53 protein-coding genes and 1 pseudogene (1 of these 54 cut by a window edge) are annotated in these 57130 nt (G+C 62.2%); 19 read left to right on the forward strand and 35 right to left on the reverse strand.

Translation table 11 applies throughout. The annotated features are described in order from the left end of the window. Nucleotides 1-41: 41 nt before the first annotated feature. From Q9R30_RS00005 to Q9R30_RS00015, 3 genes are read right to left on the reverse strand one after another with little or no spacing between them, the layout of a single operon-like run. Complete coding sequence (locus Q9R30_RS00005; protein ID WP_311216366.1) at nucleotides 42-1547, reverse strand: dihydrolipoamide acetyltransferase family protein; 1506 nt, start codon at nucleotides 1545-1547, stop codon at nucleotides 42-44. A gap of 2 nt (nucleotides 1548-1549) precedes the next feature. Then, nucleotides 1550-2662 (reverse strand): alpha-ketoacid dehydrogenase subunit beta, encoded by a 1113-nt coding sequence (locus Q9R30_RS00010; protein WP_311216367.1) that lies wholly within the window; start codon nucleotides 2660-2662, stop codon nucleotides 1550-1552. Beyond that, nucleotides 2659-3921 (reverse strand): thiamine pyrophosphate-dependent dehydrogenase E1 component subunit alpha, encoded by a 1263-nt coding sequence (locus Q9R30_RS00015; RefSeq protein WP_311216368.1) that lies wholly within the window; start codon nucleotides 3919-3921, stop codon nucleotides 2659-2661. The genes Q9R30_RS00010 and Q9R30_RS00015 overlap by 4 nt, the downstream gene beginning before the upstream one ends. 386 nt (nucleotides 3922-4307) lie before the next feature. On the opposite strand from Q9R30_RS00015, the gene Q9R30_RS00020 reads away from it, so the two are divergent. The 7 genes from Q9R30_RS00020 (at nucleotide 4308) to Q9R30_RS00050 (ending at nucleotide 10071) form a co-directional block, all read left to right on the forward strand. Continuing rightward, complete coding sequence (locus tag Q9R30_RS00020) at nucleotides 4308-4538, forward strand: hypothetical protein (RefSeq protein ID WP_311216369.1); 231 nt, start codon at nucleotides 4308-4310, stop codon at nucleotides 4536-4538. Between the two features lie 124 nt (nucleotides 4539-4662). Next, entirely contained in the window at nucleotides 4663-5127 is a 465-nt protein-coding gene (locus tag Q9R30_RS00025; protein ID WP_311216537.1) for an Lrp/AsnC family transcriptional regulator, read from the forward strand. Between the two features lie 321 nt (nucleotides 5128-5448). Continuing rightward, nucleotides 5449-5904, forward strand: a complete 456-nt coding sequence (locus tag Q9R30_RS00030) for a hypothetical protein (RefSeq protein WP_311216370.1) — start codon at nucleotides 5449-5451, stop codon at nucleotides 5902-5904. A 123-nt stretch (nucleotides 5905-6027) separates the two neighbouring features. Continuing rightward, nucleotides 6028-7122, forward strand: a complete 1095-nt coding sequence (locus Q9R30_RS00035; protein WP_311216371.1) for a hypothetical protein — start codon at nucleotides 6028-6030, stop codon at nucleotides 7120-7122. 1 nt (nucleotide 7123) lies between these two features. Further along, complete coding sequence (locus Q9R30_RS00040; protein ID WP_104998815.1) at nucleotides 7124-7630, forward strand: hypothetical protein; 507 nt, start codon at nucleotides 7124-7126, stop codon at nucleotides 7628-7630. Further along, nucleotides 7627-9753 (forward strand): OmpL47-type beta-barrel domain-containing protein, encoded by a 2127-nt coding sequence (locus tag Q9R30_RS00045; protein WP_311216372.1) that lies wholly within the window; start codon nucleotides 7627-7629, stop codon nucleotides 9751-9753. Before Q9R30_RS00040 ends, Q9R30_RS00045 begins: the two co-directional genes overlap by 4 nt. Nucleotides 9754-9828: 75 nt before the next feature. Further along, a complete protein-coding gene (locus tag Q9R30_RS00050) occupies nucleotides 9829-10071 on the forward strand; it encodes a hypothetical protein (RefSeq protein WP_311216373.1) in 243 nt (80 codons plus the stop codon). Nucleotides 10072-10360: 289 nt separating this feature from the next. Here Q9R30_RS00050 and Q9R30_RS00055 read toward each other — a convergent pair whose 3' ends face one another. The 9 genes from Q9R30_RS00055 to Q9R30_RS00095 all read right to left on the reverse strand — a co-directional run bounded on the left by Q9R30_RS00055 (nucleotide 10361) and on the right by Q9R30_RS00095 (nucleotide 18576). Continuing rightward, nucleotides 10361-10816 carry an Hpt domain-containing protein gene (locus Q9R30_RS00055; protein WP_311216374.1) on the reverse strand — a complete coding sequence of 152 codons (456 nt, stop codon included), beginning with the start codon at nucleotides 10814-10816 and terminating at the stop codon, nucleotides 10361-10363. 110 nt (nucleotides 10817-10926) lie between these two features. Then, nucleotides 10927-11673: an EAL domain-containing protein gene (locus tag Q9R30_RS00060; RefSeq protein ID WP_311216375.1), complete on the reverse strand. Its 747-nt coding sequence runs from the start codon at nucleotides 11671-11673 to the stop codon at nucleotides 10927-10929. Nucleotides 11674-12182: 509 nt separating this feature from the next. Further along, the gene (locus Q9R30_RS00065) at nucleotides 12183-12395 is read right to left on the reverse strand and encodes a hypothetical protein (RefSeq protein ID WP_311216376.1); all 213 of its coding nucleotides are present in this window, start codon (nucleotides 12393-12395) and stop codon (nucleotides 12183-12185) included. A gap of 205 nt (nucleotides 12396-12600) precedes the next feature. Then, nucleotides 12601-13827 (reverse strand): MinD/ParA family protein, encoded by a 1227-nt coding sequence (locus Q9R30_RS00070; RefSeq protein ID WP_311216377.1) that lies wholly within the window; start codon nucleotides 13825-13827, stop codon nucleotides 12601-12603. Between the two features lie 525 nt (nucleotides 13828-14352). Then, a complete protein-coding gene (locus tag Q9R30_RS00075; RefSeq protein WP_311216378.1) occupies nucleotides 14353-15663 on the reverse strand; it encodes an EAL domain-containing protein in 1311 nt (436 codons plus the stop codon). A gap of 232 nt (nucleotides 15664-15895) precedes the next feature. Further along, on the reverse strand, nucleotides 15896-16993 hold the full coding sequence (locus Q9R30_RS00080; protein ID WP_311216379.1) for a M23 family metallopeptidase: 1098 nt from the start codon (nucleotides 16991-16993) through the stop codon (nucleotides 15896-15898). Between the two features lie 234 nt (nucleotides 16994-17227). Next, complete coding sequence (locus tag Q9R30_RS00085) at nucleotides 17228-17701, reverse strand: ATP-binding protein (protein WP_311216380.1); 474 nt, start codon at nucleotides 17699-17701, stop codon at nucleotides 17228-17230. Nucleotides 17702-17965: 264 nt separating this feature from the next. After that, complete coding sequence (locus Q9R30_RS00090) at nucleotides 17966-18199, reverse strand: hypothetical protein (protein ID WP_311216381.1); 234 nt, start codon at nucleotides 18197-18199, stop codon at nucleotides 17966-17968. 212 nt (nucleotides 18200-18411) lie between these two features. Continuing rightward, entirely contained in the window at nucleotides 18412-18576 is a 165-nt protein-coding gene (locus Q9R30_RS00095; RefSeq protein WP_311216382.1) for a hypothetical protein, read from the reverse strand. A 732-nt stretch (nucleotides 18577-19308) separates the two neighbouring features. On the opposite strand from Q9R30_RS00095, the gene Q9R30_RS00100 reads away from it, so the two are divergent. Continuing rightward, nucleotides 19309-19464 (forward strand): hypothetical protein, encoded by a 156-nt coding sequence (locus tag Q9R30_RS00100; protein ID WP_311216383.1) that lies wholly within the window; start codon nucleotides 19309-19311, stop codon nucleotides 19462-19464. A 20-nt stretch (nucleotides 19465-19484) separates the two neighbouring features. On the opposite strand, the gene Q9R30_RS00105 is transcribed toward Q9R30_RS00100, so the two are convergent. From Q9R30_RS00105 to galE, 5 genes and pseudogenes are all read right to left on the reverse strand, one after another. Further along, complete coding sequence (locus tag Q9R30_RS00105; RefSeq protein WP_311216384.1) at nucleotides 19485-19865, reverse strand: response regulator; 381 nt, start codon at nucleotides 19863-19865, stop codon at nucleotides 19485-19487. Between the two features lie 39 nt (nucleotides 19866-19904). Next, the gene (locus Q9R30_RS00110) at nucleotides 19905-21479 is read right to left on the reverse strand and encodes a PAS domain-containing sensor histidine kinase (protein ID WP_311216385.1); all 1575 of its coding nucleotides are present in this window, start codon (nucleotides 21477-21479) and stop codon (nucleotides 19905-19907) included. Between the two features lie 367 nt (nucleotides 21480-21846). Further along, a pseudogene (locus Q9R30_RS00115) lies at nucleotides 21847-22713 on the reverse strand (M23 family metallopeptidase). Between the two features lie 177 nt (nucleotides 22714-22890). Beyond that, complete coding sequence (locus tag Q9R30_RS00120) at nucleotides 22891-24099, reverse strand: acyltransferase (RefSeq protein WP_311216386.1); 1209 nt, start codon at nucleotides 24097-24099, stop codon at nucleotides 22891-22893. Next, nucleotides 24057-25076, reverse strand: a complete 1020-nt coding sequence (galE, locus tag Q9R30_RS00125) for a UDP-glucose 4-epimerase GalE (protein ID WP_311216387.1) — start codon at nucleotides 25074-25076, stop codon at nucleotides 24057-24059. The genes Q9R30_RS00120 and galE overlap by 43 nt, the downstream gene beginning before the upstream one ends. A gap of 151 nt (nucleotides 25077-25227) precedes the next feature. On the opposite strand from galE, the gene Q9R30_RS00130 reads away from it, so the two are divergent. The 4 genes from Q9R30_RS00130 (at nucleotide 25228) to Q9R30_RS00145 (ending at nucleotide 29664) form a co-directional block, all read left to right on the forward strand. Then, the gene (locus tag Q9R30_RS00130; protein WP_104998826.1) at nucleotides 25228-26217 is read left to right on the forward strand and encodes a GDP-mannose 4,6-dehydratase; all 990 of its coding nucleotides are present in this window, start codon (nucleotides 25228-25230) and stop codon (nucleotides 26215-26217) included. 25 nt (nucleotides 26218-26242) lie between these two features. Beyond that, entirely contained in the window at nucleotides 26243-27358 is a 1116-nt protein-coding gene (locus Q9R30_RS00135; protein ID WP_311216388.1) for a glycosyltransferase, read from the forward strand. Nucleotides 27359-27520: 162 nt separating this feature from the next. Then, on the forward strand, nucleotides 27521-28270 hold the full coding sequence (locus Q9R30_RS00140) for a glycosyltransferase (protein ID WP_104999831.1): 750 nt from the start codon (nucleotides 27521-27523) through the stop codon (nucleotides 28268-28270). A 368-nt stretch (nucleotides 28271-28638) separates the two neighbouring features. Beyond that, nucleotides 28639-29664, forward strand: a complete 1026-nt coding sequence (locus tag Q9R30_RS00145) for a glycosyltransferase (RefSeq protein ID WP_311216389.1) — start codon at nucleotides 28639-28641, stop codon at nucleotides 29662-29664. A gap of 40 nt (nucleotides 29665-29704) precedes the next feature. Here Q9R30_RS00145 and Q9R30_RS00150 read toward each other — a convergent pair whose 3' ends face one another. From Q9R30_RS00150 to Q9R30_RS00205, 12 genes are all read right to left on the reverse strand, one after another. Then, nucleotides 29705-30595, reverse strand: coding sequence for a hypothetical protein (locus tag Q9R30_RS00150; protein ID WP_311216390.1), 891 nt, complete (start codon nucleotides 30593-30595; stop codon nucleotides 29705-29707). Nucleotides 30596-30609: 14 nt separating this feature from the next. Continuing rightward, nucleotides 30610-31566 (reverse strand): glycosyltransferase, encoded by a 957-nt coding sequence (locus Q9R30_RS00155; RefSeq protein WP_311216391.1) that lies wholly within the window; start codon nucleotides 31564-31566, stop codon nucleotides 30610-30612. After that, nucleotides 31566-32819 carry a glycosyltransferase gene (locus tag Q9R30_RS00160; protein WP_311216392.1) on the reverse strand — a complete coding sequence of 418 codons (1254 nt, stop codon included), beginning with the start codon at nucleotides 32817-32819 and terminating at the stop codon, nucleotides 31566-31568. Before Q9R30_RS00160 ends, Q9R30_RS00155 begins: the two co-directional genes overlap by 1 nt. Before the next feature lie 2 nt (nucleotides 32820-32821). Further along, complete coding sequence (locus Q9R30_RS00165) at nucleotides 32822-34636, reverse strand: ABC transporter ATP-binding protein (protein ID WP_311216393.1); 1815 nt, start codon at nucleotides 34634-34636, stop codon at nucleotides 32822-32824. A gap of 24 nt (nucleotides 34637-34660) precedes the next feature. Continuing rightward, nucleotides 34661-35830 (reverse strand): glycosyltransferase, encoded by a 1170-nt coding sequence (locus Q9R30_RS00170; RefSeq protein ID WP_311216394.1) that lies wholly within the window; start codon nucleotides 35828-35830, stop codon nucleotides 34661-34663. Nucleotides 35831-35870: 40 nt separating this feature from the next. Further along, nucleotides 35871-36821 carry a glycosyltransferase family 2 protein gene (locus tag Q9R30_RS00175; RefSeq protein ID WP_311216395.1) on the reverse strand — a complete coding sequence of 317 codons (951 nt, stop codon included), beginning with the start codon at nucleotides 36819-36821 and terminating at the stop codon, nucleotides 35871-35873. 82 nt (nucleotides 36822-36903) lie between these two features. Continuing rightward, nucleotides 36904-37980 (reverse strand): acyltransferase, encoded by a 1077-nt coding sequence (locus Q9R30_RS00180; RefSeq protein ID WP_311216396.1) that lies wholly within the window; start codon nucleotides 37978-37980, stop codon nucleotides 36904-36906. Next, nucleotides 37977-39092 (reverse strand): O-antigen ligase family protein, encoded by a 1116-nt coding sequence (locus Q9R30_RS00185; RefSeq protein ID WP_311216397.1) that lies wholly within the window; start codon nucleotides 39090-39092, stop codon nucleotides 37977-37979. The genes Q9R30_RS00180 and Q9R30_RS00185 overlap by 4 nt, the downstream gene beginning before the upstream one ends. A 70-nt stretch (nucleotides 39093-39162) precedes the next feature. Continuing rightward, nucleotides 39163-41325 carry a glycosyltransferase family 4 protein gene (locus Q9R30_RS00190; protein ID WP_311216398.1) on the reverse strand — a complete coding sequence of 721 codons (2163 nt, stop codon included), beginning with the start codon at nucleotides 41323-41325 and terminating at the stop codon, nucleotides 39163-39165. Beyond that, the gene (locus Q9R30_RS00195; RefSeq protein WP_311216399.1) at nucleotides 41316-43559 is read right to left on the reverse strand and encodes an N-acetylneuraminate synthase family protein; all 2244 of its coding nucleotides are present in this window, start codon (nucleotides 43557-43559) and stop codon (nucleotides 41316-41318) included. Before Q9R30_RS00195 ends, Q9R30_RS00190 begins: the two co-directional genes overlap by 10 nt. Further along, nucleotides 43556-44269 (reverse strand): acylneuraminate cytidylyltransferase family protein, encoded by a 714-nt coding sequence (locus tag Q9R30_RS00200; protein WP_311216400.1) that lies wholly within the window; start codon nucleotides 44267-44269, stop codon nucleotides 43556-43558. Before Q9R30_RS00200 ends, Q9R30_RS00195 begins: the two co-directional genes overlap by 4 nt. Then, entirely contained in the window at nucleotides 44266-44871 is a 606-nt protein-coding gene (locus Q9R30_RS00205; protein ID WP_234005423.1) for a hypothetical protein, read from the reverse strand. The genes Q9R30_RS00200 and Q9R30_RS00205 overlap by 4 nt, the downstream gene beginning before the upstream one ends. 6 nt (nucleotides 44872-44877) lie before the next feature. Here Q9R30_RS00205 and Q9R30_RS00210 point away from each other — a divergent pair, with 6 nt between their 5' ends. Next, on the forward strand, nucleotides 44878-45114 hold the full coding sequence (locus Q9R30_RS00210; protein WP_234005424.1) for a hypothetical protein: 237 nt from the start codon (nucleotides 44878-44880) through the stop codon (nucleotides 45112-45114). Nucleotides 45115-45290: 176 nt separating this feature from the next. On the opposite strand, the gene Q9R30_RS00215 is transcribed toward Q9R30_RS00210, so the two are convergent. Genes Q9R30_RS00215 through Q9R30_RS00230 form a run of 4 tightly spaced genes read right to left on the reverse strand, consistent with a single transcriptional unit; the run spans nucleotide 45291 to nucleotide 48833 of the window. Beyond that, the gene (locus Q9R30_RS00215) at nucleotides 45291-46289 is read right to left on the reverse strand and encodes a glycosyltransferase (protein ID WP_311216401.1); all 999 of its coding nucleotides are present in this window, start codon (nucleotides 46287-46289) and stop codon (nucleotides 45291-45293) included. Further along, nucleotides 46286-47350 (reverse strand): NAD(P)-dependent oxidoreductase, encoded by a 1065-nt coding sequence (locus tag Q9R30_RS00220; RefSeq protein ID WP_104998842.1) that lies wholly within the window; start codon nucleotides 47348-47350, stop codon nucleotides 46286-46288. The genes Q9R30_RS00215 and Q9R30_RS00220 overlap by 4 nt, the downstream gene beginning before the upstream one ends. Beyond that, nucleotides 47347-47928: an acyltransferase gene (locus Q9R30_RS00225; protein WP_311216402.1), complete on the reverse strand. Its 582-nt coding sequence runs from the start codon at nucleotides 47926-47928 to the stop codon at nucleotides 47347-47349. The genes Q9R30_RS00220 and Q9R30_RS00225 overlap by 4 nt, the downstream gene beginning before the upstream one ends. Next, on the reverse strand, nucleotides 47928-48833 hold the full coding sequence (locus Q9R30_RS00230) for a glycosyltransferase family 2 protein (RefSeq protein WP_311216403.1): 906 nt from the start codon (nucleotides 48831-48833) through the stop codon (nucleotides 47928-47930). Before Q9R30_RS00230 ends, Q9R30_RS00225 begins: the two co-directional genes overlap by 1 nt. A gap of 308 nt (nucleotides 48834-49141) precedes the next feature. Between Q9R30_RS00230 and Q9R30_RS00235 the strand changes: the two genes are divergently transcribed. The 4 genes from Q9R30_RS00235 to Q9R30_RS00250 all read left to right on the forward strand — a co-directional run bounded on the left by Q9R30_RS00235 (nucleotide 49142) and on the right by Q9R30_RS00250 (nucleotide 54806). After that, entirely contained in the window at nucleotides 49142-50596 is a 1455-nt protein-coding gene (locus Q9R30_RS00235) for a polysaccharide biosynthesis tyrosine autokinase (RefSeq protein ID WP_311216404.1), read from the forward strand. A gap of 46 nt (nucleotides 50597-50642) precedes the next feature. Then, nucleotides 50643-52082 (forward strand): sugar transferase, encoded by a 1440-nt coding sequence (locus Q9R30_RS00240; protein WP_311216405.1) that lies wholly within the window; start codon nucleotides 50643-50645, stop codon nucleotides 52080-52082. A 36-nt stretch (nucleotides 52083-52118) separates the two neighbouring features. Then, the gene (locus Q9R30_RS00245; protein ID WP_311216406.1) at nucleotides 52119-54017 is read left to right on the forward strand and encodes a DUF4012 domain-containing protein; all 1899 of its coding nucleotides are present in this window, start codon (nucleotides 52119-52121) and stop codon (nucleotides 54015-54017) included. Between the two features lie 186 nt (nucleotides 54018-54203). Beyond that, complete coding sequence (locus Q9R30_RS00250) at nucleotides 54204-54806, forward strand: LPXTG cell wall anchor domain-containing protein (protein WP_311216407.1); 603 nt, start codon at nucleotides 54204-54206, stop codon at nucleotides 54804-54806. 371 nt (nucleotides 54807-55177) lie between these two features. Here the strand turns inward: Q9R30_RS00250 and Q9R30_RS00255 are convergent, their stop codons facing one another. Then, nucleotides 55178-55408: a hypothetical protein gene (locus Q9R30_RS00255; protein WP_311216408.1), complete on the reverse strand. Its 231-nt coding sequence runs from the start codon at nucleotides 55406-55408 to the stop codon at nucleotides 55178-55180. Beyond that, nucleotides 55405-56121, reverse strand: a complete 717-nt coding sequence (locus Q9R30_RS00260; protein ID WP_311216409.1) for a hypothetical protein — start codon at nucleotides 56119-56121, stop codon at nucleotides 55405-55407. The genes Q9R30_RS00255 and Q9R30_RS00260 overlap by 4 nt, the downstream gene beginning before the upstream one ends. Before the next feature lie 467 nt (nucleotides 56122-56588). Between Q9R30_RS00260 and Q9R30_RS00265 the strand changes: the two genes are divergently transcribed. Then, nucleotides 56589-56915 carry a transposase gene (locus Q9R30_RS00265; protein WP_311216410.1) on the forward strand — a complete coding sequence of 109 codons (327 nt, stop codon included), beginning with the start codon at nucleotides 56589-56591 and terminating at the stop codon, nucleotides 56913-56915. 54 nt (nucleotides 56916-56969) lie between these two features. Further along, nucleotides 56970-57130 carry the 5' portion of a hypothetical protein gene (locus tag Q9R30_RS00270; protein WP_311216411.1) on the forward strand. It continues 118 nt past the right edge of the window, so 161 of the gene's 279 nt are visible here — the first part of the coding sequence; the start codon lies at nucleotides 56970-56972; its stop codon lies beyond the right edge, outside the window.

Consider the following 57130-nt stretch of genomic DNA (forward strand, 5'->3'; position numbering starts at 1 on the left):
GGGATTAAACCGACATTAAGTGAGAGAGCGTCGGGGGTGGGTTAGATGTCGGCGAGGAGGGTGGTCGGATTTTCGATCGCGTCCGCCACGAAGCGGAGGAAGCCGGCGGCGGTGCCGCCGTCGCAGACGCGGTGGTCGAACGTGAGGGTCAGCTCGGTGACCTTGCGGACCGCGAGCTCGCCGTCCACCACCCACGGCTTGTCGATGATCCGGCCCACGCCCAGGATGGCCACCTCGGGGTGGTTGATGATCGCCGCGGAGCCGTCCACGCCGAACACGCCGTAGTTGTTGAGCGTGAAGGTGCCGCTGCCGAGCTCCGTGGGGGTCGCCTTGCCCTGTCGTGCGACGTCGGTGAGCCGGCGGATCTCGGCGTCCAGTTCGCGTGCGGTCAGCTTCTCGGCTGCCCGGACGGACGGGACCACCAGGCCGCGGTCGGTCTGGGCGGCGATGCCGAGGTTGACGCCGTCGAACGAGACGATCTCCTGGGAGCCATCGGACGCAGTCTCGATCCGGGTGTTCAGCTCCGGATACTTTTTTAGCCCAGCTGTGACAAATCGTGCGATGAAGGCGAGCAGGCCCGGGACCTGGGACCCGCCGGCCTTGAGCCCTTCGCGAAGCTCCAGCAGGCCAGTGGCGTCCACGTCCACCCAGACTGTCGCCTCGGGGATCTCCGAACGGCTGCGCGCCATGTTGGCGGCGACGGCCTTGCGAACCCCTTTGACCGGCGTGCGGGAAGCGATGGGCAGCCCGGTCCGGGCGTCGACGCCCTCCGGAGCGCCCGCGGTTTCGACAGGCTGAGTCGCGGCAGGCCTGGTTTCAACGGGCTTGGTTTCAACGGGCCTGGTTTGGGCAGGCTCAGCCACCGGGGCATGGATGGCTTTCTCCACATCGCGGCGCATGATCAGCCCGCCCTCGCCGGAGCCGGGGAGCTCGCCGAGGTCCACGCCGTGCTCCCGGGCCATGCGCCGGACCAGCGGCGAAATCACGGCACCGAGCCTGCCGGGAACCCGCGTGCGCAGCAGGGAGAGATCGTCCTCGGCAGGCTTGGCATCGGCAGGCTCAGCCACCGCGACGGATGACTTGGGCGCGCGCGTCCGCCGGGCAACGCCGTGCCCGCCCGGCGTGCCATACCCGATGAGGACGTTGCCGGATCCCGCCTTCTCCTCTTCCCGGTAGGCCTCCGCCTCCGGGTGGGCTTTGGCGGGTTCAGCTACCGGCTCGCCCAGCTCGGTTTCGGCAGGTTCAACCACCGGCCCGGCAGGCTCGGCGGGGGCGGCATCATCCGCGGCAACCCCGGCGACGCCAACGGGCGTCACCGAGATCAGCGGCTTACCGACGTCCAGCGTTTCGCCCGGCTGCCCGTGCAGTTCGGCCACAATCCCGGCGTACGGCGAAGGCACCTCAACGGTGGACTTCGCGGTCTCCACCTCGGCAATGGGCTGGTCAACAGAGATCTCGTCGCCAACGGCAACGTGCCAGGACACCAGCTCGGCCTCGGTGAGGCCCTCGCCCAGGTCCGGCAACAAAAACACACGCGTTTCACTCATGGTCAGTTCTCCCACTGAAGGTCGTCGACGGCGTCGAGGATGCGGTCCACGCCGGGCAGGTAGTACTTCTCAAGCTTGGGCGCCGGGTACGGGATGTCGAACCCGGTCACGCGGCGGATGGGGGCGGCCAGGTGGTGGAAGCAGCGCTCCTGCACCCGGGCCACGATCTCCGAGGACACGGACGCGAATCCGTGGGCTTCGGCGATCACCACGGCCCGGCCGGTCTTCCGAACCGACGCACTGACCGTCTCGTCGTCGAACGGCACAATGGTCCGCACGTCGATGACTTCCAGCGAACGCCCTTCCAGCGCTGCCGCTTCGGCGGCGGCGAGCGCGGTGGGGACGGACGGCCCGTAGGCGATCAGCGTTGCGTCCGTGCCGGGACGGGCGACGGCGGCGCGGCCCTCGGTGGTGCGTCCCGCCGCCGTGCCTTCCGAGTGAAGGCGACGCAACTCGTCCAGGTCCACCAGGTCCTTGGACCAGTAGAGCTTCTTGGGCTCCATGAACATCACGGGATCGTCCGAGTCGATGGCCTCGCGGAGCATCCGGTACCCGTCCGCCACGGTGGCCGGGGTGAACACCTTCAGGCCGGCGGTGTGGGCGTAGTAGGACTCGGAGGAGTCGCAGTGGTGCTCCACTCCCCCGATGCCGCCGCCGTAGGGAACCCGGATTACCATGGGCAGCTTCACGGCACCCTTGGTGCGGTTGTGCATTTTGGCCACGTGGCTGACGATCTGCTCGAACGCCGGGTAGGCGAATGCGTCGAACTGCATCTCGATCACCGGGCGCATCCCGTTGATGGCCATGCCCACGGCCATGCCCACGATGCCGGACTCGGCCAGCGGGGTGTCGAAGCAGCGCTGCTCCCCGAAGGTGGCGGTGAGGCCGTCGGTGATGCGGAAGACCCCGCCGAGCATGCCCACGTCCTCGCCGAACACCAGGACGGACGGGTCTGCGTGCATGGCGTCGGCCAAGGCAGTGTTGAGGGCCTTGGCCATGGTGACCGGCTGCGGGCCGGCGGCTTCCGCGCTGGCTGCGGCGGAGGCGGCTGCCCGTGCGGTTGCAGCAGAAACGTTGCCGTTGGCCTCGGACGAGGTGGTGATGGTGGGGCTCACTTGCCGGCCTCCTGTGCTGCTGAATCCTGAGATGCGGGGTTCTGGGATGATGCTGCGTCGCGGGCGAGCTCGTCGGCGAGCAGGGCGGACTGTTCCTTCAGCTGGGGCGTGGTCGTTTCGAAGACGTGGCGGAAAAGCTCCTGCGGATCCACGGGGACGTCCTCGCTGAGGCCTTCACGCAGCTGCGTGGCCACGGCTTCGGCGTGCCCGGAGATCCGCGCCTCCACGGAGGAGTCCAGCAGGCCGCGGTCCGTCAGGTAGGTGCGCATCCGGTTCACGGGATCCTTGGCCCGCCACACCGCAACCTCGCTGCTTTCGCGGTAGCGGGTGTCGTCGTCGGCGTTGGTGTGGGCCTGCATGCGGTAGGTGTTGGCTTCCACCAGCAGGGGGCCGGAGCCTTCGCGGGCGAGTTTCACGGCGCGGTCCAGGACGGCGAGGAGCGCGACGACGTCGTTCCCGTCCACGCGTTCGCCGGCCATGCCGTAGCCCACGGCCTTGTGCGCGAGCGACGGCGCCACGGACTGGTGCGCCAGCGGCACCGAGATGGCGTACTTGTTGTTCTGGATGAAGAAGACGACGGGCAGGTGGAAGACGGCGGCGAAGTTCAGGGCCTCGTGGAAGTCGCCTTCGCTGGTGGCGCCGTCGCCGCACATGGCCAGCACCACGGTGTCCTCGCCGCGGAGCTTGGCGGCGTGGGCCACGCCCACGGCGTGCAGCAGCTGGGTGGTCAGCGGGGTGCACTGGATGCCCACCTTGTGCTGGAGGGGGTTGAACCCGCTGTGCCAGTCGCCGCGGAAGATGGTCATCACCTGCACGGGGTCCACGCCGCGGGTCATCACGGCCACGGCGTCGCGGTAGGTGGGGAACATCCAGTCGCCGTCGGAGAGGCAGAGGGCCGCGGCCACCTGGCAGGCTTCCTGCCCGTGGCTGGACGGGTACACGGCCATGCGGCCCTGCCGGACCAGTGCGGAGTTCTGGTCATTGACGCGGCGGCCGACGACGAGCTGCTCGTACGCTGCCAGCAGTTCGTCATCGCCGGGCAGGGGGTATTCGTGGCCGGGTTCGGTGCCCTGCTCACTGTCCGGCAGGAGCCGGCCGTCCGGGTCCACCATCTGGATCTGGTGCCGGGCCGGAAGCATGTAGTCCTCGGCACTGATGCCGAACTTCTTGGCCGTTTCCGAGAGGTCATTCCCGGCGGTGGCCCTGCTGTGGTCCGCGGTGGTTTGGTCCGCCGCGGTGTGGTCTGCGGAGATCGTCATTGTTCCGTCCTTCTGTTGCCACTATTCCTTCCCAGTATCCGCCCGGGACAGGTTTCGTATCCAGCACCTCGCAGAATCGTGGAGAAGCTGCGCGATTCCGCCTGTGGCGGGAGACGAATTGCAAGTGTGAGCCAGATTACTGACTGGGTGCGTGGACGAATTGGCAGCAGGGGATGCGAGTGTATGGTGACCACGCTCATTCTTGGACTGCTCACGTGATGGTGAAGCGGTTTTAACTACCCCTTGACCTCGCCTACTCGCGCGGACCACACTCGGAAGGTGCGCAGGGCGCGGAGGGACAGCGCAGCCCCTTCCGCCCCGGAACCGCTGTGGGCAAAGCGGCATTTCACACACAGGGGAATTACAAAGAGTGGGGGGCAGCTGTAATGGACATTGAGAAGTTGTGGGACCGGCTTGAGCCGGAAACGCGGCAGTGGCTGCTGGATAATCCCGGGTGCAGGATCCTTCCCCGGGCCGTGGTGGCCGCAATCACCAAAGCCACGGGAGCTCAGCTGGTACAGGACAGGCACGGTGAAACTGTCCTCTCCCCCAGCGACTGCGATTTCATCCGCACCGCAGCGCACCTGCAGGATGCTCATAGCCACAAGTCTCCGTAGCCGGGCCCTTGGCCGGGTTTTCGCATCCGGCATCCCACTAACTGCAACGATCCTGCCCGATTCTGCCTACACTGGAAGACGAATTGCAGTGTGAGCCGGATTACTGACGGGGGCCGTGGGCAAAGTGGCAGCCAAGGATGCCGGGACGGAACCCGTCCCGCTGGATGAGATCGACCGCAGGATCATCGCCGAGCTGACCCGGGACGGCCGCATGTCCGTCACCCAGGTGGCGGAGAACGTCCATATCTCCCGCGCGCACGCCTACACGCGGATCGGCCGGCTCACCAGCGAGGGGGTGCTGTCCAAGTTCACGGCGCTCGTGGACCCCATCAAGGCGGGGCTCCGCTCATCCGCCTACGTGACCCTGAAGCTGAAGCAGGACGCCTGGCGCGAACTGCGTGACCAGCTAGCCGTGATCCCCGAGGTGCACCACGTGGCCCTGGTGGGCGGCGACTTCGACGTGATCCTCCTGGTCCGCGCGGTGGACAACATCGACCTGCGGCGGGTCATCTTCGACCAACTGCAGTCCATGCCCGGGGTGCTGGATACCCAGACATTTTTGGTGTTTGAGGATCTGGACACGCGGTAATTCCCTAAGAATGGCCGGAGCCGGCCGCGTCCGGGCGCATGGGCGCACCGCTTTCGTGGCGCTACTTGTTCCGGTGCGGTTGCCCCTTGTTCACAAGTCATTGAGCGCCGGCGCACCAGTGCGAGGACTTGAGCCCCTCCGAGTAGTGCCGCCGAAAACCAAGTAGTGCAGCGCTCAGGTGCGTGGATTTTCGGGTACCCGTACGTGTTGTTGCGCCCGGCAGCAGGCGAAAACATGGGGTCATCGATCCACCGAAAGGCACCGGCATGGGGCCGCTCATGGGGGAACGGCTTTCCAACCGCACGCACAAGGAGTCTTTCAATGCGCCCAACGACCAAGAAGAACAAGATCGCCGCTGTTGCAGCGTCAGCAGTGCTGCTGGCAGCCGGCGGCGGCGCCGCCTACGCCTACTGGAGCACCACAGGGTCCGGCAGCGGCTCTGCCGCTGCCTCGGACGGAACTCAGGCGGTCACCATCAACGTGACCGTGGACCCGGACGTCGCCCCCGGTGACCCCCAGACCATCACCTACACCGCTGACAACCCGAACACCAGCAGCACCCCGGTGACTCTGGTGGACCCCGTAGTCACCACCAACGTCGCCGGCTGCCTGCCCGCGTGGTTCGACGCCACAGTACCGGCGGGCACCACCACCGTCCTCGGGGGCGCCTCCCGCACCGCCCTGGGCACCGGACTCCTCACCCTCAACGACGACCCGGCCGTCAACCAGGACGCCTGCAAGGGCGCCACCATCACCGTGACCGTCGACAGCCAGTAGCAAACCTGCGGGCCGGGGACGGGTGGAAACCCCGTCCCCGGTTCGCCGTCATTTGCACCACATGGGAAGGGGCACGGGGTGCACAACCAAGAGGGACAGCCGCGGCAGCGTTTGCGTAAAGCAATGAAGGCGGCACTGATCGGGCTCGCGCTGCTCCTGGCCGGCGCAGGAACACTTTCCGCTGCGCCGCAGAACCCGAAGCCGGGCATCACCGCGCAGGTCTCCCCTGCCAGCCAGTCTGTCCAGCAAGGCCAGGGCGCCGTTTACACTGTGTCCCTCACCTCAACGGGCGGCTTCAGCGGCGCCGTCAGCCTCTCCGTCGCGGGCCTCCCCTCCGGCGCCGCCGGCACGTTCTCGCCCGCTTCGGTGAGGCTGGGCTCCGGGGCCACGGCAACGGCCACCCTCAACGTCACCACCGCGCCGAACGCCCCGGCCGGCACCAGTTCCTTGACCATCAAGGGCACCAGCGGCAAGGTTTCCGGCAGCGTCAGCGCCGGCCTCACCGTTAACTACAGGGTCTCCACGTCCTTCTCAGTGGCCGCCACCCCGGATTCCGTCGCCGTTCCGCCGGGCGCAACCGCGGTGTACACCCTGCAGCTGACGCGGAACGACTTCTCCAGCCCTATCAGCTTCAGCGTCCCCGGCGGACTTCCCGCCGGGGCCACCGCCTCATTCTCGCCCAACCCCGCCACTGGCAACTCCACCACCCTGCAGGTTGCAACCACAGCCGCTTCCCCGAAAGGAAGCTACAGCCTGCACCTGGTGGGCACGGGGAAGGATTCCGCCGGCAGGTCCCAGAACGCCTATGCCAACGTCCAGCTCGTCCTGGACGCCACCATCAAGCAGTTCGTCCTCTCCGGAAATGTCCCAGGATCCCTGTCACCTGGTTCCTCGGCAGGCCTGGACCTGCAGATCAACAACCCCAACAACAAAATGTTGTCCCTGACCAATATCTCGGTCGCCGTCGCCGGAGTCACCCGGAGCGAGGACGCTGCGGCCAGGAACCTGCCCTGCACCGCGGCGGACTTCGCCGTCACGCAGTACAGCGGCCCGTACCCGCTCGCCGTTCCCGCAGGCAGCAGCAGTAGCCTTTCAGGGCTCCGCATACCACCCACGGCATGGCCACAGGTGGCGATGCTTGACACCGCTGCCAACCAGGACGGCTGCAAAGGCGCCGCCCTGCAGCTCACGTACTCAGGATCAGGACAGGGGAACTGAGATGACCACCACCGCAAGGACGGCACCTGCCGGGCGGGGCCTCAAAGCGGCGGCCCTCACCGGAATCATGTTTGCCGCATGCGCCGGAACCGCCTACGCCTTCTGGACCGGCGCCGCCGGCACCGGGTCCGGTTCGGCCGCCGCCGCTACGATGCAGGCCGTGACGGTGGACGCACTCGTGGCCGGGGACGGCCCGCAGGCGACACTTGTCCCGGGCGGTACTGCCGACGTCGTCCTCCGGATCACCAACCCCAATCCGTACGCGGTCCAGGTCTACAGCGTCACCGCCGGCGGCCAGGCCACCGCGGACGCCGCCCACCCCGGGTGCACCACCACCGGGGTCACCTTCACCGGAACCGCCGCGCCGCTGTCCCCGGCAACCTACGTTGCGGCGAACTCTTCTACACTGCTCACCCTTCCCGGAACGGCTGCCATGGACACCACCTCACTCGCGGCCTGCCAGGGCGCCACCTTCCACCTCCCCGTCACGGCGGAGGTGCGCAAATGACCGCCGCCATCCGGAAGAGGCTGCCCGGCCTTCACCGCGCCCCCTCAAAGCGGCCGGCGTGGGTTGCCGCGGCGCTGCTGCTCCTGCTCGGCACGGGCACCGCGGCCTTCGCCTTCTGGGCCTCCTCCACCACCAGCAGCAACGCGGCCGCGGCCGCGGACACGTTATCGCCCGGCGCCCAACCCGCCGTTGCGGCCAACGGCGCGTCCTTGTCCGTCACCTGGGCGGCCGGAACCACGGTCAACGGGCAGGCAGCCACCGGGTATGCCGTCACCAGGTATTCGGCTGCCACCGGCGGAACGGGAACACCGGCCACCGGCGGCTGTGCCGGCACCGTCGCCACGCTCACCTGCACCGAGCAGGATGTCCCCGCCGGCATCTGGTACTACACAGTCACCCCAACCATCGCCCTCTGGACCGGCGCGGAGAGCCCGCGCAGCGACGGCGTCAGCAGCGATGCCATCGCCCCTGCGGCGACCGTTTCGGCGGTATCGCCCGCGCCCAACGCCGCAGGATGGAACAGCACCAGCCCCGTCACCGTGACCATCACGGCCGACGACGGCGCTGCCGGCTCCGGCGTCGCCTCCATTACGTACGCGGTCGACGGCGGCGCGGAGCAGACAGAGAGCGCCGCCACCGCCACCGTTCCGGTCAGCGGCGACGGCACCCACACAATCACTTACTTCGCCACCGACGCGTTGGGCAACTCGGGAGCGGCGCAGAGCTACACGGTGCGGATCGACACCACCGCGCCGGCTGCGCCGGGACTGACCGTCCCAGCCTATGTAAGCTCCGCCAACGCCGCCGCCGTGCCGGTGACAGGCACATCCGAGGCGGGAGCCGAAATCACCCTGACTGCCGGCGATGGTGCGCAATCAGTGACGGTTGCTGCCACCGCCTCCGGCACCGGGTCCTGGTCCGCCAGCCCCGACCTGTCCGGCCTGGCCCAGGGAACAGTCACCTTCACGGCCGCCGCAACGGACGCCGCCGGCAACACGGGCACCATCACGGCCGCCACAAGCACCAAGGACACCGTGGCCCCGGCGCCGGCGCAGGCCCTTGTTGTTCCGGCCTACGTCAACATCGCAAACGCCGCTGCTGTCCCTGTCTCCGGCACCGCTGAAGCAGGCGGGACTGTAACCGTAGCCGCCAGGGACAGCAGCGGCCAGACCGTCACCAACACGGCCACCGCCTCAAGCCCCGGCGGCGGATGGTCCCTGAACCTGGACCTGAGGCCCCTGAACCAGGGAACCGTGACCTACACGGTCACCGTTACAGATCCTGCGGGGAACACAGGCGCTCCCGCCTTTGCGTCAGACGTAAAGGACACCGTGGCGCCGGCCCTGACCATCACAGCCCCGATGTACGTCAACAGCAGCACCGCAACCGGTGCCACCGTCAACGGCACCACCGAGGCTGGCACGGTGGTTACCGTGACCGTCAGGGATTCCATGCTCAACAGCGTGCCGCCCACACAGGCCACGCCCTCCGGCACCTCCTGGTCCGCAACGCTGGACCTGTCCTCACTCAGGGACGGCACCCTGACGTACACGGCATCCACCAGCGACGCAGCCGGCAACAGCACAACGGCTGCCGCTTCCGGCACCACCGGCAAGGACACGGTGGCACCTACAGTTACAGGCGTGGCCCTGGCACACGGCGGCGGTAACCAGGGCCAAGGAAAGGCCGACAAGGGCGACACTGTGACCATCACGTATTCCGAGCCGATGGATCCGGCAAAGTTCTGCCCGGGCTGGAACGGGGCCAGTATTAACGGCACCGCCACGGTGGCCAACGGCTCCAACGCCGCGAACGACACCATCAGCTTCACGGGCAGCACCTGCACCGCCCCGAACATCGGAGCCATTCTCCTGGGCGGGAACTATGTGGGCACGAATGCTGCCGTCTTCGGAGCCAACGGCACCGCATCCACCCTTACGTGGGACTCCACTGCCAGGACCTTGACCATCAAACTGGGCAACGCGCCCAACGGCCAGGGAGCAGTGAACACGTCGGTGGTGGCAGGCACGCCCACGTACACTCCGGCGCCGAACCTCACGGACCTGGCAGGCAACCCGCTCGGAACCGGCAGCTTCACTGCCGCTGCCGCCAGCGGCTTCTAGACGGCGTGCGGCAGCTGGGGTCGCCGGGTGCAGTGGATCCGGCAGGGGACGTGGGCTAAGAGAGGGGTTTTGTAAATGGATATTGCCAAGTTATGGGACCAGCTGGAGCCAGGAACGCGGCAGTGGCTGGTCGACAATCCCGGGTTCAGGATCCTTCCCCGGTCCGTCGCGGCAGCTATGGCGACGGCCACCGGAGTCCGGTTCGAGCAGGACCGGCACGGTGAAACAGCCCTCTCTCCCAGCGACTGTGACTTCATCCGTAAGGCGGCAGAACTGCACGAGGCGCGCGCAGATAAGCTGTCGGGGCCGCGTCACTGAGCGCGAGTGGCCGCACCGCCTTCGCGGGAGCACCTAGTGGCGGGCTTTTGCCTTGATCAGTCCTGAGGCCAGGAGCCCCATACCTGCGAGTGATGCCAGCATGCCGCCCAGTGCCACGGCGTATTCAGTGATAGTCATTTCCGTTGCCCCTCCCCCTGCAGGCCTACCTTGATGGGCCCAAGCTACGCCCGAGTGCTCAGAGGCTGCAGTCCATGCCTGGGGTGCTGGATACCCAGACATTTTTTGTTTGAGGAGCTGGATACGGGGTAGGTCTCAGATGTTGACATATCTATGCTCTCTGGCGGAGATAGTCGATTTCGAGTTCAGTGACCGTGGCCCTGCCATGGAGTGAAATCTGGCCCAAGACCGAACACCCGCGGCTCAGGTCGCCTTTACGCACGGCCCACTCCAATGTCTGGGCCAGGCCTGCCAGACGACGGGCGCCCACCATCGCGGAGGACACCCTCAGGCTGATGACAGCATCAAGGGCTGCATCACAATCCTCATCAGCGAGTGATACAGCCAGCCGGGCCTCCCGCTGATCCCACAACGCCGCGTAGTCCTTCACAAAATTTGTTGCCAGATCGGCTCGCCCCAGCTGGTCTTCCAGATCCTGCAGGACTCCCGTGTCCACTAAGGGCAGGTTCTGACCGTCGCCCGTCCCTTCGGGCCCGGACGGGGGAACTCCACGCCCGTCGGGTTCGTCACCGCCGGACGGCGCTGCTTGCTGTGCTGAAATGACCATGTCTTGAGGCTAAGTCCTGTGGAGCCTCAAAGACCCGTTCTTCGGAGTATCCTGCGCAAACCTTAGTGCAGCCTTGAGCGCACGGACGCAATAGCCGGCGCACCGGAACCCTACGGATCCACCGAGGCCGCTGCCACTGGCTGTATGACCCAGGAGGACCAGTTCAGCGGGTGCACCGACGGCCGGCCAAGCAAGTAGCCCTGGCCGGACGTCAGGCCAGCGTCAATGACCGCTGCCAGCTCGGCCTCAGTTTCGATTCCTTCACCTGCCAGGACCGCCCCGATCTCGCGGGCAAGCCCTATGACGGCGGGCTCATCGTGGTCGCGGCCCGCCACGATTCCGTCAATAAACGTACGGTCAAGCTTGATGATGTCCGGCCGAAGGCTAAGAATCCTATCGGCAGGCATGAAGCCCGGGCCGGAGCCATCCACCGCTAGCCGCAAGCCCTGTTGACGTAGCGGTTCCATCGATTGGATGACGCTGTCCAACCGCGCGTCGTCTGCCCGGCCCCGCAGTTCAATGACGATCTTGTCCATCGCCAAGCCGGAGCCCTGGAGCACGTCTCGAACCCGGGCTTCCGTGCACGCTGCGGGGCTAAGGTTGAATGCGACAAAAAGATGGGAAGGGACCGTTCGAGCCGCGGACACGGCGCACAAGAGCGCCGCCAACTCCAATTCGGTGCCGAGTCCTACGGCTTCGGCTTCCCTGAACCAGGTTTCGGCGTCGGCTCCGTCACTGGTGACGAAGCGCGTGAGCGCTTCAAACCCCACGGTTCTTCCTTCCGGCAACTCGTGTATCGGCTGGAACGCCGTGAGCAACAGCCTGCTGCCCAGGACCGATTTGATCCTCTTGGTCATTCCGGCACCGCGTGATCGCGGCGCATCCGGGAGACCCCCAGGCGTAGCCCGCGAGTCGGGCCCGCTGGGTGCAGGTAGAGTATGCTGCCCGGCTTCCGGCTTGCGCGTCCCGATCAGATGTTCCAGAAACGCTCGTTCAGGATTGTCCGGATGGGCAGCCAGTCGGTCCTGGAGCTGCTGCCTGGCCCATGTCCCGCCGGGATCGGGATCAGACAACACGTCATTGATCAGCTCCAGCACCTGCCCGCGCAGAGTGGTATCTTCCGCCGTCGAAGGCGGCACTGCGGGTCCCCCCGGACCCGGTATGTCCTCTGCACCGATGCCTGCTGGAAACGAAGGCTCGTCCCTTGACATTGGCTATTCCTTTTTGTCCCCAGGCACCGGCTGAGCCCGGCACCGGGTCTTGGCCGCATCACTGAATCAGCACAGCGTGCAACCTCCACCTGAACAAAGAGTACAACCGACCCGCCCGTAAATGCGCTGTTCTTGGGGCAAGAAGTTCAGTCTTTCTAGAGCGCCGATTCCGGGATCCCATCCACGGCGATCTCATTGAGCTTGATCCACATGGCCCTCATGAAGCCTTCGCTGTTCCTGCGGACCACTGCGGACCGCACCCCTCGTCCATCCCATCGCTCCACCAGCACGTCGCCACGAAGGTCGCGGGTGACGAACACATCGTCCGCCACCCACGCCGTGCCGTCCCTGAAGCCAAACATTGCCACCGGTAAAGAAACCCCCGTGCGACGATCTGCCCGCCCGTCGTCCTCGCATCCACCCATGGGCCGAAATTAGCCCTGCATCCTGGCTGGGGCACCAGTAGGCGGTACCTGAGTTTCCCCCGCCGGGTACCTGTAGCACCTATCTCCCTACTTGCCTGCGCGTGCTGCCAAAACCGGTCAATGCGGCGGGCAGTGAGAGGGAAACGTTCTACCGGTACCCGTCCACGATTGCAGCGGCGATCTCCTTGTAGGCACGCCGGGTCTCAGGTTTCAGGACATCGAGGGTGACGAGGTCGCCGTCAGCCACGCCGCGGTCGTGCGGAACCGCGATGAGCTCGCGGCAGATCCCGGCCAGGTGTTCCTCGATGGCGTCCTTGTCCACCCGGGAGGAGACCGCGTCCTTGTCCGTAATAACGACGACGGCGTTCCGGGCCAGCTCCTCGTAGCCGTGGCTGGCCAGCCAGTGAAGGGTGCTGCGGGCACGTTTGGCACCGCTCACTGCATAGCCTGCGGCAATCACCAGGTTGTCCGCAGACTGCAGGATCCCGCTCATGGCGTTGTGCGTCACGCCCGTGCCGCAGTCGGTCAGCGCCACGGAGTAGTAGCTGGAAATGAGTCTGCGGATCCGCAGGTACTCAGCCGCCGTGAGTGAATCTGAGACCTCGGGGTCCTGCTCCCCCGCGATCAGGTGCAGCCGGCCGGCGTGGTGCATGTACCGGGCCAGGGCTGTCAGCGAGTCGATGGAGTCGATGTTTTTCAGGAGGTCCGTGATGGTGCGCGGGCTGGACTGCTGGTAAATTCCCTCACCCAGTGCCCGTTCCACCAGGTCACCGGAGTCGGGGTTCGCATCGATGGCGCAGGGTGCGTCCCCGCGGAATTCGGCAAGCGTCAGGCCCACGCCCACGGTAGTGGAGGTCTTGCCGATGCCGCCCTTGAGGCTGAGCACAGCGGTGTTGTAACTGCCCTGCAGCTGTCGCGAGATGCGGAGGGCCAGTTCGTCCTCCTCGCGCTGCTTGGCACTGGGGCCCAGGTTCCAGGCGCCGCCGGTCATGCTGTAGATCGCTCCGCGGAGGCCGCCTACGGGACGCGGCTTCTGCTCCTTTACGAACAACCCGGGCGAGCTGATGAAGTCCGGCATTGGGCTCTCAGCAATGCTGTCCGCAACGGTAGGCCGGACGCGGCGGAAGGCGGGAGCTTCAGCAGGGGCGGCCGACGGCGGCGGCGGTGCGCCTTCCCCAGCAGCGGCACCAGGGTCGGAGGTGAGGGTATCCTGCACGGCCGTCAGGGCGGCTGCAGGTGGCCGGGTGGGAGCCGGGACGGCAGAGACCGGCTGCGCGGCATCGGCGGCCGCGGCAGCTTCTGCCCACGAGGTCCGGCGTGTCAGCGGCACTCCGGCCTCAGGCGGGCTGGACGGGACGGGCGGTACGGCTGGCATGGTTCCTGTCCGGACATCCGCCGGCCCGCCGTCGGCGCGACGGAGGTCGCGGCGTCGGCGCAGTGGCGGCTGCCCTGCATCTTCTGCATTGGCGCGCGCATTCTGATCCGCCGGATCGGACATGTTTATCCCCCAGGACGTTCGGCAAGAAGTTCAGCAGCACTCTGGTTCAAACTGTAAGTCTACGATGCTTTCGAGTGTCAGCCCGGACTCAGCGGTGGGCCAGTGCGGCGGCAACTACGGCTGCGGTCAATATTAGGAGAACGGCCAGGACAGCGTAGCCCTGCCACCTTGGACGGTTTTTGTGGGGGTTGATGTCAACGTAGGGCATGGCTAGCGGCGGTTTCCTCGGGGCAGCGCTAAGGCGTAGCAGTCCAGCATCATGCAAACCTCCATCGATGGCAGTATTCCCAAGTCAAGCTAGGAAGGACGCTACCCTCGCGACGCGAGAATTGACAAACCTGTCAATCCTCGTTGCTTGGGGCTGCGCCGTTCGTGGAGGACCGATCGCTTGGCGGGTAACTCTCACGCGGCGCCGCTGATGCGGGCTTCCTTCCAGGTCTCCCATTCGCCGGGATGGAGGCTGGGACGGCCCAGGAAGTAACCTTGCGCCGATGTCATCCCCAGCCTGGTAACGGTAGCCAGTTCGGCCAGGGTCTCAATACCTTCTGCCACGATCTGGGCCCCGATTTCCTGGGCAAATGTGACCAGGGCCGCACCGAGCGCGCGCTGGGCATGGTCGCTGTCAAGCCCCGCAACGAGGCTGCGGTCGAGTTTAATGATGTCGGGCCGGAGCCGGAGGATGTGGCGCATTGATGAAAAGCCGGAGCCGGCGTCGTCCACGGCAATCTTCAGGCCCCGGCGCCGCAGGGGTGCCAGCGCGGACAGCAGCGGCGTGTACTCAGCCACTGGCAGCCTTTCTGTCAGCTCCAGAACTATCCGGTGCGCGGCCAGACCGGACCCCTCCAGCAGCACCGGCAATCGGGGATCGAGGCATGTATCGGGTGAGAGGTTCAGCGCCACATAGAGGTGTTCGGGGAGCTTCGCGGTCCTAACCAGGGCAGCCTCCAGGGCCGCAAATTCAAGGTGCCCCGCGAGTCCAACGCTGGCGGCATCGCTGAACCAGTGCTCCGGGCTTCTGCCGTCATCACTGGGGAACCGGGTGAGCGCTTCCACTCCGATCATGTTTCCGGTGCCAAGTTCGTAAATGGGTTGGAAGGCTGTAAGGATCGTTCCGTCCCGGACAGTGCTCTCGATACGTTCCCGGAGGCGCCCTTCGATGAGCGGTTGCACGGCCTGGGCGGACAACGGCCGGCTGGTTCCCTCATAGCGGGGGCGGGCCCCCTTCCCGGCGGGCCTTGCCCTGCCGGATACTTCCATCCACACGGATGTGCCATCGCGGTGGCGGTAGGAAACGCGGACCCCTTTCCAGCCCGAACCGTGATTGCCGCGGGCGTCTGCCACAGCCTGCCGCGCTCCGGCGAGTTCGTCCGGACCGATGACCGTGCTGAGCGGCCTGCCGATCAGTTCGCCAGGTTCATACCCAAGGAGTGCGGTGCTGGCCCCGCTTGAGTAGCTGAAATTCTCCTGGCTGTCCACGGCCCACACCCATTCGCTGCTCGTGTCGGAGACCGTTTCCATGAGGTTGGAAACAGCGCTGCTACGGTCGCGCTCCCGGACCTGGGCACGGACGCCCCGCGCGGCAGTGAACCCGGCAACGAGGATCAACCCTCCGGCAGTTGCGCACGCCAGAACGGGCCCTGCCGATGACTGCGGAAAGCTGTGGGCCAAGGAGCGCCAACCTGCGGCCATGGCCAGGGCAAATGCGGCCTGCACGCTTAGGACGCAAAGCAGCAGGTGACTGCCGAGAAATGACCGAATTGTCGTTTTTCCGTACTTGGCCATGCACTGTTCCCCCATTGCACCCCGCGTTTTAGTCCGGTCATCGTGACCGGCCGCGGCCAAAGGTAGGCTAACAGGGCCGCATCAGGGTAAGTCCCATCTTTGGACTAATCTGTGGAAATCCTTGAAAAGGTAGGCAAATACAGGGAAAACAACGTGAGTTCACCTACGGTGCCATGGTGATCGTCGGCGAAGGGGTGGCCGCCGTCGCGGTGGCGGAAGACGTCGCCGCCGGGGACGCCGTAGCTGTGGGGGCGGGCGCCACAGTGGGCGACGTCGTCGGGACGGGTGCAAGTGCCGATGGCGCCGAGGCGTCGACTCGGGGCGAAGACGTCACGGCCGCCGGTCCGGCTTCCGCGGGACCGTGGCTGTGGCCGTGGCCAGCCGATTCATGGCTACGGCTCTGTTCAACGGAGACTACCCATGCCGGCGCAGGTTTCGTTCTGTCGGCGCTCCGGTAGTCGGCCATCGTGATATCGGCCTTGGGATCGGGAGAATGCAGCGGCACCAGTGTCCATTTAGCAGGGTCGGTGTGGCTGCCGTTCAAGACCGTTTCGAAATGGAGATGGCAGCCCGTTGACGCACCGGTGGTTCCGACCTTGGCGATAACGTCGCCGGCCTGGACGGACTGTCCCGTCCGGACACCTATGCCTTCGAGGTGGTTGTAGGTGGTGATCAGCCCGTTGCCATGATCCACTTCAACCCGGTTGCCGCCGCCCCACTGATGCCAGCCCACGGCCCGCACCACGCCGGCATCCGCCGAGTGGACGCGCGTGCCGCAGGATGCGGCGAAATCGAGGCCCCAGTGGAATTCCCCCGCTCTTCCGGTGATGGGACTCGTCCGGAGTCCGAAAGGCGAACTGGGGAGAAGTGCCTCCAGCGGTGCCATCAGCGTTCCGGCCGCTGGGCGCTGCGAGGCGGTTGAGGCGGCACTGAGTTTCCCGTTCTCCTTCTTCGCCTCGGTAAGGACGGTGGAGCGGCTGTAGGTCAGCGAAGCATCGGCCGGGGCCGAGACAGCGTCCAGGGTTGAGCCGGCTGCCTGCGCAACCCCCGTCCCCGCTGCTAAGCCCTGGCCGGCTGTAGCTGCAAAACCGCCGGAAGTGTGCCCGGGCGCATGTTCAGCAGCAGGAACCGAGCCGTTTGCCTGCAGCCCCATAACGAGCACGGCCAGCACGCCTGTACCCCCGCTGATGGCTAGCCGGGCGGCATGCCGCCGGTGCTGCCGGCCGCGGCGGGCAGCAGCCCGCGCCAGATGTTTTGCCAAAATGGATTCCCCCGTGAAGAGCCGCCTGTTGATGTGATTGGCGGGCGTAGTAACTATGGGAACACGGAGGACAAGGCGATTCGAGGCATAAAGCCGCATCTGTGAATAACCTATGCAAACCCTCAGGCAGGGCTTGCCAAACTGGGCCGGTCTTCACAGAAAACTCAGTAATAGGCGCCCGCCCCGCAGCGGCCAGGACCGCTGCCTATCGTGTCCAAGGCCGGGGACTGAAATCTAATCCAGGGGAATGGTGACGGAGACCTTGGTTCCCCTGCCCGGAGCAGAGTCAACGCTCACGAAGCCGTGCGCTTCGTTGACGGCCATCGTCATCAGGCACACCCCGTATCGGTGGTTCCGGGAAGCCTCGGCCTGGCTTTCCGGGCTGAAGCCAATGCCGTCGTCAGTGATGGTCAGGCGGATGCCGTGGTAGACGGCCTCGAGCCGGACGGTCACTTCGGTTGCATTGGAGTGCCTGAACGCATTGGTGAGGATTTCCTGCCCGGCGCGGTAGAGCAGGATAGCGCAGGCCGCCGGAATCTCGAGGCCGTGGTGGGGAGTTTCCATCCGTACACAAACACCTTGCCGGCGGAGCGGCACGGTCAGCCTGTCAATACTGCCGGCCAGTCCCCACGTGCGGAACGCAGCGATGAGTTCATCGACGGTTGCGTCTTGGGTTCTGTCCCCATCCAGTGCTATTGCGTGGCTCACGATTTTCCCTGCTTCCCTGCATGCTTGCGGTCTCTTGTGTGGGTGCCATACCCGGCCGGTAAGCCCCTGGAACAAGAGTGGCCCGCCATCCTCAAGGAGTCCGGCAATTATCCGCAGCCTGAGTAAAGATTTGCAGCAGGTTTAGGCAAGCAGCCCCGCCGCCAGCCCATAGGACGGCGGCGAGGCCCTCACATGCTCGAGCCCGTGAGCTTCTGTTCCCCGCCGTGGACAACATCGACCTGCATCCACGTCATCTTCGATCAGCTACAGTTCATGCCCGGAGTGGAATACCCGGACGTTCCTGGTCTTCAAAGACTTGGATGCTCCGTAACCCACTATTTTGCGTGCGCCGCCTGTATCCACTCTGCGGCAAACCGCCTCCGCCGGAGTACCTAAATGGCGGGCTTTTGCCTTGATCAGTCCTGCGGCCAGGATCCCCATGCCCGCGAGTTGTGCCAGCATGCCGCCCAGTGCCGCGGCGTATTCGGTGATAGTCATTCCCGCCACCCCTTCTGATGTCCTGCCCTGATCCGCCCAAGCTACGCCCGGAGGCTCAGCATTGGCCGCAGGTGCGGCGAGGGTTTGATCAAGATCGGTGCAGGCCGTGACTCTGCCGGTACCCGTCCACAATGGCCGCGATTTCCTTGTAGGCACGGCGAGCCTCGGGCTTGAGCACGTCCAGAGTGACCAGGTCCACCCGGGAGGAGACTTCATCTTTGTCCGCACAATGGCGTTCCGGCCAGGTCCCCGTACCCGTGGCTGGTCAGCCAGTCCAGCGTGCTGCGCGCACGCTTGGCACCGCTCACGGCGTAGTCTGCGGCCGTCACCAGGTTGTCTGCAGACTGCAGGATCCCGCTCATCGCATTCTGGGTCACGCCGGTACCGCAGTCAGCGAGCGCCACCGAGGAGTAGCTGGAGATGACTTGCGGATCCGCAGGTACTCGGCAGCCGAGAGCGAGTCCGAGACTTCGGAGTCCTGCTCTCCCGCGATCAGGTGCAGCCTGCCGGCATGGTGCATGTTCCGGGCCCGCCGTGAGCGAGTCGACGGACTCGATATTCTCCAGCAGGTCCGTGATGGTCCGCGGACTGGACTGCTGGTAAAAATACCCTCCCTAGGGCGCGTTCCACCAGGTCCCCGGAGTCCGGGGTGGCGTCGATGGCGCAAGGGCGTCCCCTCCTCGCGCTGCTTGGCACTGGGACCCAGTGCCGGCCCCGCCGGTCAGGCCGTAAAGGGCACCGCCGAACCCACCCACGGGCCGCGGCTTTTGTTCCTTCACGAACAAACCGGGCGAGCTGACGAGATCGGCATCGGGTTCTCCGCAATACTGTCGGCAACCGTTGGCCGGACACGCGGAAAGGGGGAGGTTCAGCCGGAGCAGCCGACGGCGGCGGTCCGGCTTCCGCAGCAGGCGCACCAAGGCCAGAGGTGATGGTGTCCGGCGCTGTCCGCTGGGCGGGAGGCCCGCGGAACCCTACGCTTCCTGCGCGAACTTTGTCCCAGTCCTATGAGAACTGTGCAGGTAACCATCGGGAACCTTGATCGAAGCCACCCATCATTGAGTCAGAAGGCAAAAAATATCCCTACAACGAGAATGAAGGTAATCAAAGTGGCAACCAGGGCAGAAAAATCAAACTACCGCTACAGCGATTTCTATTGCTTCATGTCACTGGCCGACTTCACAGCTTATATCTCCTCAGACGACGACGCCGATGGCTGCATCTCGATCAGCTATGCTTCCCGGGGAGTCGGGCAGAGCGCCTGACACCTGACGCTGGAGCACAGTCAGTCCGGTTGCATGCTGGTTTGTTCGTCGCTGGAGAGCAGCTTCTCCACCCGCAGACGCAGTTCCCGAGGGCTGAATGGTTTGGCCATCAGGTCATGGATGCCGGCACCGAATGGGGTGTCGGCAAGGTCCTCGTGACCGGTAAGCATCAGGATCGGCGCGCTGCTGAAGCCCCGGATACGCCGGGCGGCTTCCACCCCGTTGAAGTCCGGCAAGCCGAAGTCGAGGACGATGATGTCCGGCCCATGCCGCCGGACGGCCTCCACGCCCGTCGCACCCGACTCGGCAGCATACACTCTCATGCCGGTGCTGACGAGGATTCCCTCGATGAGACTCCGGACGTCATGGTCGTCATCAATGACAACGGCTATCTTCCCCATGGACACCGACCCCCTTTTATCCAACCGTAGCCCCTGGAATCAGTGGATGGCAGGCAGAGTCAGCGTGAATGTTGATCCGTTGCCGGGTTTGCTGGTGCACGTGATGCTGCCGCCGTGGTTTTCCACGATGGTTTTCGTGATTGCCAACCCCAGGCCTATTCCCGGGATCCCGGATTTCCGTGCGGTCTCGGACCGGAAAAACTTGGTGAAGAGCTCCCTCAGGTCCTCCTGCTTCATTCCGATCCCGGTATCGGTGACCGAACAGAACACACCCTCTTTGGTGGCGCCGGCACGCACCGTCACATTCCCACCGTCGGGCGAGTACTTGATGGCGTTGGAGAGCAGGTTGTCCAGAACCTGGCCCATTCGTGTCGTATCTATCAGGGCCGGCACCTGGGGGTCTGATTCGTTGACCAGGTTCACGCCCGCAGCGCCGGCCAGCGGCACCGCCGTGGCCAGGCTGAACCCGATGATTTCGGCCAGGTCCGCCGGCTCCGGACGCACATCCACCGAGCCCGATGCTGCTGTGAGCAAATCCGTAACCAGTCTCTGCAGCCGTTGACCGTTCCGCTGGATGACCTGCAGCATGGCGCCGGCGTCCCCCGGCAGGTCTTCCCTGGCAGCCAGCACCTCGGTGTACCCCAGAATCGACGTCAACGGGGCGCGCAGTTCGTGGGTGACGTTGGAAAGGAACGCGTCCTTGGCGGTCATGGCCTCTATCAGGGCGGTGACGTCGGTGAAGGTCACCACCGACCCGTCGAACCTGCCATCGTCGCGGATTGCCCTGGCGGACGTCGAAAATACCCGCTGCTTGCCGTTTTCGCCGATCCAGACCAGGTAGTCGGAAAAGTCCTCTCCCCTGGCCGCCCGGCGCTCCGGCCGCATCTCGGGAACGAGCAGTTCCTTTCCCCCGCGGCCATAGACGTGCACCTCCGGCTCCCGGCCGGGAGCCGGAGAAGGATATGCAAGTGCGTAGTTGCGCTTCTGCTGCTGGTTTCTGAGGGTGCTGCTGCCTCCGGCGTCCAGGGCCAGGACGCCGACGCCAACTGCGTCAACGACAGTGTTGATGAGCCGTTCTTTGCGTGCCGAGCTGTCCAGCGCCGCCTGCAGCTGGCCCCGCGCCTCCTCCAGGGTGCGCTGCTGGTGGTCCCTGCTGGCGCTCAGGGTATGGACGGCGAAGCCCGTGGCAAACATCAGAACCGGCAACAGCACCACCACGCCGTACTCTTCTCCGGCGGCAGAGCCACGGAGAAGCAGCGGGACCCAGACCGCCAGCAGCGGGCCGAGGAAACTCATTACCAGGCCAAACCGCGGGTACAGCTGCGAGCTGGTCAACCAGACCACCGGAAGGACAGCCATGGCCCCGAGTGCGGGAACGGTTTCCACGCCTGATTCCCGGATCAGGCCGACCGGAATAAAGTCCAGGACGGGGACGGCCAGCGAAGCCGCCGGAGGGAACCGCTGCCACGGGACGGCCAAGGCCAGGCTGAACATCACCGCATGGAGCACCAGCCCGGCCTTAAAAACCGGATCCAGCAGCAGTGCGGGATGAAAGACCAGCACTATGCCCGCCACCAGGACCATTGTCACCGTGAGCGGCAACTGGCTCAGCACCACCCGCGCCCGGGGGGAGAGCTCATAAAAAAACCTGTGCGCCGGTAACCAGGCAAGGCCATCGCTCACAGGTGCTCGCGAGACGTTCATGACCACACGGCCCGCTCGGGTCCACTAATACGGCCAGTGTTCAGCAATGAACCTTGAGTGACCAGCGGAAAGCTGTCCGCGCCGACTTCGAACCATTCCGACAATGTTTCTCCATACCTTTGGCAAGCAGTTGCGTCTGCCTTGGCCTAGAGTCTACCCACGGTGCTTGGAGTTACCGGGAGGCTGAAACACCCTCAGGCCACGGACGGTGCTGTTGTCTGACCCGTGACCGGAACAGCGGTTGGTTCGGTGTCCTGTTCCTTGACGGGCACCTGCGTCATTTTCTGGGTGCGAACGGGGGCTGACGCCGCAGTCTTCTCAGGCGAAGGGGAAGGCGCAGGGGTGACAGCAGGGGCGACAGCAGGGGGCCGAGACGGGGTGGAAGACGAAACCTCAGCCTTGCTTTCCCCGGTGCGTGCCCGTCGTCGTCCGCTGTATGGCTGTGGCTCCGGATCTGCACAGTCGAAACCGCCCAAGCCGAAGGCGTTGCCGCCGAATCGCGGAAATCAGTCATGGTGGTGTCAGCCGGGCGCTCCGCGAGGGTCAGCGGCTGAAGTGCCCAACGCGCAGGATCGGTGTGGTCGCCGTTCAAGTCCGTTTCGAAGTGGAGGTGGCAGCCAGTGGACGCACCTGTGGTTCCGACCTTGGCAATGAGTTCGCCCGCCTGCACCGACTAACCGTGTTTCACGCCGACGCCTTCAAGGTGGTTATAGGTGGTGATGAGCCCGTTGCCGTGATCAAGCTCCACCCGGTTGCCGCCGCCCCACTGGTGCCAGCCTACGGCCCGCACTACGCCGGCATCAGCTGAGAAGACGTGCGTTCCGCAGGGAGCGGAGAAGTCGAGGCCCCAGTGGAACTCTCCCGCTGCTCCGGTGATCGGGCTGGTCCGCAGCCCGTAGGGTGAGCTCGGCGTCAGATCTTCGAGCGGTGCCGTCAGCGTGCCGGGCGCGGGCCGCCGCAGTTCCGCTGAGGCCGCGTGAAGTGACCCGGTTGGTTTTGTCGTTCCGGTGAGGACCACCGAGCGGCTGTACGACAGAAGGGCATCTGCCGGGGCCGAGACGACGACGGCGCTTGGGACGGGCTCGCTGCTCGCCGAGGTGGCAGCTACCTTTGTAAGGCCTTGACCGGGGCCGTCGGCAGCCATCTGGCCTCTGTCAGGAACCGATCCCACAGCTTGGAATCCGACAGCACACACAAGGGCGGCGGTGCCCGCGCTCACAGCCAGGCGGATAGCCACACGCTGTCTCCGGGAGGTGCGCCGGACAGCGGACCGTGCCAGATGTTTTGCCAATTGGTTCTCCCCGTAGAAACCGCCTGACTGCTACTTCCTTCGCATGCTTTCGGGGAGGGCCGTCCAGCCCCGGCTTATCAGGCCGGTTGCGCCCATTCCAACGCGGTTAGCCAGGCGGCGGCTGGGATCCTCAAGGAAGCGGAAGAAGACTTCCGTGAGGAGCAGAAGGAGTGGCCAGGCGACGATCAGGCCAAACCACGGATTCCCAGGGAATATCAGTGCTGTTGACACGACGATCGGCTCGTGGACCAAGTAAAGGCTGAATGATCTGGTACCAAGCCAGGAAATGACCCTTCCGCGTGACAGCTGAAGAGCCGGGCTCCAGACCATGAACGCCACGACTAGTGCCGTGCAAGCCACAAGCAGAAAAAGTCTCGGAAGAGGGAGCCATGCTGTAGACCAGAGCATGGAGAGAATCACTGCTGCGCCCATCATTGACGCATCTCCTATCGGGCGCCGCTCTGCAAGGATCAAGATCTGGTCCTTGCCTGCCGCGAGAAAAGCGCCAATTCCAAACATGGGCAAATATTCAAGATAGGCATTGTCGAGGGAAAATCCCGCAGCACTGAGCAAGATCATCGCGCCGGTTCCCGCCAGCCAAAAGCGCCCGAACAACCTCACAGCCAGGACATAGGCAGGAAGCATCAGTGAGAAAAGAATCTCCCACTTGAGGCTCCACAGCACCGAGTTGTATCTGCCTGTTCCGAGCAAAACAAGTGCCTCGCGGACGAGACCGAAGGGGCTTACGCCACCGTCATGGGAGTTCACCCACCAAGTTTGCTGAGGAGAAGCGACCCGGGGGACCAAAATCATGGTCAGTGCTACCAGCAGAACCGATCCCACGATCGGTAGATAAATCCGAAGCAGCCTCTTTGGAAAGTAGCCCACCCAAGTGGGGCGGTGCCCGCGAAGAAAGGGGAGTACCAAGACGAAGCCCGAAAGGATAAAGAAGACGAAGACCGCTTCGCCGCCGGCATGAGTTACATGCAAAGGCGAATGTTGAATCGCCTTCGCCCATGGCTCCGCCTGGTTCATGTCCGAGGGACGAGGCCCTCCTGCCCAAGCCTGGAAGATTAGTCCACAGTGCGTGAAGACCACGATCAGTGCAGCGATGCCACGCAGGCCGTCAAGGCCAAGAAATCTCCCGCCTAAGTGTCGGGAGCTGCGGTCGGGCTCTCCGCGGCTTGCCGAACTGCTCAACTCGGTTCCCTGTAGCCGAAGGGATTCGTCCTCTGCCATCTCCAGTGGTCCTCACACATGCTGGCGAGGTCCCTTCGGGCCGACCATCCCAGATCCGCAAGGGCGGAGGAAGGGTCCGCATAGCTGACAGCCGTATCCCCAGGGCGGCGGGCAACAAACTCATAGGGTATTTCACGTCCGGCCGCGTCGGCGAAGGCGCGGATAACCTCAAGCACGGAGGATCCCCGGCCGGTGCCCAGGTTCCATTGAAACGTCCCTGTCCTCGACTTCAGGAAGTCCAAAGCGGCTACGTGGCCGGCTGCCAAATCCATGACGTGGATGTAATCGCGCACTCCCGTGCCATCCGGCGTCGGATAGTCATTGCCGTAGACGAGCACCTTATCGCGCCGGCCTACTGCAACCTGCGCGACAAAAGGTAGCAGGTTGTTGGGAACGCCCCGAGGGTCTTCGCCGATCAGGCCTGATTGGTGAGCCCCTACCGGGTTGAAGTAGCGCAGGACGGCGATGCTCCAACGGGGGTCGGCTGAGCTGAGGTCCGACAGGATGTCTTCAATCTGCTCTTTCGTCCTGCCATAGGGATTAGTGGCATCCAGGGGCGTTTTTTCCGTCAGGGGGACTTCCTCGGAGGCTCCGTACACAGTGGCGGAGGAGCTGAAGACGAGTGTCCGCACGCCTTCGTTGTCCATGGCATGCAACAGATTCAGGGTTCCAACGATGTTGTTCTGGTAGTACATCAGCGGTTTTGCCACTGACTCGCCGACAGCTTTCAGTCCGGCGAAGTGTATGACGGCGTCAGCTCCGGAGCGCGCAACAACGGCTTCCACTGCTCGTTCGTCCAGCAAATCAACTTCGCGAAAGTCGATATTGCGTCCCGCAAGCTGTTGCACGCGCCGAAGAGATATGACTTGCGAATTTGACAGATTGTCAATAACAACAACTTCGTGTCCTGCTTCAAGCAAACAAAGCGAGGTGTGCGATCCGATGTAGCCGGCACCCCCAGTGACCAGTACCTTCATACGTTTCACTCTATGCGCAGATCGCGGATTTGAAACGCCAACTGCTTTAGTTTTTGATTCTCCGCCGCCGACAGCGCGTAGAGTGAACGAGGGAACAGAGACCATGAATTCCAAGTTGGGCTGGGGAGCAAAATCAATGGATCTGCAAGGAATGGATTCCCCGAGACGGGCACTCATTACTGGCATAACGGGTCAGGACGGGCTCTACCTTGCCGAACTTCTGCTCAGCAAAGGCTATATTGTCTTTGGCCTGGTCCGCGGGCAGAGCAACCCAAAACGTGAGCTTCTTCACCGGATCATCCCGGAGGTCAAGGTATTGACCGGAGACTTGACTGACGTCTCGAGCCTCATCCGTGTCCTGAGCATTGCCGGGCCGCACGAAGTGTACAACTTGGGCGCCATTTCCTTCGTCGGGTACTCGTGGGAGAACGCCGCCTTAACCAGTGACGTGACTGCCTTGGGTGTCTTGAACATGCTCGAAGCAACCAGGCTTTACGCCGGGAGCGACATTGGAAAAGTCCGCTTCTATCAGGCGTCTTCGTCCGAGATGTACGGCAAGGCCCAGGAGGTGCCGCAGACCGAGCGGACGCTGCTTTGGCCCCGCTCCCCCTATGGCGTGGCCAAGGCCTACGGCCACCATATGACCATCAATTACCGCGAATCGTATGGAATGCATGCTTCCAGCGGCATTCTGTTCAACCACGAATCTCCCCGGCGTGGACCGGAGTTCGTCACCCGCAAGGTCACCTTGGCAGTTGTACGGATCAAACTCGGCCTGCAGGAAACATTGGCCTTGGGAAACCTGGACGCCCGAAGGGACTGGGGGTTTGCCGGCGACTATGTGGAGGCCATGTGGCGGATGCTCCAGCAGCCCGAACCGGATGACTACGTCATTGCGACGGGCGAGTCCCGCTCCATCCGTGACCTGCTTGATGTGGCTTTTGCCGCCGTCGGAATTTCCGACTGGTCAGGCTACGTAACGCAAGATTCGGCGTTGATCCGTCCGGCCGAAGTGGAATCGCTAGTCGGCGACGCCAGTAAAGCCCATGCCGCATTGGGCTGGAAGCCGCAGGTGGATTTCAGGAGCCTGGTCTCGATGATGGTGGAACACGACCTGGCCAACCAGAAACACCTGGTCTAAGCCGGGAAACGGAGAGGACAGCGGATTGCCCGGGTTGATTGTTCATGAATGGATAGAGCAATACGGCGGTGCCGAGAAAGTCGCCGAGGAGTTCGCGATGATTTTCCCGGACGCAACCATTGCATGCCTGTGGGATGACTATCCGAAACGGTTTGCGCAGCGGAGTGTCATCGAATCTTGGTTGTCCAAAACTCCCCTCCGCCGGCGCAAGGCCCTCGCTCTTCCCTTCACCCTGCCCACATGGCGGTCTCTCAAGATTCCAGAGCGCCCCGACTGGATGCTCTGCAGCTCGCATCTATTCGCGCATCACGCGAAACTTTCCGGTGCCGGAAAGCAAGTTCCGAAATATGTTTACGCCTACACCCCGGCGAGATATGTATGGAATCCGGAACTGGATGATCGGGGCAATTCACGTGCAGCCCGGGCTATCTCCAAGCCTCTGCAGACTATCGACCGTGCACGTGCCCAGGAAGCCACCTCGATTGCGGCTGTGAGTCATTACGTGGGCGAGAGGATACAGAACGCCTGGCTGCGGGACTGTGAGGTCATCCATCCGCCAGTTGACGTCGAGTATTACAGCAGCAGCAAAATTGCGCTCCTTACCCCCGTTGAAGGCGATCTACTGGAATCCTTGCCAGAGACATTCGTCCTCGGGGCTTCACGTTTCGTTCCGTACAAGAGACTGGACGGTGCCATCGCGTTCGGGGAGGCCAATCAAATTCCTGTGGTACTCGCCGGTTCCGGACCGCAGGAGTCCGCACTCCGGGAGTTGGCAGAATCGGCAACAGTGCCGGTGCGGTTCGTGGTCCGGCCGTCGCAGCCGCTGCTCCGCGAGTTGTACGCGAGAGCCTGGGCTTTCATTTTTCCTGCAGTCGAAGATTTCGGCATCATGCCCCTCGAAGCAAACGCTACCGGGACACCGGTTATAGCTAGCACGGTAGGAGGCACGGCTGAATCGGTCAGGCATGGCGTCTCTGGACTTCTCCTGGAAAGCTTTTCAAGGTCGGAGATGAGGGCGGCGGCAAGCGCCTTGGAGGCAATTACCTTTGAGAACTGCCGCAAACAAACTGAAAGATTTGACCGACACGTTTTTCATTCTGAGATCAAGTCATGGGTCACATCTCACGGGACGACATTATGAGTAGCTTACAATCCTCGAATGCGGGGCGAATATCATCATTGATGATCCACGGGATCCGAAGCTCCCAGCGGGCCGATCTGATACTGATCCATATTCCGCCGCGTCCGCGGCGCGAATCACTTGTCGACGGAGGCGGGCTACGGCGTGAGTACGAATGAGGACATGAATGATTCGACCCCCGGTCGATTCTCTGTCGTGATCCCGACATTACAGAAGTCGAACCGGCTCGGTGAGATTGTCTCCATCTGTGCCGCGCACCCATTGGTACTCGAGGTGCTCGTTATCAACAACTCGCCGCAGCCACTGATCTGGAAGACGCCCAACGTACGCGTCCTTCAACAGGAGCAGAACATCTTCGTGAACCCCGCGTGGAATCTGGGGGCGCGTGAAGCCCGTGGGGAGTATCTTGCCATTATCAACGACGATGTCGTGTTCGACCCTGTGGCTTTCACCCATACCGCAAAGATCCTCCAGCGTGGCCGGTTCGGGATCGTCGGGCCGGACCGGTCGACCTTCACCGAGTCAACGTCTGCACGCCCAGGCCACAGGCTGGCACGCGGGTCCGGCACAATTTTCGGATTCGGCACGTTCATGTGCATGCGCCGTGCCGACTATGTTCCTATCCCGGAGGAGATGAGAATCTGGGGTGGCGACGACTGGTTGATCTTGAACCAACGCCGCCCGCCCGCTGCGCTCATAGGTATCCGGTTTAGAACGGAGATGGGAACCAGCTCAGCGTCGCCGGCGATCCAGGCCCTCCGGGCATCTGAGCAGGAACGCGCTGACCGAATCCTCGAGCCCCTGCACGGAACACGCTGGTGGCACCGACTGGTACGGTGGGCAGATGTCACCCGGGTTGCCCGCCACAAACTCCGTGGAAGGCTCGTCAGCCTAGGCGGCCGCGGACGCTGACAGTGGCAGGTGGTTCAGGCAAATCAGGGCCTGGGTGCTGTCTGCCCCAGGCTCTGATCGTTGCTGTGCCTGCCGCAAAGCCCTTCTCACCGATTTCATTTGCCTCTATCATCTTGGCCATCATATTCACAGCTCATTAGGCGAATACGAGCACCGGTTATCTCGGAATAGGCTGAGGAACCAGCACTGCACTAATAGGTCTTCTGTCTGGCGGGGTCACCGAATTGGGCGTCATGGTCGAGCAAGGGTGGAGCGCCAGTTAACAATCGGGAATGCTTGCCACTAGTCTATGAGGAAAAAGAGACTGAACGGTCGGCCGAAGTTATTTGTTGCGCCCGACTCCGCGGAGGCTGAAAGAGGAAAGTTCGATGGAAAATAGCATAGACTATGCCGCGAACCGGATCGAATGTTCGGTGGTTGTCCCTACGCACAGAGGAGCTCACCGTCTTCCTGTGTTGCTGGAAGCACTCGCCGCCCAGGACTACGACAAGCCCTGGGAACTCGTGATCGTCATTGACGGAAATCTTGACGCCACGGCTGAATTACTCGACTCCTACCGTGATCGCCTTCCTGTCGTCCCCCTGGCCCATGAAGAAGCAAAAGGCGTCGTTGCCGCTATGAATGACGGTATTCGCACAGCACGTGGGCGGATAGTGATCCGTTGCGACGACGATTTGTCCCCCGGTCCCTCATTCCTTCGCCTTCATATGCGGCATCACGAAGACGGACGACCTGTGGGAGTGATTGGCCCCACCCGGGACGTCTTTCCCGACTCTCCGTACGCGAAGGCATACGGAGTTCCAGCCAACGAGCGAGCCCTGGCCATCGCCTATCGCAGGGACGGTTCCTCCCGCTGGGTAGGCTGGGCTGCCAACAACTCGATTCCGAGGGAAGCTCTCCTGTCCGTCGGCGGTTTCGATCCTCGCTTCGTCTATGGGCAGGACTCGGAGTTGGGATACCGAATCGCTTCGCAAGGGATTTCAATCATCGTTGATCCTGACCTTGAGACCCTGCACAGGGGGCCCTCGACCAGCGTGGGATCCCGGGCGGGACGCGCCTTTGTCTCTGGCGCCTCACGCCGCCTCTTCGACAGCATTCACCCGGGCGCCCATCCTCCTCTCCCGAGACCGAGGGGTGTCAAGGGCAGGATTTGGAATGCCGGCGTGGGGACTCTGACGTTTCTGCTGCGGACGCGGGAAGCTTATGCACTTGCGGGCAAAGCGGTAGATCGCTTTCTGGCCGTGCTGCCGCTTCCAGTGGCAAGCCGAATCATTTCTTTACTGGTGGAAGCTGCGGGAAGATCCGGACGGAAGCACGGAAACGGTGACCTCGCCTCATATAAAGACCAAAAGTTGGTAGAGCTTTCCCGAGAGCTGTCCGGGAACAAGCGATAGGTTTGGCTCCAGGTTGTCGTAGGACCAGAAAATACTCTAGTTATTTGTAGTCTGAGAAGCTCGGTCGGACCGTATCATCCTGGATAAGCCGATGATGGTATTTCAGGGCAACCGGGGGAAGAATGTTTCCTAGAATATCAATCCAAGGAATAGGATATCCAGGGTTGTCCCCCCTCTCATTGCCGGGGTGCAGTTTGAGCGCTTCGGCGTAGAAATCCATTCGCTCCAGCAGACGGCTATACCACTCTCTGGTCAAAGGCGTCTGGGGCTTCATAATGAAGGCACCGTTTCCAATAAGTCTGCTGTAACGGCGCCGGACATCCCGGCCCAGCCTGCCCGGGAGCCTGGCCGTCATGTCCGAAGCCACCTCATGATACCCGAGGGCCCACTTGCCGGTATCCGCGTCGAGCCTGTCAAAAGCAGGCGACCAAGAGTGATGCAACGTCTTGATGTCGCAATATCCTCCGCCCCAAAAATTCATGAAGTAGCAGCGCAGGTAATCTGAACGGTGCACTAAGGAAAGATCGTGGAAGGCAGGATGGAGGGGTTCTCCAGCTAGAAGGTAATCGTCAAGCTTGTTTGGGGTGATGAGCCGCACATCTATGCCTGGATTTTTGGCGATCATACTCTCAAGCCCAATAAGGCGATTAGGCGTTATCGCATTACTGCCGGTCCAGAAGCAATAAATGACACGGTCGAGGGGACGGGCATACCCCGACGGCATATCTCGCGTCAACCACTCGCCGGAATAGTTCTTAGGATCGTACACATAAGGAAAGGCCCTGTCCGCGAATCGGAGAACCGCATCTTTTGAATTCTGGCGAAGGGGGTAAGTCCTTCGCATTGTCCACTTCTTGGCCAGAAATGCCTGATGCTTTCCGGATTTTGCGCCGCTAACTGCTGCCCCAATAATATCCTTATACAAGTCCATACTTCTCTCCACCCTTAGTTAACGTGCGCTTCGGAGTCCATGATGTGTGCCCGAGGCGCCCGCCCTAGGAACCGGTAATTCACATGACCCGCGACCACCCCCATGGCCCAGCCAAGTGCCCGTGCCTGGTCACGGCGGGTGCTTGTACGGATCAACCTGTAGGACTTCAGCATGCGGCGGAGCAGAGTGCTAAGGCTTCCACGGAAAGAAATTGGGCCGAGTGGATAGCCGGTGGCATATCTGCACCATAAGAGCACGGAAGATTTGGCGTAATAGAAGTTCTGCCGGGCGGCTCCATAGCTGTCCGGCCGCTGGCGGTAGTCAACAATAGCTTCCGGGCACCAGCCTAAAGAGTAACCAGCAAGCTGGAGTCGCCATGCGAAGTCGGCCTCCTCGTGACCACGATTAAAGGAGGAGTCAAAACCTCCCAAGGCCAAAAGCACTTCCCGTCTGACTCCAATGCATGCACCTAGGGCGTATGGCAGGAAGCCGAAGATCCTGCCTAGCCCCAACGTGACCGGGGGCTGGGTTCCCACGACTTCAGGGGGGTTCAGCCGGTCGAGCCGGGCGGCACCCCCCACGGCGTCATATCGGTCCAGCCCGTCCGCAAGTGCCTCAACCCATTTAGGGCAAACAACATCGTCCGCGTCGCAAATTAGTACCTTGTGCCCGCGAGCAGCGCGGGCACCCTCATTCCGGGCGTGTGAAACCCCTTGGACTTGCCCGGAATCGACAACGGTGAAGGCTGCGAACTGATCCGCTGCTGTAATCGCCACCTCGACGGTGTCGTCCGTTGAGCCATTATCCGAAATGACTACTTCAAACGGCCGGCGCGTTTGCTGCCCGGCTAATGCAGTGAGCTCTTCAGCCAAGGTAGAAGCGCCATTGTAGACGGGGATGACGACGCTCACATCGATAGCGTCCCCCGGGCTGCGCGTTCGATTGAAGACGATCTTGGGGCCCTCAGCCATTACATGCTACCTTTCTCCGGCTTCGATATTCCTTCTAGGGGCAAGGGACCATAGACATTGCACATTGCATCGGTGAATTGTTCCCCCCCGTAGACCCGAAGAGCCTTCTCCCGGACTTCCGCGCTTCGGTGATCGGCCTTGCCCTGTTCCTGAAGTATGTGAAGAACAGCATCTGCAAACTCCTGTGCGTCATCGTGCATTCCCGTGAACCAGGACGGATCGCCAATGCCTTCCGCCCCCACCGTCGTGGTCACGAGTGGGACCCCAGCCATCAGGGCGTCCACCACTTTGAACTTAACGCCGGCTCCAAGCCGGACAGGAACCACTACGACGGATGCCCGCTCATAAAGAGGCTCCAGGTCATCAACGAAGCCCAACAGCTCAACGTCGGGCAGCTTCGCGGCTTCCATGGTTGTTGAACGGACACCTAGGCCGGCAATACGGAAACGGGCCTCTGGCGCGGCAGCCTTTATTCGCGGCCATACATCGGCAAGGAACCAGAGAAGTCCTTCCTCGTTCTCCCACCGGGCAAGGAACCCCACAAAAAGTATTTCGCCAGGAGCCGGAGCTGAACGGTCAACGTGTTCCATCCCGGCCGCGAGAGGTGGGGTTACCACACGGACTTCTGCTGTTCCCGCTGGTAGCAGATCTGCATCCTTTTGGCTCAGCAGAACTACCTTGTCGGCCGCTCGAACAATGCTACGTTCAAGACGGCGCGCAGTTGATGCCGCCCACGCCCACCTCATGCGGGCGACGTGGGAAGTGGCTCCTCGGGCGGCGCGGCCGTAGCGCTGGGACAGTACGTCGTGGAATGTACATACCACCGGTGCTTCAGGATTGAATCGACGCAGCATCGGGATGAGGGCTCCATATTCCTCCCACTGCAGGTCGATGACATTCGCGCGTCTGATTGCCTCCAGAGCCTGCCGGTCCCGGAGCAAACTGATCACAAACCGCCAAGGCGGCAAGGAAGGGGCAACCATGGACAGCAGCCGGGTTAGCGCGCGGTGCCAAAAGCTTGCCATTCGACCAGCAGACCTGCCTAACAATCGGTAGCGAGGAACACCGCCAGATTTCAGCGCCCTCTGAGCGGCTGGCCCGTCCGGAGCAATAATAAACACATCATAGGATTTCGATGCCGCCTCACTGACCCATTTAACGTAACGGCCACCAGCATTATCCGGCTTAGCACAAGGCAAAGCAGCGGTGATCATGATGAAGTGTTTTCTTTGCTGTTCTTGGGATGAGTCCATCCTTATCCAAGCTTTCCGAGTGCCACAAGGTGGGCGAATTCAGCATTCTGACGCTCTACTTCAGCGAAACTTCCTTCAGCTTGGATGCGACCATCCGACATAAAGACCACCTTGTCAGCATTCTTTACCGTGGAAAGCCTGTGGGCCACGAGCACGATAGTCATTGCACCGCTAAGGGAATCAATCGTGTCCGAGATTTTTCGCTCCGTGGCATTATCCAATGCTGCTGTCGCCTCATCGAGCACAAGTATTGACGGCTTGCGGTACAGCGCCCTTGCTATTCCAACGCGCTGTCGTTGCCCACCCGACAACCGCACTCCGCGTTCGCCCACGCGAGTGGAAAGGCCCGCGGGCATTTCCTCGACAAGGGGTGCCAACTGCGCGAGCTGGACCGCCTCCAGGAGACGGTCCCGGTCGATGGCTCGAGGGTCCACGCCAAAGGCGATATTGCCCGCGAGCGTGTCGTCAAGGAGAAAAACGTCCTGAGGTACTACTCCCAGCCTTGAATACCAGCTAGGAAGGTCGTCGAAAATATTTTCTCCCCCCGAGCTGACTGTGCCTGATGTTGGTTCAAGGAGCCCGAGGATGACGTCCAATAGCGTACTTTTGCCCGCGCCACTGGAGCCGACAAACGCCGTTGTCTGTCCCCGAATGATTTTGGTTGAAACTTCCTGTACCACGAATACGTCAGAGTCCCGGTATCTATAACTTACGTGGTCCAACACAATGTCCCCCGAGAATATCTTTGATGACGGAGAGGACTCTGAGTGGTAGCCGTCAGCGTCAAGTCGCTCGACCTCTTCGGCCAGTATTCGCATCCCCACCTGGCCCGTTCGTATCCCGCCGATTGTGGCAACAACTCTATTCATGGTCGGTAGGAGACGTACGGCAGCAGCAGCGTAAACGCCAAGAACGGCCAAAGCCAGCTCCTTAGTGCCCGTGCTGAACAGCACTAAGGCAATGCTCGCGATTCCGAGAACGAAGCCCATTTCAAGGATGTACTTGGGTATTTCGGAAACCAGCGAGGCAAGTCGGCTGGCATGTGCCCGATCGGCTTTAGCTTGCCCGAACCTATTGACGAACAGGTCCGCACTGGACGAAAGGCGTGCCTCTCTGAATCCGTTCAAGCCAGGCATCAGAGCAGTCCACGCCTCAAGATCCGACTTTGCCATGGCCAGCCCGATCTGCAGATGACGTTTTTTCAGGGCCCTCTGGATGGCCCAGCCGAGCAGTCCAAAGACCGCAATGGCGAAGATTGTCACCAGAGGTGAAACGATCAGCAGGACAACGAGAATGGCGGCGAGCGTTAGCGCGTCTGCCAGAAGGCCTATGAGACCGAGGAAGACCTGGCCAAAGGTCTGGCTAACGGATGAAGCGAGGTTGCGGTGAATAACCGAAATTTCACGTTCACGGTGCGCCCAATAGGGGGCTAATAAATACCGGCGCAGCAGTTCCGTTGCGGCCTCAGCCTCGAGCTTGGTTGTATGGCCGAGTAACCACCAACGGAATGCGACGGTAGCCAGACTCTTGAGCGCGAATGCAAGCCCGACCGCCAAGGCTACCGCCAAGATCAGTGTTTGCTCGTCCTTTGTATCCAGAAGATTCGAGACGTGCGCTAGAACTCCCTGCGACGGGTCGGCGCCTGTCACAAGCTGCATAAGCGGGAGTGTGGCAGCAACACCAATCATGTCCAGTGCTGCAATGACGCAGGACCCTAAGACGGCTAACAGCACCCAAACACGTACTGGTCGGCGGATCAGCAGGCAAACAACTCTTAGATCGGCAAACATGGCATCCCCTGCATTCGGTTTCCTCATCTGCGTCCTTCCTGCCATGTGAAGTCACCCTTCCAATTCGTTTCCAAAATCAAGAATTTCGCGCCGGAGACGCTCCCGGAACCGTTCCTCGGAAAACTTGTTTGCATGCGCCCTGATCGCCTCTGGGTCCCATCTGGCTGGATCGAATGATTCAACAGCTTCCCGGATCAATTGCGCGCTGGGGCGTTCGATGAAACGCCCTGTTATCCCTTCGACAATCGTGTCCAGGTAACCCCCACCGCGTAAAGCAATCGTGGGTTTACCCCAGGCAGCAGCCTCCAGGGGGGTGATGCCGAAGTCCTCATGAGAGGGAGCTATCACAGCCCGGCACAGCGAATAGGCCCATCGCATCTGCGCGTCGCTCAGATGTTCAACAATCTTGACGTTTGCTGGACAGGATTCCCTCAACTCTGCGGCCAAAGGTCCGGCCCCGATTACCAGGAGACGCTCACCGAGATAACGGAACGCCTCTATCGCCTCGCCCACGTTCTTATAGGGCAGCAGACGGGAAACGATGAGGAAGTGCCCCCCCTGCTGAACAAAATCCTCCATTCCAGCCACGGGGGTACGCTCGCCGCTGATATCCACGCTGTGCGGCGGATGGAAGACCTCAGCCTCGATACCGTAAACGTCTTTGAGCCGTTGCCGGACCACTGTGGAGTTAGCCATATACTTATCCGCCCTCTTCGCGGCCCGGCTGTCCCACCGGCGCAGGAACGGCTTTAGGAGCATGAGCGCCCACCCCACCGGCGACTGCCATGCCGGACGTCCCAGGTACTGTTCTGTAAGATACAGCCAGCGGGCGGGCGAATGGCAGTATACAAAGACCTTGCCTGGCATGTGGAAGCCGTGTGCCCAGCCGGTGCTGGACACGATGACAATGTCGGCAGGGACCTTAAGCATGGATGAAGCGTGCGGAAGCAAAGCCAGCGCCAGCCTGTGATCACGCCGGAACAGCGGAATGCGGTTAAGAGGAGAAGTGACAATTTTGGCGGACCTAAACTCCGCATAGGTGTCATCCGGGTGATAAAGCGTCGTATAAATCGTCGCCTCGGGAAAAGCCCGGAGCATGGCTAGCACAACCCGTTCGGCTCCACCCCGCTGGGTAAGGTAGTCATGCGCTATAGCAATTTTTGGTCTCGGTTGAGCAGGCGGCGCAGCTGCACATAAAGCCCGGTCAATTTTGGTGTTCATTTGCCACCCCTCCCAGTTCAAGCTCGCAAAAGCGTTCCAATTAGAAATGAGTTCTGGCGCGGTGGGGATGGGCTATTCCCGCCCGTCCCGCAGATTCCACCACCAGCGCCACCAGCTTTTCGGCCAGCCTCCCAGGAAGAACAGCGGCGGCAACATCGATGGCCGACCCGCCCGCCTTGATGGTTCGCTCGGTAGCGATTGCGCTGGCCATAGCCACCAACGTGGACCAGAGGCTTGGGCCTTGGGGGCTCGCAGCCAGCGGTTCGGGACCATGTTTGGCTACGAAGATCTCCCTTGCTGCGCCGGAGTGGAGGGCACGTATAGCCCTGACGCCTGTCGTCGTTGCCGCCACGTGGTGTGCGGTGGTCAGCGAGGGATGAATGCGGACGGGAATACCCATTTTCTTGAGGCGATAGCCGAAGTCAACATCCTCCCAACCGTAGGCGCGGTACCGCTCGTCGTAGCCGCCGAGCCGCTCGTGAACTTCCTTAAGCACGGAAACGTTGCCGGCCCAGTACCGCCACTGGTCGTTGTGATTGGTTGCCAGGGCATCGGAGCGAAAACGCTCGTCAGCTGCCCGGCCGTAGACGCGTGCATATGCAGTTTCCGGAAAAACGTTCCGGCACATCCCCACGACGCCGGCAAGCTCTCCTTGGTGCTGGCTCACGTGGCACCGGACGTAATTCGGGCTGGGTTCAAGATCGTCATCAGACCTGATGAGGACTCGACCTTGGGCTGCCGCCGCCCCTGCGTTCAAGGCAGCTGCCCTGCCTCGGTTTTCGGGAAAGACAATAGTCCGTAAAGCCATTGCAGGATGCTCCACAGTTAGTCGCCGGAGCACGCCGGCACTGTTGTCAATATCCCCGTCCACAACAACAATTACTTCGAAGTCATCGGAGTCCTGCCTAGACAGTGCCGAAAGCAGGATAGGCAGGCGAAGCGCGCCGCCTCTAGAAGGAACTATGATCGATGCTTCGCCCGAGAATGTCATTTATATATTCCGCCTTCCTAAAGTAATGCGGTTCGCTACATAATCACAAATAAGTCGCACAACCCGAGCACACGACCACTGACTATTCAGGAGCGGAATTTGATCCTCCGCTTCGCACCCGGCGGTCCCTCATATCAGTTAGGAATCGTCTGGCACTTGAACTTCCGTATTTCTCACCGACCACGTAGCAACCCCACGCCAGTAAAATCGTTATCACCAACGCCAGAATAATGGCCCCATCGCGGCCAACGTAAGGCCAGGTAAGTTTGATCACGACGTATCCTGCGACCGAATGGACTATATACATGGAGTAACTAATCTTCCCGAACCATTGCAACGGCGGAAGCATGAGCCAGGACGTCCGTTCACGCAGGACAATTATGATGAAAGCAGCGCAAATGCCCGCCACAATAGCTGCATCCAGCCATGAATGAAGCAAGCCGGAAACGACTACCGATGCCATTCCGGCGACGAAAGTCATCAGATTCCTTCTGCCGTCTCGTCGTGAGAGGTATGCGAACATGCCGCAGCAGAATAGCGGTCCGTACTCAGCTAGCGTGATGTTCAGGACTAGCTTTACGGGGGTAATAACATTTTGTGGGTCCACGCCTCTACTAAAGGGGCCGGCCCAAAAAGCAACAGCTAGTGCAACGAATAGCCACGCCACCGTTATATTCAGTATCAGTCGATCACTTATTCGACAACGAGTCAGGAGCAGTAGTATGAATATAAGGATGTAGAACTGAATCTCAACCGTCAACGTCCAATAGACGTCGACAACGTTGGGGACTTGGAACCAACGCTGCACCATGGTGAGGTTGATAATCGTCTCCCCAAGAGACATCTCGCTGTGCGGGATTTGAAATAGGCGATTCAGGAGGACGGCAAGTACCAACGATAACCAATACGCAGGGTAGAGCCGCGAGGCCCGTGAAATGACAAAGTCACTTGGTTTCCGCGCCCGAGAGGCGGACATCAGGATGACGAACCCGCTGACAAGGAAGAAGAGTTGAACTCCGAACGCACCTTGTGGAAAGTCGAAGATAGGCTTCGGGTCATCTATATATCTGGAGTTATAGGCACCCGTAAAGTGCGACACGACAACAGCCAATGCTGCTAGGGCACGAAGGCCGTCTAATTCACGGAAGCGGGCATTCATGATATGGCCTTTGCAAATCGGCTTTGTTCCTGTTGCATTTGGCTACGCAGAGCATAGGCTATAAGGAGGAAGCCTGGCAGCGATAGAAATACTTCACCAAGCTTAGATGCGCATACTAGTAGTGCCACTGTGGCCGCCTCGATGATAACAGCTTGATTAGTCCTCGGGATGCCCAATTTTGGACGCAACCCAATCCAGAAATAGATTCCCACTATTGTGATTAGCATTATCCATCCCCCCTCTACGTACAGGGCCAAGTAGGAATCATGAAAAAACCACTTTCGATTTCCAATATCAACGTACGATTCGCTTAGTCCAAGTCCATACCAAGGCGCCCGTTCGGCCTTTTCGACCGTCGCTTGTTCGATCCATTCCCTTAACAAGTCCGAGCCTTCGCGGTCCCGGAAGATCCATACACGAGCGAAGTTATTTTCCAAGTATTGGAGTGCATAACCTAGCGCGGTCCCCAATAGCACACGGAAAACCGGCCCAGTTCTTCGAGCGAACACGATCCATATGAGAGCGAAGGCGTAAGCAGCTAGGGCAGTCCTCGATCCGGTTAGAAAGACTGCCAGTGCTCCCGTGCTGACACATAAAAGCTGGTGACTCTTTTTTGCTACGCCTGCAAACATCAATAGTGGTATCAGGCAATAGTAGAGGCCAGCAACGTTCTTGTCGCCGAGGAATCCGGTTAACGTGCCACCGTAGTTGTTGGGCGCCATACCCAAGTAGAACAGGACAGCATTAATAGCTAACGCAACTCCGAGCCCTTTCAGGCCAGAGATGAGATCGAGCCGTCCGCTAATTAGCGATCCTACAAGGGCGAACATAATGCAGATTCTAAAGAGCCGCCGAGACCAGTCGACGTCGTTGTACATGGAACCGAACGCTAAGTATCCGAGTAGGATGATCGCGAATGGAATCAGCCAAGTTGAAGACCCCATCCCCCGCTGGGGACGGCGGAATATGGCAATTCCAACCAAGGCGACCGCTGCTAAATCGCTACCTGGAATCACCACCGGCAAGCCCGGGACCCCGAACCCATCGAAAACGAACATTCCGAAAAGTACCGCTTCAGTTTTTCCCAAGGGAGTGCCTGAAGAAGCATCCACTGCCGTCGCCTTCGGTAGTCGACGTAAGTAAGGGTTGGTCCTTGCGGCACGGTGCGAGATAGGCATGGGATCAGTTGTCCTGGCTATACTGCGGAAAAAAGTCGGGCTGAGTAAGTAACTGCTCCACACGGCCGCGTCCCGCCGCAGATGAGAAGTTCAAATTCCAACGATGGAATGCGCGATTGAGAATCTCTGCTTGGTTAGTCTCTGTCGTGGCCTGGATATTTTCAGACAGTTTGAGCGCGTCACCCACTGGCACCACCCACGGATGCTCAGGCCCTGCTATTTCAGGGAGTGCGCCGGCGTTGCTAATAACAAAGGGCACCTTTGCTGACATGGCTTCGGCGACAACCAACCCGAAGGATTCAGGGGCCATGGAGGGGCAGACCATAACGTCAATCAGGTTGAAAAATTCGGATTGGTTCATCCAACCTAGGCGGTTCACAAGGTGCTCCACGGGTGCCAGAAGCTCTTCCAGGGCCCGCTGGCTTTTCTTATCGACGAAGCGCGGCTCCCCGGCCAAGACCAATCTGTACCGGCCGGGGTTTCTTTGATCGAGCTGATGCAAGGCTGCTGCAAGAACACCGACGCCCTTATCCAGGGACGGTCTCCCAAGGAAACCGAGTCGGACGATATCGTCAGTCCGGACGCGTTTGTTCACAAAGACCTCGGAAACCCAGTTCTGAAGGACCTGGGCGCCTCGGATCCGCTCCGCCATGAATCGGGACGGGACGAGCACAGCAAGGGATCGCAAACGTGCAGCCGCGGCCAAAAGCACTTGGCCCCCACCTTGGGGTAGCTGATGCAGATGGACAACCCGGCCTGACCGTGCCGCCGTTGCAACGGACGGAATGAGTCCGTTGCACCAAAGCAGTTCATCCCCGTGTTGCCGGTGCCACCGGCGCAGAGCGACCATGTAGGTCAGCCGGTTAAAGGCCGGAAGGACAATTGTGGAATGCCCAGCTGCCCGTGCAGCATCTACTACTCCAGAAGGACTTTTGGGCCCGATCACCCGCACGGGGATGCCCAACTCTCGGATTTCGCGGGCCAAGGCGAGGAGCATGACCTCTCCCCCGCCGATATCTCCGTTATTGGCGGCGATAGCCACGCCTTTGAAAGTCGTGGGCGATTCCGCGACTTTGGAATATTTGTCCACTATCAGCTGGGCCATTCCGTGCACGGTAGACCATTCCTCAGGTAGCTGCGGCCGTTGCTCCACATCGGATGCCTGCCGCTTGACCGCCTCCACAATGCCGTCCACGTCCCCGGCTTCAACCAGGCACTCGCGGGGCAGGATTTCCGGGTTGCCCCCAACAGGGGTCGCCACCACGCCCAGCCCGGCGTTGACGGCGTCCAACAATGTGTAGGAGCAGTTTTCCCAGACCGAGAGCTGTACCAGGACGTCGGCCGCGGCCATTGCTTCGCCCGCGTCGAGGAAACCCGGAAACCGGACGGCCTGCTCAATGCCAAGCTGCCCGGCAAGCTCTTGGAGTTCGCCGCGCATGGGCCCTTCGCCGGCCACGGTCAGGGTGGCGCCGGGGAGGTCCGCGTGCAGTTTCGCGAAGGCATTCAGCAGGTCCGGGAGGCGTTTCTCCGGGGACAGGCGGGAGAGGGACAGCACGCGCGGCCCCTCCGTCGCCGGCATCCGGGAGGCGCCAGCGGATCCTCCCCCCGAGGAGCGGTCCACGCCGTTCGGTATGACCTTAATGAACTTGCAGGGGTTCCATTTTGCCTCCATGGCCCGGCGCGTGGCCTCCGATACCGCGATAATCCCGTCGGCACGGCGCAGGCGCAGGGTGTGCAGCGCTGCCTTGATCCGGGACTTGGCAACCGACCCGTGGTACACGAGGTCGTCGGCAGCGATCCCGTGTTCGGTGGTGACCAGCCGGGTGCGCCTGTCCCCCGCCAAGGCACACGCCGCCACCACGTCCGCATAGGAGAGGTGGCTGTGCACAACGGCCGGCCGCAGGGTTCGCACAGTCCGCCCCATGGTCCGCAGTGATGCGCGGAAGCCGGCCGCCGGGCCGAACGGCCCGGTGACGACGGCGGTGCCGCTTTCCCTCAGCAGGTCGGCAAGCGGGCCTTCCGGGCAAAGGACCACCAGGCGCCACCCCGGCAGCCCGGCCCTGGCGACGTCAAGGACATGACGGGCCACGCCCCCGAGGTCCGCCACGGGAACCACCCACAGAGCCGTGGGCGCCGCCGTCGTCCTTTCCTGCCCGCTCAGTACCATGCCTCGAGCCGTTCCAGAGCGGTCCAGAACGCGGCACCGTCGTTGACGTGCCCCTGCCAGATCTCGGGGATGAAACCGGCTTCAGGGCTCAGCCTGTCGAGCTGCTTTGCCAGGGACGCGAAGTCCACCTCGCCCTCGCCTACCTGCACGCCCTCGCCGTCCACGCCCGTGGCGTCAACCATGTGCAGGTGGATGGTGTGCGGTGCGAGCGCTTCAACGGCCTCGGAAAAGGGCATGCCCAGGAAGTTCGCGGCCAGCTTGGTGTGCGAGACGTCCAGGCAAAGTCTGGTGCCCGTTTGTGCCGCGAATTCGGCGGTGTCGTGTGGGTCAAGGAATAGGTTGTGGAATTGCTGTCCGCCCATAAGCCAGGGATAGGGCGGCAGGGTCTGGGCCGCAATCCGGACGCCGTCGGTGTCCAGCCGTTGCAGGGCCTGCGCCACGCGCGCGTACTTCCGTGCCCGTTCCTGCGCCGGAATGTGCCGGTCCTTGGTGAACCCGCCCATGGTCACCACCATGATGGGTTCGTCTTCCTGTTTGAACCAGCGGGTCAGCGAGCGGGTGATGTCGATGGTCCGCTGGACTTCGGCTATGGACCGCTCCCAGTGCGCGCTGTCCTCCGAGGCCAGGTCAACCAGGAAGTCGCCCGCGAAAAGGTCGGGCAGGTGGGTGGTGAAGCCCATATCCAGCGGCGCCGTGAACACGGAGTCGGGGTCGATCTCCAGGTCCTTGTAGGAAAAGTGGAACTCCAGGAAGTCGGGCGAGCAGTCCTTGATCAGCGCCTCGTGGTCGTGATACCTGACCGGCAGCCCCCACGGGCGGCGGAAGTCAAAGTCTCTCCCCTTCGGTGCGTGGTCCCGGAGGTCGCCCTCGTAGAAAAAGTCCCCTTCGGCCACATCCCTTGGCGCGGTCCTGCCCAGCAGCAGCGGTAGGGCATTGGGCTGCAGGCCGCGCCCGGGGCTCTTGACGTCGACGTCGGCGCTGCCGATCACCTGTCCCTTGGCGATGGGACGGGCCGCCACGAGCGATTTGGCCAGGTTAATGCGGTTCATCATCTCGCCCGGGGAGACGGTGCGCGGCGACTTGCCGCCGATGGACTCCTCCACCTCCCGGATCCGGGTGACCATCCGGGCGAACTCTTCGGGAAGGAGGGAGACCGTGTGGTCGTTGCCTTCCATGGTGGTGTCAACCGTGAAGTGCTTCTCGATGATCCTTGCCCCGCGGGCGACGGCGGCAATGGGCACGTGGTAGCCGCGCTCGTGGCCCGAGTACCCAACGATGCACTGGCCTATCTCGGCCAGGCGGTCCAGGTACGCCAGGTTCACGTCCTTGAAGGGCGCGGGGTACGTCGATTGTGTGTGCAGCAGGGCGAACGCGGCGCCTGCCGAGCGCAGCAGCGCGGCGCTCTCCCGGATCTCGTCTTCCCGGGACATCCCAGTGCTGGCGATCAGCGGGACGCCGCGGTCAGCCACGTTCCGCAGGAGCTCGTGGTTGGTGAGGTCAGCGGATGCGATCTTGAGCGCCGGTAGCCCGTAATCAACCAGCGACTGGGCGCTGGCAATGTCCCACGGCGTGCAGAGCACATCAATGCCCTGGTCCCGGCAGTGGTCAAAGACCCTGAACAGGTCCTCAGCGTCCAGTGAGAACCGGGAGAGGAGATCCAGCGTATATTGCGTGCCCAGATCCTCGCCGGCGGAGCTGCCGCTGGACTGGCGGTAGAGCGACTTCATGTCCCGGAGCTGGAACTTCACGGCATCGGCTCCGGCCTCCTGCGCGAGGTCCACCAGCCGCTTGGCCAGGTCCACCGAACCGTTGTGGTTGTTCCCGATTTCGGCGATGAGGAAAGCGGGGTGGCCCGGACCGATGTGGTGCCGGCCGATGCGCATTTCATCAGCCCGGTCAACGGCGATGGCACGCAGGTGCCCGCGTGCGTCCACCAGCGGAAGATGGGTGACATTACGGGGCATCAGCACGGCCAGGTCCGCCGGGCTGGTGGTGTGGCTTGCGCTGCGGACGGCGCGGTTTGCGACAGCAAGGCAGCTGACGTTCAGTCCTTCGGCAGGGTTTTCAACAATCCACCGGCGGAAGTCGCCGTCGGACAGCGACCCTTGGAGCACGCCGTGCTCGTCCACGCAGAAGACGATGCGTTCCTGGTTTGCCGTGATTTTCTGGAGCCCGGTGAGCACAGGATCTTCGGAAAAGACGATATAGGGCAGGGTATTGCGTTCAATGATCATCTGCGGGCTTCCTTTTCTGTCCCCTGCATCTGCCTGGATACGAGCATCTGCTGCTCCACGGTGCTGAAATCCAGTTCGGTGTCTATGTCCACGCCTTCGGCCTCCTCCATCACGAAGAGACCAATGCGTCCGCCGAGCCGGTTGGAGAACTTGCGGTAGATCTCCGTGCGGGTCAAGTAGAGGGAACCTGTTTCCCGGTAGCGGTAGTCCCCCTCGGCCAGGTCCTGGCGGCGGGGCCGGCGGTCGACGGCGTATTGGGCCATGGGCGGGTCCCCTGCCGTCCAGAGGAACGGGGTTTGGGGCACGACGCCGACCAGCGAGTCCACGCGCGAGTCAAGGAACTGCGCAACGGCGCGGTCAAGGGTGCCGGGATGGCGGATGGGCGAGGTTGCCTGCAGCAGCATGACGGCGTCGGGTTCCCTGCCCTGCGCTGTGCGGTATTCGATGGCGTGCTGCACCACGGGTTCCGTTGCTGCTTCATCCCGCGCGAGTTCCTCCGGCCGCAGGAACGGCACGTCGGCGCCGGCTTGCAGCGCCACTTCCGCGATCTCATGGTCATCGGTGGACACCAGGACGTCCAGCCCGCAGTCCGCAGCCAGCGCCTGCTCAATGGTCCAGCTGACCAGCGGCTTGCCTGCCAAGTCGCGGATATTCTTACGGGGAATCCCCTTGGATCCGCCGCGGACCGGAATCACGCACAGGATATTCACGAAACTTCCCTCACTTGCTGGACAACGATTTCTGCAATAGCGCGGGCCGGTTCCAGATCCGGACGGGCGGGAGCGGGTGTCGGTTCAGTTCCCCAACGGGACATGCCGTACCGTTCCCAGAACTCCTCCAGCCAAGCGGGAGGTGAGGGATAAGTGACCCAGGCGGGGATGCCTCGGGCTGCGGCTTCAAGTACACCTGTGGAGAAGACCGACGCGATCGGAGCATTAAGTTCCGCGAGCGGAATTCCGGACCGGTCCAGCGTCACACCCCGCCGTTCCCAGAGTGCGTGCTGCAAACGCGATAGACGGTCCGTCTCGGAGGGATGTGGCCGGTACATGGCACCGGTTGTGGTACAGAACAGCGTTGCCGCCCGCGCAAAACCGGACCGTGGGAGTTCCGCGCCGTGCAGCTGGCCCAGAAACACCGGACGCGCGTCCTCACTCACCCGCCCGGAGCCTTGCGCCCCCGCCGTCCACAGCAGCTGCGAACCGACCACATCCCAGGTAACGTCGCAGCGGCCGGAGCGCCAGAATTCGGCGTCGGCGTCACTGAACGCGAGCAGGTGCGCGTCCTCGGGCAGCGGGGGCGCGTGGGGTGTCATCAGTCCGTGCTGGACGACGTAAAACCGCGCGCCCAGGTGCCGCGACCATTGGTATGCCACGGCACCGACGGGCAGATAGTGTCCGCTGCCGGCAACGAGTCTGATATCGGCGAGCTGTTCGGGGGCAGCGTCAGCATGGACCGGGACGAGTTGCCATGGCCCACCAGGAAGATTTTTCCGGATATCCTCCGGGGCCAAGACGGCAACGGACTCCGACTGAAGGAACTCAAGAGGACGGACTAGGGAAGCCAGTGATGTTGGTTTAGTCGAGTCAAGAGTAAACAAGGCTCGCGGCGAGGTCCCTCTAACGGCAAGGACCGGCTTGGTGGCAGAGTGCCTCGTGATGAGGGACTTTGCTCTGCGGAGCGGGCTGGTGGCCCTTTGCCAGCGGAACCAGGCCTCGAGGTCGTGCGGGTGGTTTAGCCCCATAATTCCTCCAGCGTTGCGATCCGGTGGCCGAAGGTATGTTGCTCCAACGTGCGTCGCTGGCCTGCCATTCGAATCCTTTGGGCCCAGTGGCCGTCAAGGAGCGCCCTCCGGCAGAGCTCCACCAGTTCTTCCGCCGATTCGAAGACCAGGACTTCGTCTCCGACGTCGTACATTGAATCCACGTCCGCCCGATCAAGAATCTGAAGCGCACCAACCCCGGCTGCTTCGAAAGTACGCATAGTGAAACCATCCTGGTCTCCATGAAGATTCAGCGTTGCCGGCGACCCCTGCATGACGCCGTAAGCTTCTGCGCGTGCCATGTCCCTGCCGACCGGAATCCCGGCACTTGAGAACTGGCGTGTACGCAAGACATCAAATGGATGCCTGGACCAGGTGCGGCCGTAGGCCTTGACGGGAACAGCGGAAGCTGCCAGCTCCCGCAGCAGGTTTTCCCGCGAGTCATATCTGGCGCCGATAAAGGAAATATGATCCTCGCGGATTCGGGGAACGGGAACTGAGTCATCGAACGCGAGCGGCACGTGCCGAGCCTCGATGCCCTGTTCCGTCAGGCTTTCCGTATCTTGGCGGCTGTAACTTGCTATCGGTCCGGCATTTCTTAGCTGCTCGGGTGTATACCGCATGCGCCGTAGCTCGTCGTAGAGCCAGGTCACGCGGGGAATTCGGCGCTCGTCCAGCGCCTGCCACCAGTCGGGACCGAGCTGGTCCCCCTTCACCAGCACAACGACGTCTGGACCGGCTGCGTTGAGGGCGGCGAGCGCACGATCGGTCAGCTTTTGTTCCACCTTGACAGGACGCCATTTTTCCGGCAGCTCGTGCAGCAGTTTGTTGCCCAGTCTCTGGTTGAAAGGACCGGCGGCGTCATAGCAGTGGACGGTGACCTGGTGCCCACGGCGTTCCAAGGCTGTGCTCATCGCGTTCCAATACCCATGGAACACGGGACTGACCAAAAGAATCCGCACAGGCTTCATTCGGTCAGACCCCGGGCCTTAAGCTCATCCAGGGCTTCGTCCCACGCTTCTGGGGCAGCGCCCCGTTCATGCCAGGAGGAGCGGATGAAATCGGCGATGGCCTCCTTTGTCTGCCATCGCGGCAATGGTGCTCCCAGCGCCCTCAACCGTCTCAGGTCCGCGCAGGCGTGATCGATGTCTCCCGCCCGGCGTACAGCGAGGTACTCAATCGGCACATTGACGTTGGGCGCTGCCTCCATGGCATAGAGCGCCAGTTCCTTGAGGGTGGTACGCACTCCCGTACCGCTATTCAATACGCGAGGTGTTTCCAAGGCTCCCTCCGTATTCTCGAGGCTCCATTCGATGAGAGCCACGACGTCCTCTACATGGACGAAATCCCTAGTCTGTGTGCCATCGCCGTAGAGGGTCAGCGGCAAACCGTCCTTGAGGCGGGCGAGGAACGCTGCCAGGACGCCGGTATAGGGGTTATGAAGCGCTTGGCCTCGGCCGATGACATTCTGGGGCCTGATGATGGTCGCGGGAACTTTTGCTGCCACTGTCTCCATGAGGACGTGCTCGGCCCGGGACTTGGTTTCCCCATAGACAGAAACGGGTCGGTGCCGGTCCTCTTCGGAGGAAGGGACCAGTGTGCCGTCTGCACCACCGTCGACTCCAGCAGGCAGTGACTCCCCTGGGGAAAGGACGCGCCCTTCCCCGTAAACGGCACGGGAGCTCAATAAGACGATCTTCGCGCCCCACCGGACAGCAGCTTCCGCAGCCATCCGTGTACCCTCCACATTCACCCGCCGGTAATGCTCGGTCTCATACATGGACTGGGCGGTGCCGGTTTCCGCCGCAAGGTGAACCACCGCGTCGTGCGGCGGCAGCGACATCCACGCACCAACGTCAGCAACATCGCCGAGGAACACCTCGCCAGGGAAGCGTTCGGCAGAATCCTGTGGATCCTGGTGAACCTGTGAGTCAAGGATGTCTAGGGCTGTCACGTCATGCCCGGCGCCGACGAGTGATTGAGCCAGATGCTGTCCTATGAATCCGGCCCCGCCGGTAATGAGCACTTTCATCGTCCGGTACTTCCTGATCTGTCCAGTTGATTCAGTAGTCGTCCAGCGAGGACGCGTGCGGGGGCTCCACCGACGGTGGCACCCGCGGGGACGTCACGTGTGACAACCGATCCAGCGCCGACGACGGCACCGTCTCCTATGCTGACGCCGCCAAGAATGATGGCGCGCTGCCCAATAAAGCATCTGTCTCCGATGCGGATCGGACCGGTGCCATGAACGGTGGAAAGGTCGCCCTGCAGGTGCGTACTGGAACCGATGTATGCCCCGTCAGCGATCACGCATCCTGAACCCACCGTGACATCGTCCAAGGCGTGAAGGTGCACATCATGGCCCAGATAGACGTCATCGCCGACAGCCAGGTTCCCTCCTCCTTCGGTGGCAAGCCAGGCCCCTTCGTAAATTGCACATCTCTTGCCGAGGCTGATTCGCTCCACGCCGCGCAGGACCAGCGGCTTAACAACCACGGTGCCTCCACCTAGCGCGCGGAATGCCCTCCGATAGACAATGGTGGTGACCGCTTTCGCGAGCCTCCAGCGAATGGAAGGCGGGGCCTCGGCAAGGAATTTCATGATCCCCATCAGTGATTTCTCCTTAAATAGCCCCACTCACGCCGAAAAATTTCCACGGCGTGGAGGTCGCGCCCAGCAGCCTGCCGAACCAGATTGACCCAGAAGTTGATGGCCGATGCGAGCCCAAGTGCTATCCGCAAGATTCGCGGATTGCCCCACTTCTCTGCGTAGAGCTTCCGCGAGTCCACCAGCCACTGGCGGCGCCTGGTGGAATCCGAGGATCCTCCGCCTTCATGGGTGACGGCGACCGTTCCAATAAAGACGGAGGGTACGCCGCGGTCACGGAGCCGGCGTTGCAGGTCCACTTCCTCCGAGTTCATGAAGAATTTTTCGTCGAAGCCGCCAACGGCCCGGAATTCGCCTGTGGGCACCAGCATGGCGGCCCCCATCACCCAGTCAACGGGAACCACCGCGCCGTCCACGCAGCGGGTATCGTGCCCCACCATTTCGTGCAGGAGGGTCAGATGGCGCCAGCGCGCGAGCGGCGTGAGCCACTCAGTAACCTGGTGCCGCACTGCGGGGAAATGCCTGCCCACCCACTGCGGCACGCCGTTGTGCCCCAGGACCTGGGGACTCACCACGGCAGGCTGCCATGGAGCGGCGGCGCGCAGGAGATCCGCAACGAAAGTGGGACTGATTTCAAGGTCGCTGTTCAGGATCAGCAGCAGGGGGTGCTCAGCCAGGGCGGCACCCGAGTTAACTGCGGAGCCGAATCCCCCGTTCACTGGCCTGCGCACAACTGCCACACCTGCAGTGTCAGGAAAGGGAACCGGGGAGCAGTCATCGACCACGACCAGCTGCAAAGCCCCGGTGCCTTCCTGCACTTGGAGTGCTTTGATGAGGGCAAAAGCAGGCCGTGGGTCTCCATAGTGGGGAACGACTACGGTGACAGGCGTCATCGGTTCTTCACTCATGGCCCCTGCCACTTTCGGTGGAACCGCAAAGAACAACCATCATTTCCCCCCTGCTGTTTGCCAGCGTTGCTAGGGCCGCCGGATGAGACGTTCCGACGTGGGATTTAACGCGCCCCACAACACCTGCACTTCCAACATACTATGAACAGAATTTTAATGACCATGCAGGTCGAATTTCTGCTCTAAAAGTTGACAAGTTTGCTTATTATCCTCTCCATGAACCTCGACCTGAAGGAGTGCGTGTATAGAATCAAAGAACTTGCCCCGTAATGGGGGAGGTCTCTTTCGAGGTCAGAAAGGTTTCACCCGTGGAGCTCAGCACCTATCTGCGAATCCTTCGCCGCAATTGGATTATGGTGGTGGCCTTCACGCTTCTTGGGCTGGTTGCCGCCACGGCCTATACGCTCAGTATCAAACCCACCTATACGGCCCAGACAAAGCTTTTCCTGGCAACCCAAAGCTCCGGATCGGTGGGTGACCTGCAGCAGGGAAATACCTTTATCCAGGCGCGCGTCCAGTCCTACGTCGAAGCCGCCATGACACCTGCGGTTTTGGAGCCTGCGGCTGAAAGCTTGGGAAAGCCAGTGGGTGAACTGGTGGGTAAAGTGACAGCCAGCGCCGGGCTGAACACAGTGATCATTTCGATAGTTGCCACCGACAGTTCGGCGGTGCAGGCGGCGGCGATTGCCCAAGCGGTGGGTGAGAGCCTCATCGAAGTGATCGATGAACTCGAAAAACCGACCAATGGCACAGGGTCCTCGCCGGTCCGGCTTTCGGTGGTCACCCCGGCCTCGCCGCCGGCTGAGCCGTCCGCCCCGAACAACCGGCTTAACATTGCCCTCGGCGGAGCTATCGGACTGGCCCTTGGCACGGGCCTGGCCCTCCTTCGGAACGTCCTTGACACGAAGGTGCGTGGCGAGACGGACCTGCAAAGGGTCACCGATGCGCCCATCCTGGGAGGAATCGCGTTCGACGCCGACGCCACCAAAAAGCCCCTTCTCACCCAGGCTCCGTCCCAGGGCACACGGGCAGAGTCGTTCCGCCAGATAAGGACCAACCTGCAGTTCGCCCACGTTAGCCACGGTTCCAAGGCCGTCCTGGTGACGTCGTCGCTTCCTGGAGAAGGCAAAAGCACAACCGCCATCAACCTTGCCATCGCCGTGGCGCAAGGCGGGCAGTCCGTAGCGTTGGTGGACGCCGACTTGAGGCGGTCCCGGGTGGGAGAGTACCTGGGGCTTGAAAAGAACGCGGGCCTGACCACCGCACTCCTCGGAAAGGCCGATCTAAGCGAGCTGCTGCAGCACTGGGGCCAGGACGAACTTTATGTGCTGACGGCGGGGCAGACACCGCACAACCCCAGCGAACTGCTAGGGACGGAAGCCATGAAGAACCTAATCCTTCGGCTGGAGCAGGATTTTGATGCGGTCATCATTGATGCACCTCCTCTGCTGCCGGTCACCGACGCAGCAGTGCTGGCACAGCACGTGGGCGGCGTCGTCCTGATGGTCGGGTCCTCCCGCGTGAAGCTCCCCGATCTCGAAAAGTCCCTGAATGCCTTGGACATGGTCGAGGCCGACGTGCTGGGCGTGGTGCTTAATTTCCTGCCTGTTAAAGGCCCGGACGCATACGCCTACAGCTACTACAGCTACGAAACCGACCAGCCCAAGGCAAAGAAGAGAAACAAAAAAACGGCGGATAGGAAAAATTCGCGTCCGCCTGCCCTTGATTCTGTTGAGCCGCCCCGTGACCATGCCGCCCGCTGACCGCTAGGAACCGGTTCACCATTCCTGCCGAAAGGTGCTTATGGCCATGCGTGAAGACCCTAATTGGCAGTCGCGTTATGCACGGCGGCTGGCCGTGACGGATGCCGCCGCGGTACTTTGGGCTACGCTGGGCGCTCTTGTCTTTCGGTTCGGCAGCCCGGACAGCGGCAGCATCATCAGCAAAGAAGGAATGCCCTATATTTCAATTTCCCTCGTCCTGGCCTGCAGCTGGTGGCTCATGCTTTCTGCCTGGGGCACCAGGGATTCACGCATTCTGGGACACGGGACCGAGGAATACAAAAGGGTAGTCAGTTCCTCGCTATGGCTGTTCGGAATAATCGCCATTGTCTCCTACACCTTCCAGTTCGACACAGCACGCGGTTATGTCGGCATCGCGCTCCCTGCCGGGCTGGGTATCCTGCTGCTGTCCCGGTTCCTGATCCGCCAGTTCCTGCAGCTTGATCGCCATGCCGGAAAGAGCATGTCCAGGGTGCTCATCATTGGTGGCCCCGGCAGCGCCGAGCACCTTGCCCGGTCCCTGTCCCTTCACCCCATGGCCGGTTATGTTCCTGCCGCCACGTACCTGCCGGGCAGTCCGGAGGGAACAACTGTTGCCGCGGATTTGAACCTTCCCACACTCGGCCATGCGACGGACCCGGAAAGCATTGCCATCACCATCAAGGAGTTCAAGCCCGACGCGGTGGCCCTGTCCGGCGGTGTCAACCTTCAGCCCCGGGCTATCCGTGCCCTGGGCTGGGCGCTGGCCGACATGGATGTCCGCATGATCATGGCTCCTGCCTTGACGGATGTTGCAGGTCCGCGGATCCACACGCAGCCGGTTGCGGGCCTGCCGCTCATCCACGTTTCCACCCCTAACCTGGCGCCCGCCCAGCGGTTTGTGAAGCGCGCTTTCGATGTGGCGGGAGCAGGATCACTCATACTGGCCTTCTCCCCTTTGCTCCTGGCGCTTGCCCTCGTGATCCGCCTTGACAGTCCCGGGCCCGTACTTTTCCGGCAGGAGCGGGTGGGAACCCAGGGGACGAGGTTCCACATGCTCAAGTTCCGTTCCATGGTGGTGGACGCCGAGAAGCAGCTGCGCGAACTCCGGCTCATGAACCAAGGCAGCGGGGTATTGTTCAAGATCAAGGATGATCCGCGGGTCACCAGGGTGGGCCGGTTCATCCGCCGCTACAGCCTGGATGAACTTCCCCAGCTGTTCAACGTCCTCAGCGGCTCCATGAGCCTTGTGGGACCACGCCCCCCGCTGCCCTCCGAGGTTGAGCAGTACGAGAACCATGTGCACAGGCGCCTGCTGGTGCGGCCCGGACTTACCGGGCTGTGGCAGGTGAGCGGGCGCTCCCTGCTGTCATGGGAGGACACGGTGCGCCTGGACCTTTACTACGTGGAAAACTGGTCCGTGTCCGGCGATATCTCCATCCTGCTGCGAACCTTCCGCGCCGTGGTAAGCCGACATGGCGCCTATTAGCCGCGGCGCCCGCCCGCAACACGAAAGGGTTGCTGCGTGACAGGAATCGAAACCGCCGAGGCACAGCAGCACCCGGGCCAGCCCGTCAAGGTCCGGAAGAAAAGTCGGAGCCACGCCCGGCGAAGGCTCCGCAGACGGCTGGTCCGGCTGGCAGTCGCAATAGGCATCCTTGCTTTGACGGGCGGGGCCTGCGCGGCCTGGCTCGCCCACCGCGCGGACCAGGTCAAAACCCATCTTGAGGCGACCGCTGTCCTGCTTCCCGCCGTCGAACAAAAACTCCTGGCCGGTGACGTGGAAGGCGGAAAAGCCGTCCTCGAAGAACTGCAGGATCACTCAACAGCAGCCCGCGAAGCCGGAACCGACCCGCTCTGGAAGGCAGCGTCGTCGGTCCCCCAGCTTGGTGCCAATTTCTCAGCGGTGACCGCTGTTGCCCAGTCCGCGGACGACGTCGTCCAGGGAGCTGTTACGCCTCTGGTCGGCACGTTCGGTTCGATCGCGTGGGAGGACCTGGCGCCGAAAGGTGGGAAGATCGACGCTGCAGCCCTTCGTGACGCCTCCCCCACACTCGGGACAGCCGCGAGGACAGTCCAGCTCTCCTACGAACGGCTGGCGGCCATCGACCAATCGGCACTCCTGCCCCAGATCGCCGGTCCCCTCGGCGAAGCAATAACGCCCCTTAATGAAGCCCGCGGCGCACTCAACGCCGCCGCTGCTACCGCCAAAGTCCTGCCGCCCATGCTGGGCATGGACGGGCCGCGGAATTACCTCATCCTCATTCAGAACAGTGCCGAGGTGCGGGCCACCGGCGGTATTCCCGGCGCCGTGGCCGTCATCAGTGCTGACAGGGGCATCATTAAGCTCGCCGGCCAGGCAAGCGCGGGCGATGTCGGTGTCTTTGATCCGCCCCTGGACGTCCCTGAGGACCAGGAGCGGATCTTCACAACCCGGATGGGAACCCAGTTGCAGAACGTTAACCTGACCCCGGATTTTCCCACCGCAGCGTCCACTGCAAGCAGCATGTGGGAAAGGAGAAACCCGGGCGCCAAAATTGACGGAGTCATTGCCCTGGATCCCTTGGTGCTGGCAAATGTACTGCGCGCCACGGGCCCTGTTGCCTTGAAGGACCCCGCGATGCTGGCGATGGTGAAGCCCACAGGGCTTCCCGCCACTCTGACGGCAGACAACGCGGTGAAAACGCTCCTGTCCGATTCCTATGCCGCCTTGCCGGACCCCGGATTGCAGGACGACTACTTCGCCCGCATGGCCAGCGAAGTGTTCACCGCCGTTGCCGATGGTCAGGGCGATGGCAAGAGGCTGGTCGAGGAACTGGTCCGGAGCTCGGAACAGAACCGGCTGTACGTCTGGTCCGCGCGGCCTGACGAACAGCGGGCCATCAGCACAACCGCGGTGTCCGGCATGATTGCCGGGTCCGCGCAGGAACGGGCCTCCTTTGGCCTGTATTTCAACGACAGCACCGGCGCAAAGATGGACTACTACGTGCGGCGGACGGCGCAGCTGGTACAGGCATGCATGCCCGACGGCGGATCGGCCGTTACGCTGCGCGTCACCTTAACGAACACTGCCCCTGCCGATGCCGCCGGGTCGCTGCCGAAATATGTCACCGGCCAGGGCGTCTTCGGGGTAGAGGCCGGGCGCGTACGGACCAACGTCATCGCGTATGGTCCTGGCAGATCCCTCCTGGAGAAAGCCAGGGCTGGCGGCGGCGCTGCGCAGCTGTCCTCGTTCCGCCAGGACCAGAGGCCGGTTGCTGTTCTTACGGCTGAAATCGGGCCGGGTGAAACTGAGACCGTGGAGATCGATTTTTCCCGGGTGACCGCGCAAAGTGATCTTGATCTCAATGTCACGCCGACCATCCAGCCCCTGGAGGATGTGGTCCGGCCTCCGGTAAGGGCGGAAACATGCCCGGCCCATTAGCGGTCCTGCGATCCCGGTGAATCCTTTGGGTAGCCTGCCGGAAAACTGGGTTGTTCCTGCGGTTTCCCTCGGACTGCCCTGTTAAGATTGTTACTAATCCCAACGGCGCTTCACGGCTATCTACGCGCGCGAAAATCCTGTGGGGGCCTGCTAATTCGATACACACATGATTTTGGGGAATCAGACATGAAGAAGACCGTTTCCGCCCTGGCCCTCGCCGGCTCACTCGCATTCCTTGGCGCAGGAGGGGCACAGGCAAACCATGACACGGACTACCCGTCCGCGCCGGTAACGGGAACCGTCAGCGACGGTACTGTAGCTCCCGGCGAGTCCTTCATCTTCAGCGGAACCGGCTTCAACCCAGGCGAACCCATCGCAATGGAAGTTTCCCGTGAAGATGCGGAGCCTTCCGCCGCCGGAGCTGCCGGGACGGCGGGCGGCCCTTCCGCCGCTTCCCCTGCAGGCATGATCCTGCCCCTGGAAAAGGTTGCCAGCGCGACCACCACGGCGGATGCCGCCGGGAACTTCTCCCACCCCTTCGACTTGGATGAGATCGGCCTCTACACCCTGGAAGCTACCGGCCTCCAGTCCGGCCACGTAGTCACTTCACAGGTTGTTGTTCACGCGGTTACCAATGAAGTAGCTCTTGCCAAGACCGGCGGTGTCCCCTTGGCCAACACCGGGCTAAGCTCCGGCATGCTGATCTGGGGAGCAGCCGGCCTGGGCGCCCTTGTTTTCGGTGCGGGCAGTGTGGTTGCGGCGAAGCGCCGCGCTGGCGTAACTGCGTAGGCGGCATGTAAAGCAGATCGAATCGAATTGGCTGACGATCGCAGTGTGCCGCAGAGTAAACACTGGTACGGTCATTCGCTCGACGTTGACCAAACCGGGCGGTGCTCACTTCCTTGCCACAACCGGTGTCATGGGCTGTTGCCTCATTGCAATACCTTCGGGAAATGTGCTTCGTTGCCTCATTTGAAAACCTCCGGGTGACTGCTTCGTTACCTCGTTGAAAAACCTCCGGGAGGGTCAGTCTTTCCAGGCCCTGTTGACGGTTTTGACGGCGGCGGGCTGTTTTGCCGGGGAGAGGGTTTCCAGTTGGGCTGTTAGTGCCAGGATCTGTCGTGAGAGTGCTGCGGGTCTGATGCGCTTGAACGCGGCGTTCATGCCGATGATGGGCGTTTGCGCATGGTTGGGTGGCGGATCGCGCGCTGGTGCGGGGTCGCGGGTGCGTCGTGTTTTTTGGTCACTTTCGCGCCGTGCCGGTGTTTCTCCAGGAGTTTTTGCTGGGGTAGGAGGTAGTTGGTGAAGACCCGGTCCAGCTCCCAGATCTCGTTGAGTTTCTCCAGTTCCGCGGCGGTGTCGTAGCGGAGGTAGCCGACCAGTTCCCTCACCCGCGCCCAGTTCTTCTGCTCCACGTGGGCGCCGTCGTTCTTGTTGCTCGGCCGTGAGCGGGTGAAGGTGATCTGTGCGCGTGGCAGTAGGCCAGCAGGTGGTCTTTAATGATCTCGGAGCCGTTGTCCGAATCGATGCCGATGATCGGAGAGGGGAACACCGCGGTGACGTGCTCGAGAGCCTCGAACACCCATTCGACGGCTTTGTTCCGTTCGGACCTGTTCACCGTCCAGCCGGTGGCAATGTCGGTCACTGTGAGGGTGAAGCAGAATTCCCCGAAGTTGTTGCCGCCTTCGTGTCCGACCAGATCGATCTCCACGAAACCGGGGACGGCGTCGTCCCATCCGGCCCAGGTCCGGACCGGATCTGGGATTTCAGGAGCGTGCCGGGCTTGGTGTGGGACTGTCCCCGCAGGGTCAGCTTGGCCGTTGGCCCGTTGGCCGGCGAGTTTCCGGTCGATCGTTGCCGTGCTCATCCGCATCAGCAGGTCCGCCTGGGCATCGGTGTCACGTTCATTGTCGCGGCGCAGCAGCGGCGGGGGTGTCAGATTGTTTGTGTAGGAGGGCTGTAGTCGCTGGATGATTGGAGAATCATTGTGGCTATGACAAAACCCCGTGAAGAGCTCGCGGAGGATCTGGCCCGTCGTGCCGCCGAGGCCGGCAGCATGGACGCGTTGAAGGCTTCTGGTGCGTTCGATGGGGGGTGTCAGCATAGGAGCCAGCAATCTGCCGGCAGCACCGCCCAACACCTAATCAGCGGATCCAGCAGATCCGGTCCGTAGACCGGCGTCCGGCCCGGTCTGGGTCTGACGGTCTTCAGGACCAAGGCCTCCCCCGGGCCGCCCTGGCGTAGTCACGATGCCAACCGGTCAGTTCGACCAGCTCGTTCAAGATGCGGGACTTCCCTGCACGATCGGCGCTCTTGTAAGCGAGGGCTTTCTTCTCCGTCACAGCTTGCCGCTGGGCCATCGTTAGCTCCATGAAAACGGGCATAGCCCCCATCCGCCGCAGGTGAGGAGAACCACGCCGCTAAGCGGAGGTTTTCATCTGAGGCAACGAATCGGGCCACGCGGAGGTTTTCAATGACCGACATCCTCGGGGTGTCCGGTCGCGCGATGATGCAGGCCTCATCGACGGTGAACGGGATCCACAGATCCTTGCTGGTCTGGCTAAACAGAAGTTGCGCCTCAAACACGATGCGCTGGTCGAGGCGCTGACCGGCAGTTTCAACGACCACCATTCGTTCCTCTGCGCAATCATCCTGTGCCGGATCGATGAACTGAGCGCCGTCATCGAGGAGGTGACCGCACGGATAGATACCGAACTCGCCCCGTTCGCTGACACCGTCGCGTACCTGGCGCCCATCCCGGGTATCGACCGCAAAGGCGCTGCGGTAATCATCGCCGAGACCGGCGGTGACATGACCAGGTTCCGGACCGCTGGGCACCTGGCCTCGTGGGTCGGAGTATGCCCTGGCAGCCACGAATCGGGCGGGATCAAAAAGTAAGGATGCCGTCGAAACGGCAACAAAGCACTCGGAGCTGCCCTGGGGAACGCCGCCATGGGCGCGGCCCGGAGCAAAAACAGCTACCTCCGCGAACGCTACTACCGCCTCGCTGCCAGACGAGGCAAACAACGAGCCATCGTCGCGATCGAACATTCTCTGCTCACAGCGATCTGGCACAGCTTCGTGAACAACCGCGACTCCCACGAACTCGGAGC

The sequence above is a fragment of the Arthrobacter sp. AB6 genome, assembly GCF_031844545.1.
Classification (GTDB): Bacteria; Actinomycetota; Actinomycetes; order Actinomycetales; family Micrococcaceae; genus Arthrobacter.

Excerpts from the sequence above, each read along its gene's own strand:
- Q9R30_RS00140 (WP_104999831.1), top strand. The coding sequence starts at position 27,521 with ATGAATGATTCGACCCCCGGTCGATTCTCTGTCGTGATCCCGACATTA.
- Q9R30_RS00145 (WP_311216389.1), top strand. The coding sequence starts at position 28,639 with ATGGAAAATAGCATAGACTATGCCGCGAACCGGATCGAATGTTCGGTG.
- Q9R30_RS00150 (WP_311216390.1), bottom strand. The coding sequence starts at position 30,595 with ATGGACTTGTATAAGGATATTATTGGGGCAGCAGTTAGCGGCGCAAAA.
- Q9R30_RS00040 (WP_104998815.1), top strand. The coding sequence starts at position 7,124 with ATGACCACCACCGCAAGGACGGCACCTGCCGGGCGGGGCCTCAAAGCG.
- Q9R30_RS00060 (WP_311216375.1), bottom strand. The coding sequence starts at position 11,673 with ATGACCAAGAGGATCAAATCGGTCCTGGGCAGCAGGCTGTTGCTCACG.
- Q9R30_RS00230 (WP_311216403.1), bottom strand. The coding sequence starts at position 48,833 with ATGAGTGAAGAACCGATGACGCCTGTCACCGTAGTCGTTCCCCACTAT.
- Q9R30_RS00165 (WP_311216393.1), bottom strand. The coding sequence starts at position 34,636 with ATGAGGAAACCGAATGCAGGGGATGCCATGTTTGCCGATCTAAGAGTT.
- Q9R30_RS00035 (WP_311216371.1), top strand. The coding sequence starts at position 6,028 with ATGAAGGCGGCACTGATCGGGCTCGCGCTGCTCCTGGCCGGCGCAGGA.
- Q9R30_RS00190 (WP_311216398.1), bottom strand. The coding sequence starts at position 41,325 with ATGGTACTGAGCGGGCAGGAAAGGACGACGGCGGCGCCCACGGCTCTG.
- Q9R30_RS00260 (WP_311216409.1), bottom strand. The coding sequence starts at position 56,121 with ATGCTGACACCCCCCATCGAACGCACCAGAAGCCTTCAACGCGTCCAT.
- Q9R30_RS00155 (WP_311216391.1), bottom strand. The coding sequence starts at position 31,566 with ATGGCTGAGGGCCCCAAGATCGTCTTCAATCGAACGCGCAGCCCGGGG.
- Q9R30_RS00170 (WP_311216394.1), bottom strand. The coding sequence starts at position 35,830 with ATGAACACCAAAATTGACCGGGCTTTATGTGCAGCTGCGCCGCCTGCT.
- Q9R30_RS00160 (WP_311216392.1), bottom strand. The coding sequence starts at position 32,819 with ATGGACTCATCCCAAGAACAGCAAAGAAAACACTTCATCATGATCACC.
- Q9R30_RS00005 (WP_311216366.1), bottom strand. The coding sequence starts at position 1,547 with ATGAGTGAAACGCGTGTGTTTTTGTTGCCGGACCTGGGCGAGGGCCTC.
- Q9R30_RS00120 (WP_311216386.1), bottom strand. The coding sequence starts at position 24,099 with ATGGCAGAGGACGAATCCCTTCGGCTACAGGGAACCGAGTTGAGCAGT.
- Q9R30_RS00045 (WP_311216372.1), top strand. The coding sequence starts at position 7,627 with ATGACCGCCGCCATCCGGAAGAGGCTGCCCGGCCTTCACCGCGCCCCC.
- Q9R30_RS00240 (WP_311216405.1), top strand. The coding sequence starts at position 50,643 with ATGCGTGAAGACCCTAATTGGCAGTCGCGTTATGCACGGCGGCTGGCC.
- Q9R30_RS00015 (WP_311216368.1), bottom strand. The coding sequence starts at position 3,921 with ATGACGATCTCCGCAGACCACACCGCGGCGGACCAAACCACCGCGGAC.
- Q9R30_RS00090 (WP_311216381.1), bottom strand. The coding sequence starts at position 18,199 with ATGACTATCACCGAATACGCCGCGGCACTGGGCGGCATGCTGGCACAA.
- Q9R30_RS00220 (WP_104998842.1), bottom strand. The coding sequence starts at position 47,350 with ATGAAAGTGCTCATTACCGGCGGGGCCGGATTCATAGGACAGCATCTG.
- Q9R30_RS00215 (WP_311216401.1), bottom strand. The coding sequence starts at position 46,289 with ATGAAGCCTGTGCGGATTCTTTTGGTCAGTCCCGTGTTCCATGGGTAT.
- Q9R30_RS00180 (WP_311216396.1), bottom strand. The coding sequence starts at position 37,980 with ATGAATGCCCGCTTCCGTGAATTAGACGGCCTTCGTGCCCTAGCAGCA.
- galE (WP_311216387.1), bottom strand. The coding sequence starts at position 25,076 with ATGAAGGTACTGGTCACTGGGGGTGCCGGCTACATCGGATCGCACACC.
- Q9R30_RS00030 (WP_311216370.1), top strand. The coding sequence starts at position 5,449 with ATGCGCCCAACGACCAAGAAGAACAAGATCGCCGCTGTTGCAGCGTCA.
- Q9R30_RS00070 (WP_311216377.1), bottom strand. The coding sequence starts at position 13,827 with ATGCCAGCCGTACCGCCCGTCCCGTCCAGCCCGCCTGAGGCCGGAGTG.
- Q9R30_RS00250 (WP_311216407.1), top strand. The coding sequence starts at position 54,204 with ATGAAGAAGACCGTTTCCGCCCTGGCCCTCGCCGGCTCACTCGCATTC.
- Q9R30_RS00205 (WP_234005423.1), bottom strand. The coding sequence starts at position 44,871 with ATGACACCCCACGCGCCCCCGCTGCCCGAGGACGCGCACCTGCTCGCG.
- Q9R30_RS00175 (WP_311216395.1), bottom strand. The coding sequence starts at position 36,821 with ATGACATTCTCGGGCGAAGCATCGATCATAGTTCCTTCTAGAGGCGGC.
- Q9R30_RS00130 (WP_104998826.1), top strand. The coding sequence starts at position 25,228 with ATGGATTCCCCGAGACGGGCACTCATTACTGGCATAACGGGTCAGGAC.
- Q9R30_RS00050 (WP_311216373.1), top strand. The coding sequence starts at position 9,829 with ATGGATATTGCCAAGTTATGGGACCAGCTGGAGCCAGGAACGCGGCAG.
- Q9R30_RS00225 (WP_311216402.1), bottom strand. The coding sequence starts at position 47,928 with ATGGGGATCATGAAATTCCTTGCCGAGGCCCCGCCTTCCATTCGCTGG.
- Q9R30_RS00055 (WP_311216374.1), bottom strand. The coding sequence starts at position 10,816 with ATGGTCATTTCAGCACAGCAAGCAGCGCCGTCCGGCGGTGACGAACCC.
- Q9R30_RS00105 (WP_311216384.1), bottom strand. The coding sequence starts at position 19,865 with ATGGGGAAGATAGCCGTTGTCATTGATGACGACCATGACGTCCGGAGT.
- Q9R30_RS00020 (WP_311216369.1), top strand. The coding sequence starts at position 4,308 with ATGGACATTGAGAAGTTGTGGGACCGGCTTGAGCCGGAAACGCGGCAG.
- Q9R30_RS00195 (WP_311216399.1), bottom strand. The coding sequence starts at position 43,559 with ATGATCATTGAACGCAATACCCTGCCCTATATCGTCTTTTCCGAAGAT.